The organism is Candidatus Moraniibacteriota bacterium (assembly GCA_016699795.1).
Classification (GTDB): domain Bacteria; phylum Patescibacteriota; class Minisyncoccia; order Moranbacterales.
Window position 1 is genome coordinate 57,672 of record CP065011.1, and the last position, 57,671, is coordinate 115,342.

The window sequence follows — 57,671 nt, forward strand, 5'->3', positions numbered from 1 at the left end:
AAGGATGTAAAATATTCACAACAGCCCCATTAGGAAAGACAAAACGATCTCCCCAAGAAAAAACTTTTCTTGGGGTAGTATATGTTTCGAGATTCGTTCTCCATGCCCTATAGACAGCAGTATCTTTCTCTGTGTTCGTCTCTCCCACAAGACCTATCTCATACACAGGCATAAGTTCAGAAAAACCTCCTATGTGATCCGCATCCGGATGAGTCGCTATCACCATCTCAATATGTCTGTCATTGTATGGCATTTCTTGACGCAATCGATCAAGAAGAATTTTTGGATTCGGTCCTCCATCAATAAGTACTTGTATATTTCCTGAAGAAAGTAAAATAGCGTCTCCCTGACCAACATCTAAAAAAGAAACTTTTATACCAGAAGAGTCTTTCCAAGTGCTCTGAAAAATATGCCAGCCAAAAACAAACGTCATTCCTCCCAAAATAAATAGAATCCAAAAAAGGATCGTGCTATTTTTCACCAGCCTCATAAAGCTCACATTGTAAATATTTTTTCCTTCGATTTTTCACATAATACCAAAAAAGTACAAAAAGGATAGCCCCATAATACATATATGAAAAATCCATCGAGAAAGATGAGATAGAAAAAAACGAAAAAGAAGAGATACTATCTATAACAAAAAGATTATAAGAAAGAATCAAAGAAGCCCCCAAACCAAAAAGTTTCGCAAGAAAAAAAGAAAAAGAACTTACTACAAGAGCAAAAAAGAGAAAAAACATAACCAATGGTATATTCCAAAGAATAAGAATATTAGCAAACAAAGAAAGAAAAGAGAAAGAGCCAAATGTTCCTAGTATAAGTGGGAGAACAAATAATTGTGCGGCCAACGTAGTCAAAAAAATTTCAATGAAAATTTCCACTATCCAGGGAAATTTTTGCTTGTTCCATTTAGTTACTATTATAGGAACGCCCAAAAGAATTCCTGCCGTTGCTAATACGGACAATTGAAAACCAACATCGTATCGAAGAATAAACGGATTATCAAAAACCATCATCGCACTTGCCAAGAGAAGAGCTCTCGTACCAGAACCTATTACACCACCTCGCACAGCAAAGAGAACGAGAATACCCATAATGCCGGCACGAACTCCAGAAGCTGGAAATCCTATAAGAGCAAGAAAGAAAAAAATACCAAGGACGCCAATCCACCAAGAATGTTGTCGACGAATACCTATGGCAATAGCAATAAGAGAAAAATATTGAACCAAAAGGGTAACATTATACCCCGAAACCGCTACGATATGAGTCATAGAAGTATTATTAAATTTTTCCTCCCATTCTTTGCTAAATCGAGAGGTCCCTCCAAAAAGTAATCCCGAGCCAAGAGCGCTTTCTGGGAAAGGAAGGATTTTTTCTAATCGACTTTCCCAATCAGATCGCATATCCGCTAATCGCGATTGCCAAGTAATCGTTCTTTCTCCAGTTTTTCGAGGATTATAATCATAGCAAAAAAGAACTGGCCCACGAGAAGCAAATATTCTTTTCCAATCCATTTGAGTTTCCTTGTCATATTCAGGAATTTCCCAATTGCATGAAACATAAACATGTTCTCCCTGCTGATAATTTTCCCATAATTGAGTACGTAAGAAGGCCTCCTCTTAAAAACAATCTCCCCTATCACAATACTGAAAAACAAAAGGAACTCTTTGCGTTGAATTTTCTTTCACAGATGATCCAGAAATGACAACTTCTTGAGAAAAAGCTGTTCCAGAAATACCTTCAATGAAAGAAAAATCTGTCTTTTTTGAAAAGATTAATAAGAAAAAAGGAAGAGAAAGAAAAAAAATAACATAAGGGTATATATGCCTATTTTCATAGAATCCTCCAAGAAGAGCCATTCCTAATCCGAAACTCAAAAAAAAGATAATCCAAGAAAATTTAAAAAAAAGAATACTTATTGCACCAACAAGAAGGGCTATCGAAAAAGAAACCAAACCGTCAGATACAAAAAGAATCTTCTTTTGTTCAAAAGAGAGCATGTGCTAAATAGATAAAAAATTTTCCTTCCCCTATGAAAGAAAAGTAGTTTCTTTTATAAAAAAATGCAAAAAATAGCCACATCGATATAAACAACAATGACCATCTCCCTCACTATTTTTTCGAAAAAAAGAAAGTCTTATAAAAAATTATCTTTTTATAGAACCTTGCTTATGAAAATATCCAAATAAAAAAATCCTAAAAATTTCAACGTCGAATCTCAATCAAACCGAAATGATCTTGTATGTTTTTTTGGATACGATCAAGATTTACAAATGTATCAGCTGCAATTTGTAAGTCTTTACATAAAATCTTTCCTTGTCGAAACTCTTGCAAATAATAAGCACTCGCGCCATCTATCCATTCTGCAATACGAAAAAAATCTTCTTCTTCGTGAATCCCAGGAACAACCGTAGTTCGAAATTCATATTCTTTCGCTCGTTTCATAAGAAGAGAAACGCTTCTTTTTATATCATCAAGAGGAACACTTACACCAGTTGCGAGTGAATATTTTTCTGGCATATGTTTAATATCCATAGCCCAATAATCAACAACATTCTCATTGAGAATTTTCTCCACAATATCTGGAAAAAAGCCATTCGTATCGAGTTTAATCAAAAATCCCAAAGATCGTATACGAGAAATTGTTTCCAAAAGATCTTTCTGAAGTGTGGGCTCTCCTCCTGTAATACAAACAGCATCAAGTTTTCCTTTTCGTTTTTCAAGGAAATCAAAGAATTCTTCTTCACGATTTTTTTTGAATAATTCCAGAGAAATACTATCTGTCACCTCAACTAATTCAGGATTATGACAAAAAGGACATCGAAAAACGCATCCAGGAGTAAAAACAACTGTGGCCATTTTTCCAGGATAATCAAGAAGGGTAAATTTTTCAAAGCCTGCTATATGCATATATCTCTTTTTCTAAAATTGACAAATTTAGTTTTTTGTGTTATATATAATCCGCTCTTATGCCCTTTAACATCTGCTCCCTATCCCCTAGAGGAATTACTTCCATGACCACTAATCACGAAGATTTTTCTGACTCCGGCGAAGATGAGATGAAAATTAAACCCCGCAGATCTTTAGTTGGTTATATGGCCAAATTGATCTCCTTCTTCTTAGGTTTTTTTCTGGTAGGTTTTTTGGTTTATAATCTCCTTCAAGGAGGAAATAACCCCCTCACATTACTTCAAGAAAAATTCTCGCGAAAAGAGTTCTCCTGTTCTTTCTTTCTCAGCACATGGGATACGATCAATTTTAAGGATGATTCTCTCGGGATTGTAAAGTATCGAAGGCATGCAGCCTTTCCTTTTAGTCTTTTCGAGGGTCAGAAGCTCGAAGTAATCTTCATAGACACTTCAGGAAAAGTATCTGAAAAAACCTTTGATACAAAATCAAGTAGTTTTTGCACTTCCATAAGAGAAGTCCAATCCTTCGGGGAAAAAGAAACGCTGTCTAAATGGACAAAAAATATGGAAAGGTCAAGGAAACTTATTGATAAACAAGGAGCGTTGTAATAGGTTTCGTATCAAAAGGGGAAAAACATTTCCCCTTTTTTTCTTTTTAAAGAATTCGGAGCTAAACTAACAAGAACAAGCGTATTCTTTCCTATCATTATATTCAGCTTGCTTTCCTTTATTCCATTGAGAAACAGGGCGGATATATCCCACAACACGAGAATATACTTCTGTTGTGCGATAATTACGAAGCATTGAATCTTTTTTAAAACATTGTACGCATTTATAATATGAGCATTTTTGAGCTTCATATTCCATGTATTTCTCTCCCTCAGAAATTATCTCCTCGCAGTCATGACATGTTATTTTTTCCATATTCGCTTTTTTTTGAATATTGATAATCTTTTTTTAAATCATCAATACTCTTATTTTATTATTTTATGTATTATTTTCCTTTTTCTTCACTTGTAACTTTTCACTTACTCCAGAAACGACACAAAACGGACAAATAGGAACTTCTCCTGACAAATATCCATGTTCGGGACAAATACTAAACGTCGGTGTGATAGAGAAATAAGGAAGATGATAATGATGGGAAATTTTCTTTACAAGATCTCGTACCTGAGTTCCTTTAGAAAGTCGTTCTCCAAGAAATCCATGAAGGACAGTTCCTCCTGTGTATTTTGTTTGCAAATTATCCTGAAGATCCAATGCCTCAAAGATATCTTGTGTGTGTCCAACGGGAAGTTGAGATGAATTTGTATAGTATGGTTCTGCCTTATGTTTTCGAACATCCTCATCATTAGCAAAAATAATAGTATCAAATTTTGCCTTATCCTTGAGGGCTAATCTGTACGACGTTCCTTCTGCAGGAGTTGCCTCAAGATTATACATATTTCCCGTTTCTTTTTGATAGTTTATTATGCGATCTCTCATATGTTCAAGAACTTCCTGAGCAAGAAAATTTCCTTTTTCTGTTGTAATAGGTTCCCCCACAAGATTAAGAAGTGCTTCATTCATTCCCACAATTCCTATAGTAGAAAAGTGATTACTCCAATAAAGAGAAAATCGCTTATAAATATTTCTCAAATAAAACTTTGTGTAAGGATAAAGACCTTTTTTCGTAAGATGCTCAACAGCATTTCTTTTAATCTCCAAACTTTCTTTAGCAAGGTCCATAAGATGATCTAATTTCTCATAAAAATCGCTCATATCTTGAGAAATATAACCCAAACGAGGAAGATTTATCGTTACAACACCAATAGATCCTGTAAGAGGATTCGCTCCAAAAAGACCACCTCCACGCTTTCTTAACTCCTTGTTATTCAACCGCAATCTACAACACATACTTCGTGCATCATCCGGACTCATATCAGAGTTTACAAAGTTTGCAAAATAAGGAATGCCATATTTTGCTGTCATTTCCCAAATAGGATCAAATCGTTTATCCTCCCAAGGAAAATTCTTCGTTATATTATATGTCGGGATAGGAAAGGTAAATATTCTTCCAGAAGAATCTCCCTCACACATAACCTCGGCGAAAGCTCTGTTTATCATATCCATTTCTTTCTGAAACTCACCATACTTTTCTTTTTGAGGAACACCCCCTATAACCACAGATTCGTCGCGGAGAGTGCTTGGAGGAGTCATATCAAGAGTGATGTTCGAAAACGGAGTCTGGAAACCTACACGAGTAGAAACGTTCATGTTAAAAACGAATGACTGCATTTCCTGTTTCACTTGTTTATAAGAAAGGTTATCATATCGAACAAACGGAGCTAAAAGAGTATCGAAATTTGAAAAAGCTTCTGCCCCAGCTGCTTCACCTTGTAATGTGTAAATGAAATTAACTATTTGTCCAAGAGCAACGCTAAAATGTTTTGCTGGAGAACATGAAACTTTCCCATCAACACCAGTAAATCCTTCATGTAAGAGATCTTGTAAATCCCAACCACAACAATATGCTGATATTGCCTGAAGATCATGAATATGAAAATCACCTTCTTCATGTGCATTACGAATTTCTTCTGGATAAATTCTACTCATCCAATACTTTGCACTTACAGCACTAGAAATATAATTATTAAGACCCTGCAATGAATACGCCATATTGGCATTTTCTTTCGTTTTCCAATCTAATTCACCCAAATAATCATCCACAAGGCGAATAGCGTCCTGCAAAGAGTTTCTCGCTTCCCGTGCTTGTCGTCTTTTTTCTCGATAGAGAATATAAGCCTTGGCCGTTTCTTCAAAATCCAAAACCATCAATACCTTTTCTACAGTATCTTGAACACTTTCAATATTTGGAATATATTCCTTATCTGAATTTTTTTTAAATTTTAAAGCCTCTTTTTCCAAAAGCGCAACTACCTTTTTGGCAACCTTCTTTGCTTCTTTTGTTGTTCCCTCTCCTGTAACGAGAAGAGCTTTTTCCACAGCGATCACAATTTTTTTAGGTTGAAAAGCTGCTTTTCTCCCACTCCTCTTTATAATACGAAGTAAAGTAGAACTTTCTAGAGAGCTATTTTTTTCCTCTTCTTTTTTTGGGATGGCTATTGTATTCATACAGTCTTTTCTTTTCTTAATCCTATCTTTTTTTCTTCTTCAAGTTTATCCAGCTCTTTACGAAAATTTCCTACACTTTTGAACGATTTATATACACTTGCAAACCTCATATACGCAACATCATCAATATCCCGAAGCTTTTTTAAAATAAGCTTTCCAATGTCTCTACTTTTTATTATTTCATTATGTCTCGAATGAATACCGTATTCTATATCTCCAAGAAATTTTTCTATCTGCTCAAGTGTTACGGGCCTCTTTTCAAAGGCTTTTTCTAATCCTTTCCGAATTTTTTCTCGATCATATTCCTGCTCTTCCCCCGATCGCTTTACTACAGTAATTTTTAGCACTTCAACTTCTTCATATGTGGTAAAACGTCGTCCGCATTTTTCACATTCCCTTCTTCTTCGAATAGCACGCCCCTCATGCACATCGCGGGAATCAATAACTTTAACGCTTGTATTCTGACAAAAAGGACATATCATAAAAAGTCTTTACATTTTCTAGATATTGTGTAGCTATCTTTACTTTCTACACAATATATTGTGGTTTTTTACATAATAATGAGTATACTCGAAATTATTTGCTTAAGCAAATTCGCGAGTATGAAAGAAAAAAAATGATTTATCCACCGAAAAGGAAGAGGTGCCTATTTCAATAATTCACTTAAAAAAATAATTCCATACAAAAACCCCTTTACATATATTTATCTAAAGGGGTTTTTCTTGATGAGAGAAATAACGTTCCTGAAAAAGTTATCTTTGAGGGAGTATTTCTACTGTTATTTGATCTCCCAATCTACAAGCATTCATGAGGAGTCGTATTGAGGAATGTGTTTTTGGCTTTCTCAATTCCTCTTCATATTGCTCTGCAAATCTCAAGAAAACGCACTCCCAATCCAAATCACGAAGACATCGAGCGACAATTCTCCGCATTCCATCTTTATTGGGCAAGGGTTCTCCCGAGAGATAAAGCTCTGAAGGACTTCTCAACAAGCCCATGAGCTCGGCGATAATAAGAATTGATCCTGATTGATTTTCAGGATCTAGACGATAGGGCCCAACCTTTACAATAAGTCTATCAAGATAATCCTCTCCGATTATTTGTTTGGCTTCACGCATCCGTCTAAGATTTCCCCTATCAAATACTGGGGTTTGAGAGAGATTTTTTTGTATCATTTTTCACCTCAAAGAACTAAAAAAATCGGATACTTTCCGACACAAAAACCCTATCATATCCCCAGAAAAAATCAAGGGGTACGTATATATTAATTTCGCCTATTGCTTTATTTTTTCAAAAATTTTTTCTTTATTCAAGCGAGGGAAGATCAGAAACTTCTTTTAGTTCCTGTGAAAGAATTTTATCCCCTTTTCCAAAATAAAATTTTCCTTGAAATTTTTTGTTTTCGAGAAATAATGGAAACCAATATTCATCATCTGCCCACATATCTTTATAAGGTATATTTTCAAAATTAAACCATTTTGGTTTCATCTCATCCGTTTCCTCAGGAAATCCCACAAAACTATCCACACAAAATATATGCACTACCATAATTTCATCAGGACGAGATTCAAAAATGAATTCATGCACGCCTCTGTATTCCATATTTTCAACACCTACGCCACATTCTTCAAACATTTCACGACGAGCCGCCTCAGGAATTGTTTCTCCCGCCTCAACTTTTCCACCAAATCCATTCCACCGTCCCATACCAAAACCCCTCTTTTTCATACCAAGAAGAATTTTTCCTTCTTTAGTAGCAAGACAAAGAGTAAAAAGTCTTTTCTTCATAGATTCTGCGATTATTTCCAATTAAGTTCTTGGTATATATCCATCGGATATGAAGATATAAAATCAAGAAGAAACGGTACTGAAAAAGCAATTGCGATAATAGGAAGAACAAAAAGAATAAGACTTATAATAAAACGGGTCATGAGATGCTTTCGTACTTTATGTACTTCTTGCTCGATGATATCAATCTTTTTTTCTATAGCATCAAGTTTTTGTGTAAGTTCTTCTTCATTCATACAAAATAATTATTTATTTATTTTTCAAAACATTTCTTATACTCTCTCATACATTCGCGAAAAAATATATACTTTTTTTGAACTAAATATTAAAATTTTAAGACCCAAAAAATTTCCTATACTTCCTAACGAGCCCGCGAGCGAAAGTTTACTTTCATTTGAGGTGAACGACGGGATTTCAAACTACGTCACGCACCGTGACAGCGTTTATATTTTTTTCCACTTCCACATGGACAAGGTTCATTTCTTCCTACTTGCTGCCTAGCTCGTATAGGCTGAGATTTTGATTCTTCTCCTCCGCTAGAATTCATCTTTGTTGTATCAAAACCTCCGAATTGCTTCACTTGTTCTGATGGTCCACTTAGTTTTACATTCTGAAGAGATATCCCTCCGCCAAAAACAGCCGGAGCAGATTCGAGACGAAATACCGAGGAAAGAACTGACCCTCGCACACTTTCCATAAGACCCGAAAAAAGATGGAATGCTTCTTTTTTATATTCAATAAGAGGATCTCTCTGTCCATACCCCCGAAGCCCAATACCCTGACGCATATATTCCATCTCATCTAAATGATTCATCCAAAGCATATCAATAGTTCGAAGATAAAGTGCTTTCGCAACTCGAGAAACATTTTCAGCGCCAAGCTCTGCTTCTTTCTTATTAAAAGCCAGCTTTGCTAAACCAAAGGCATGCTCACAAAGTTTTGTTCTTTTCTGATGCGATTCCAAAGAACGATCATCTCGTATTCGTTCAAGCTCTTTAATAACACTCTTATCCACTTTAAACATATCTGAAAGATTTTCTTGTATCCGAGCTACTTCCCATTCCATATCTTCTCCTACACATATATGAGAAAATTGCATTTCAATATGGTCATTAAGAGATGTAAGAAGAATTGATTTTATATCTCCTGTTTGAAGAATCTCCATCCTCTTTCTATATACAACTTCTCGTTGCTTGTTCATAACATCGTCATATTCCCAAACATGCTTTCTGATATCAAAATTAAATCCTTCAATTTTCTTCTGAGCACTTTCTATAGTTCGAGAAATCATTGCATTTTGAATAGGATCATTCTCAGGAAGCCCAAGAGTTGTCATAAGACTTTTAAGTTTATCTCCACCGAAACGACGCATAAGTTCATCTTCCAAAGAAACAAAAAATTGAGAGACTCCCGGATCTCCCTGTCGTCCAGCACGCCCTCGAAGCTGATTATCAATTCGTCGAGCCTCATGCCGTTCACTTCCAAGAATAAACAAACCGCCTAAAGCAGAAACACCTTCTTCAAGTTTAATATCAGTTCCTCGACCCGCCATATTTGTAGCGATTGTAACCGCACCCTTTCGTCCCGCTTGCGAAATAATTTCAGCTTCTTTCTCATGTTGTTTAGCATTAAGGACTTGATGTTTAATTCCTTTCTTTCGCAAAAGCTCACTCAAATATTCTGATTTCTCTATAGCAATCGTTCCCACAAGAATTGGCTGTCCTTTAGCGTAAACTTCTCTAATTTTTTCAACAATAGCCAAAAATTTAACTTTTTCAGTTTTATAAATAACATCGGGGAAATCTTTTCGAATCATTTGTTTATTGGTCGGGATCTCCACAACATCAAGCTCATACACTTTTGCGAATTCTTCTGCACTTGTCATAGCTGTTCCGGTCATTCCGGCAAGCTTTTCATACATTCTAAAAAAATTCTGAAAAGTGATAGTAGCTAAAGTTCTTGATTCTCGTTGTACAGAAACACCTTCTTTAGCTTCAAGAGCCTGATGTAATCCTTCGCTATAGCGACGCCCTGGCATAAGTCGTCCGGTAAAATCATCAACAATCATAACTTCCTCATCTTTCACCACATAATCTTTATCTCTTATAAAAATAGCGTGAGCCTTGAGCGCTTGTTCCAATTGATGAATAAGACGAATATTAGTTGGATCGTAAAGATTAGAAACACCAAGAATCTTTTCTACCCGAGAAATACCATCATCCGTTATAGCAACTGATCGAGATTTTTCATCCAAGGTATAATCTGTATTTTCTTTTAAACCTGAAGCAATTTGAGCAAATTTGGCATACATATCGACAGATCCCGAATCTGGTGCACTTATAATAAGTGGCGTTCTTGCCTCATCAATAAGAATAGAATCAACTTCATCTACAATAGCATAATGAAAAGGTCTTTGAGCGATATCCTCAAGACTTTGCGCCATATTGTCTCGTAAATAATCAAAACCGAACTCATTATTTGTTCCATACGTAATATCAGCCGCATATGCTTCTTTTCTGGTAATAGGTCGAAGGTTTTCTTTTTCTATACTTACTTCATTAGTATCAATTTTCTTTGGTTCATAAAGAAATGATGCGTTGTGCATAATACACGCCGTAGAAAGTCCCAAAAAATCATAGACCATACCCATCCAATTGCAGTCACGACGAGCTAAATAATCATTAACCGTCACCACATGAACTCCTTTTCCTGAAAGAGCATTAAGATATACTGCCAATGTAGAGGTAAGTGTTTTACCCTCTCCCGTTTTCATTTCTGCAATTTTTCCTCGATGTAAAATAATTCCTCCCATAATCTGAGCATCGAAATGTCGTTGTCCGAGAACCCTCTTTGCACCTTCTCGAACTACAGCAAAAGCCTCTGGTAAAATTTCATCCATCGTTTCTTTATTTTTCAATCGATCACGAAATTCCCGTGTTTTCAAACGAAGTTCTTCATCGGAAAGTATTTTTATATCAGCCTCCAAGATAGCAACTTTTTCTACGATAACCTGCATTTTTCGAATTTCTCTTTCATTAGAACCAAAAATTTTTGAAAAGAAACTAATCATATGTATTTTTCTAAAGAAATAAAGCCTCTTCATACTAGCAATGAAAGTTTAAAAGGTAAACTTGACAAAATATGTTCGTTGTATTATTTTCCCTTCGTCGCTTCAAAACATTGTCGTGGCAGAAAAGTTCTTTTAATCTTACCAATTGTAGCAGGTGTATCATGAGTTTAAACATCATATCAATGATTGTAATTTCCCTTTTCTATACTTTCTTAGGATTTGCTTTTGGATCACTTTTCAATCATATTGGAGGGAGTGATTCCATCTATACAGTAATCCTCTTCACTCTTTCCTTTGGGTATATTCCCATAAAATGGGATGTGTCTCTCAACGAAAAAAGCAATACAAAATTCTCAGAATTCGTGTTGTCCGGAATAGTGACTGTTCTCGCTCTTCTCCCTCTCTTTCCTGAAATCACAAAAGAAGAATATCCTCTTTTTTCAATGTTTCAGGGAGTGCTTCTCCTATTGGATGCCTTTGTTATCTTTTTTCTCTCCTTGGCTACTCTAAAGGAAGCGGACAGTGATATAGAATCTCTTTCCTAATTAGTCTTTGTTAAAACAAACCAACTTTCAACATGAAGTCGATTTTTTTTCTTTCTTATAAAATTCGAAAGTACTTTCGGAGTCAAAACCTTGCATCTTTATCAATTACCATTTTCTTCTTTATTGATCGAGCACCTCTTTTTTTGAGAACAGCTTCTCGTTCTTTCACTTCACGAATCTGTCTTTTTAAATCTTCTTGCCCCAAATCCATAGCATTTTCTATAGTATCGGAAATATTTTCTGATCGAAAGGTATTTTTGGGTGTTTTTAACATTATCTCAACTCGATATTCCCCTCTCTTATCCTTTTCAATTTCAACATCAGCAATTATTAATTCTCTTATTTGCGCGTCTACAAAAACACGCTCAACCACTTCAAGCTTTTTTTCTATATACATTCGAGTTCTAGCACTTACATCTACTCCTTCGAAAAGATATTGTACATTCATATGTTTTTTATTATAGCGACTAAAACAAATTAAAATCCAACAAATTCAACTTCCTGCACAAGTTCTACACCAAAATTATCACGAACTTGTTGCTTTATATAACTCATCAACATTATAATCTCATCCGATGTAGCTCTCCCAACATTAAGAATATAATTGGGGTGTGTTTCACTCACCATAGCATCACCAATACGTTTCCCTCGAAGACCAACTTTATCAATTAACCAACCTGCAGGAACTTTATTCTCACGACAAGGGGATGCGACTTCTTTTTCAAATTCCAATCGAAGCTCTTTATTCTCTACTATTGGATTAACAAAAAATGATCCCGCGCACATCGCTGATTGATCTTGTCTAGAATTTCGTTTTTCTTCAACATCTTTCATAACTTTTTCTAATTCATCAGTATCGCCCTGTTTCAATAAAAATGTCGCGTGTGTAATAATTTTATCTCCTCTTTCTTTAAATACACTTGTTCGATACGAAAAATGACATTCCTTAGAAGAGATTTTTTGGATCTCTAAGTTTCTTTTATCAATAAACTCAACTTGAGATACTACATTTTTCATTTCTACTCCAAATGCTCCTGCATTCCCCCTCACAGCTCCACCAACAGAACCTGGAATACCATAAAGATTTTCCATCCCTGCTAAAGAATTTTTTTGAGCCATTATGGCCACATCTTTGAGAGAAGTCCCTGAAAAAGCTTTTATTTCAAAATTATTTATTATAGGATCAATATTTTCCAAATGAATAACTAGACCATCAAATCCTTTGTCTGATATCAATACATTACTTCCCCCACCAAGAAAAAAAATGGGTATATTTTTTTCTCTACTCCAAAAAAGTATTTCTTGAATTTCTTTTGTATTCGAAACACACGCAAACCACTTTGCCGGCCCACCTATTTTAAACGTGGTATATGGTGCAAGTCGTATATTTTCTTGAATTTTCATAGCCATGTATTTACTTTAGCACGAACAATCTCTCCTGAAAATATACTAAAATTATGCTCTCCCGAAAGAATTTGAGCATAGATTACAAATACAGGAATATCTTTCACAAAAAGTTTCATTTTTGGTGGACGAACAGCAACAACAAGTCCATATTTTTTTTCAAAAAAGTCCTTTATAGCAGGCCTATTTGTATAAGGAGATGAAAACATGAATGGTCTAAAAAAATTTTCTGACGATGAAAAATATTTTTTGTGATTTTCATGCAATATAACATAGGCACTTGCTTCTTTTGAAGGAAAATTTTCTTTTTTTTGTAATGATTTTTCTTCCATTAAGCCATTTTGAAGAAAATAAGTACAATGTCTTTTAAGAGAACAAGGCTCGCATTTTGGACTTTTCACACATACAAGTGAGCCAAAATCCATAACCGCCGAATTTATATCTTTAAAAGAAAAATTTTTATTTTTAGATAAAGAAAGTATTTCAAAAATCTTTCTCTCAAAATCTTTTGCCAACAATTTTCCATCTTTTGAACCCAGAAAAAATCTCCCGAAAACCTTAGAAAAATTTGTATCCCATGCAAGAACTTTTTCATCATTCGAAAAACTCGCAATAGCTCTCGCCGTATAGGCACCCACACCAGGAAGTTTTTCAAGCTCATTCAGATCAAGAGGAAAATTCCCATCATGCTGGGAAATAATTTTTTTTGCAGTATGGAGCATATTGCGACCACGGCGATAATAGCCAAGTCCTTGATAATAAGGTAAAAAATCTTCCCATGAAGTTTTCTCTAATATATCGAGAGTAGGAAATTTTTCAAGAAACCTTTTATAGTATACTTCTACACGAGAAACTTGCGTTTGTTGAAGCATAATTTCCGAAACCCACACCTCATAAGGTGAAATATTTGATCGTCTCCAAGGAAGATCTCTTTTGTTTTTTTCATAAAACGAAATAAGTTCTTTCACAAAGAAAGAAAGTATCTTTCTTTGTGAAAATTTTTCTCTATCTTGTTTCTTTTCGATTTTCAATACGATCTTTTCCGACATACTCTTGTAATACTTTCGGGATCAAAATGCTTCCGTCTTTTTGTTGATTATTTTCCAAAATAGCAATAAGAGGTCTTTCTGAAAAAGCAGTAGCATCATTCATATGAACGAACTCTAATGTTCCATCTAACCGCCTTACACGAGTATTTAAACGCCTTGCTTGAAAATCTCCAATAAGGTCTGAAGTGTGCGTTTCGCGATATGTATTCTGCCCCGGCATCCATGCTTCTATATCAATTTGCCTATAATCTGGCTTTCCCATATCTCCTGTACAAACAGCCAAAACTTGATAAGGAATTTCTAACGCTTTCATGAGATATTCTTGAATAGCCACGATAAAATCTTGTTCCACACGAGAAAATTCAGGAAGGGTAAATGTTTCCATCTCAAGTTTATTAAATTGATGCAGTCTTAAGATTCCTTTCATATCCTTTCCATATGATCCAGCTTCTCGACGAAATGCTCCAGAAAAGCCGACCATGCGAATCGGAAAATTCTTTTCATTAAGAATTTCATCAGCATACATCGCGCCAAGTGTATGTTCTGCGCTTCCAATAAGAGTAAGATTATCTCGATCAAGCATATACATTTCCTCTGGATCGAGTCGCCCCATACGCTTATGCATTTCAGGGCGAATCATCATCGGCGGAAATACTGGAATAAAAGGTTGAGTAGAAACATCTATATTATTTTCTTGTGCTATTTTTTTGAGAATATCTTCATTGGTGAGAGTGCGAAATGCGAACATCATCATTGCCCATTCAAGCATAACTAAATCACCCTTAAGATACACGAATCGAGAGCCACTCACCTTTACAGCTCGATTACTATCAATAAGATCCAATTCTTCTCCCAACACAAAATGCTCTTTAGGCTCAAAATCAAAGGATGGTTTTTTTCCAATCTTTCGTAAAACAACATTGCCACTTTCATCTTTTGCTATAGGAGTATCCTCGCTAGGAATATTAGGCAAAAGATACATATATTCAAAAAATTGTTCGTCAAGAAGCTTAAGCTCAGGTTCTTTTTTCTCTAATTCTTCTTTAATTCTTCTTCCTTCTTCAATAGCCCTCATTCGATATTCTTGGTCCGTTGTCTTCTTAATATTTTCATTTATCTCATTCTTTTTTGATCGAAGAAGTTCTACCTCAGCCATTAAAACTCGTCTTTTTTCATCCCTATCCAAAAGTTTATCCACATCAACCGTAATGTTCTTATTTTTAACCGCCGCCCGAACAATATCGGGATTATTTCGGACAAATTGAATATCAAGCATAAAAATATATTATTTATTTTCCCATTTTTAAAAATTTTATCTCAAAACCTATTTCCAGGCATCTCATTCCATTTCTATAGTATCAAAAATACATTCTCAAAATTTTCAACATCCATTCTCAACTGATTCAAAAAGTAAAAGTATATTTTCTTTTTTTACTTGAGAATAAAGAAAAGTATATCCTCATTTTTTGCTTTTAGCAAACATATATATCCTAACCAAAGAAATAAACTCAAAAAATTTTATTCATTCCTTTCGTTTACTCTATCGCAAAAATTAACTCACGAAAATGAGAAATAATCATTTCTGGATTACCTTTTTCTAAAGTCTCTCTCAGATGAAACCCAAAATCAACAGCTATTGTCTTGAGGCCAAATTCATTTGCTTCCAGAATATCTCCCAGGGTATCTGTTACAAAAATACTTTCATTTTTTTCTAAAAAATATTTTTTAAACACATATTCAAATTTTTTTATTTTTGAATAAGCAAATTTACTTCCCAAGATCTCCAAAAAAATATCTCTCACCCCATTATTTTCAAGATACTGACAAATAACATGTTCATCCCCCGAGCTGATAACGAATAATTTTTTCTTTTTTGATAATTCAGTAAGAGTTTCAAATATTGTTTTTTCCATTGTAAGATTTTCAAAACATTCACGAACATAGTCTCTATATTTTAACCAATCTATTTTCTTAAGAGCTTCTATATCATGACTATAAAAATTACCATTATGCATACTTCGATATTCTTCTTCCGAAATAGGATAACCCGTAAATTCTCTCAATTTTTCCAAATGCAAATTAAAGGTATTATAAAGAACTCCATCAAAATCAAAAAGGATAGTTTTCATTGTCATGCTTATATAATTTTCTACTTAAATAATAGGAAGTTCTAGATCTCCATAATTTCCCCTAATTGAGGTATAAATACACGAGAAGTAAGATTTTCTTTTGCAAAAAGGGAAAGTGCGTCCAAAGCATCAGGGTCTCCATGTTGCAAAATAAGATTTTTATGTTCAATATTTCTCATAACCTCATGAAGGGAATCCTTATCTAAATGTGCCGAAAAATTAAATTTTCTCATATGACATTGTACGGGAATAGGCATATCATTTTCATCAAAAAAGACATGATCATCATACATTGACCTTCCTTGTGTCCCATTGGTTTGATATCCAGTAAGAAGAATAAAGTTATTCTTTTCTTCTACAAATTCTTTTGCATAAAAAGATGCGGGACCACCCTCTACCATACCAGAAGTCGAAACGATAATAACACCTTTTTCTTGAGCAACACGTTCACGATCTCTTTTGTATACTTTTTTTATGCCACGAGCTATCCGGGTAAGTCGTTCTTTATTCTGGATATAAGGATCCTGGGCATAAAGAACGTGATCGAGAAGCTTTCTTGCCATTCCATCCAAATAAATAGGATTTTTTCCTACAAAATAATCCAATATCATCAATATTTCTTGACTTCTCCCTACTCCAAAAACAGGGATAAGTGCAGAACCACCAAGATTCATACAAGTCTCTATAGAGCGAATAAAGGCTTCTTCAGTAAGTGCTCTTTCAGGATGATTTCTCGTTCCATATGTTCCCTCGACGATAAGTGTATCTACAACAGGACATTCCTGTGCTATTTTCGAAGGAATCATAAGCTGTGTATGCTGTGTATTGAAATCTGCTGTATAGAGAAGTTTTCTCCCTTCGAGTTCGAGAAGAACTGAGGCTCCACCAGGAATATGTCCAGAATTAAGATATCGAAATTTTACCATTCCATCTTTCGTTGTATATTCTTTATCATAATCAACAAATACAATATCCTCTTCAACACGAAGAATGTCCTGAGCATTGAATGTTGGCCTTACTCTTCTAAGTTGCTCCAAATGACGTGTATCTTCCAATAACATCTTCGTTATCTGCCAAGTAAGTTTTGTTGTATAGATAGGAGAACCTAAACGTTTTTTCTCAAAAAAGGCCAAAGCTCCGGAATGATCTAAATGTGCATGTGAGAGAAATACAGCATCTACACCTTGAATATCTTCAAGATATTGAGGGTATTGAATTCCTCCTCCTATAAATTTAACACCTGCATCCAAAAGATACCGTTGTCCTCGACTCTCCACTTCAATACAACTTTTTCCTATTTCTCTCGCTGCCCCATGAAATAAAATTTTCATATATCGTAAAGATAAAAATATATACTATTTTTTAAAAATTTAGTTTTCCAAAGCACACTCATAACAATTCTTCCTTACAAACATCTAGAGTAAACCAGTTTTGCTCTTATACTATCAAAATGTCTTTAAATAACGTTTTTTTACACATACAAAATTTGTTTCATATTTTGTGTTTTCATAAAAAGATTACTTTTCAAATTTTACAAACCAACCATATTGTTCAAAAGCAAATCCGTCATATCCCTTCTTTTTCATTTCATCAATTTCTTCTTTTGAAATATATCGGATATCTTGTATTCCTTCTCTTCTAAATACATCACTGTTATTATAATTATACCCTCGAAAAATCAAAGGATTTTGAAAAGCAATTATTTTCTTCTCTATCTCAGGATGAGCAAGAATTGCCGCTTTTTTAAATTTTCGAAATCTTTGTATAAAAATTTCTGATTGTCTTTCGTATTCTTTGTATCGAGCGATATCTTCCTGTGACGCCTCTTTTCTTTGTATTTTAAAAAATAATTCTTGAGTATTTTCTTCTTCTTTACAAAGAGGATATTCCTCTTTCATTGTACTATATATTTCTTCATATAAATATGTATGTAGATCTTCAGGAAGATACTCTTTATATAGATCTTGTTCATTCGTATAATAGGTTACCAGATGTTTCATATTTCTATCCTTTTCATTTCCCGAAACCCATTCTTTCGAACGATAAACTTTTATGGGTAAATTTTGAGGATTTTTATATTCTTCTCCAGCATGAACGGATGTAAGAAAGAAAAAAGAATCAGCTTCAACTGAAAATTCATCACTATTTTGAGCCGAAAGATCTCTTTCAAAATAAGAATCTTCTTGAGTAAGAATTTTTTCAACATCATTTTCCTCAAGCCTTTTTGTTTTTAAAAGATTTTCCAAAATAGATGGTCTGAAAAAATTTATTTCTTTCATATAATTATTCCTTCGTCATATATATTCCTGCAAGTATTCTCCCCGCTGTTTCACCTTCTCTTTTATAGGAAAAAAATTTCTCCCCAGTGCACACCGTACATTCCTTAGTCATTTCAATATGTTTGGAAAGAATTCCAATATTTTCCAACTGTCCCTTACATGCCTTGGCTATATCCCAATGTGATTCATTTTCTGACAATCCCAAAAAACCACGTTCACGAACTGGATAAACTATACGTTCATCTACTTCAAAACAACAGCCTCGAACAGAAGGACCAATCCATACCTTTATAACATCCCGATTTAATCCGTATGTTTTCACCGCATTTTCTATGGTTTTGCCTGTTATGTTCTGAAGCGTTCCCCGCCAACCCGAATGTATGGCTCCGATAAAGCCAAAATTATCCTCAAAAAAAAGTATAGGCACACAGTCCGCAATCTGTACCACAAGAGCTACATCAAAAATATCAGTAATTATCGCATCAGTATCCAACAACGCATTCTCATGACTTTTTGATCCTCGTCCGATATCTTCTTTTCGAACCAATGTACTTTTTGTTCCATGTATCTGTTTCAAAAAAACAGATCGCTCTAAAGAAATTCCTAAATTTTCAAAAAAACGGTAACGATTCTCTTGTGCTTTTTCCCTTCCTTTTCCAGCATAATATGCCATATTTCCATCTCCTCTTAGAGAAAGAAATTTCTTTACTCTTAGCGTCATATTAAAGATTTTCTTTTCAAATATCGTCCCCGTTCTTCTTGAGGAAATTTTTCAATAGCATATCGAAGCATGGTTCTTGGCATTGCATTGGTATATTTTTCAAGAAAATGTATTAAGATTTCTTTATCACGCTTTCCAACCTCTCGAAGCATCCATCCAACTGCCTTATGAATAAGATCGTGCTTATCCACAAGAAGTTTTTCTGCTATTACTATCGTATCAGAAAAAGAATTCTTCTTAATAAAAGCAAAAGTGGAGAGAATGGCAACTCTTCTTTCCCAAAGATTTTTTGATTGCGCCCAAACATATAAACGATTTTTTTCTTCAGGGTATGTACTCATATATTCCCCAAGAATATAAGGTGCTGTAGTATCCACAAGATCCCAATTATTTACAAAACGTATATGTTTTCTATAAAATTGATAGATTTTTTTTCTCTTTTCCTCGTCTGAAACTTCAAAAAGATATACCAATAAAAATAAGCCTGTTAAGCGATATTCATGGAAAGAACTTTTCAAAAGTTTCTCGATATCTTGAAAACTACATATTCGAAAAAATTTCTTTGCAACTTTTCTTTGTTCTGGAACACGAATGCCCAAAAAACAATCTCCTTCTCCGTATTCACCTTTTTTCGTTTTAAAAAAATTTGAAAGAATACGAATATCATTTTCTGTCCCTGCTAAAGATTGTAATTCTGAGGTTATTCTTTCATATATATCTGAATTTTCCATATTTGCCTTTTCACTCTTTTTTCATTTTTGATAGGTTTATGTAATTTTTTGTTTTTCTTATTCTTCTTTTCTCATAGGAGGAAAGAGTACTGTTTCTCGAACAGAACGATTCATAAGTAAAGCAAAAAATCGTTCACTCATTCCAAAACCAAACGCTGGTGGCATCCCATATTCCAAAGCTTCCAAAAAATCTTCATCAATCATTTGAGCTTCTTTATCGCCATTTTCCCTTAATTTCATTTGCTCTTCAAATCGCATTCGTTGTTCTATGGGATCATTAAGTTCAGAAAAGGCATTACATAATTCTGATTTTCCTGCCACGATTTGCATTCGTAAAACTTTTCTAGGATTTTCAGGATCTGATTTTGCCAGAGGAGAAACCTCGATAGGATGTCCTACAAGAAAACATGGTTGTATAAGTTTTTGTCGAACTGTTTTTTTATAGAGGGTATCAATCATTCTTCCTTTCCCATACATCGGATCATAAAGTATTCCTAATTCATCAGCTTTCTTCTTTAGCATTTCAACCGTAACTTCACCCGAAAGGTCTATCCCCGTTTCTTGCAAAAAAGCCTGAAAATAATCAACTCGAGCGAAAGGTCTTTCCCAATCAATTTCTGCACCCTCAAAAGTATGCGTGTAACCACTCAAAATATTTCGAGCGATACATCTAAAAAGCTCCTCTGAGAGTTGCATTCCCTTTTCAAGATCTCCATAAGCCCAATAAAATTCAACATCATCATATTCTTGGAGATGTTCTCGGTCAACACCTTCATTGCGAAAAAGCCTTCCAATTTCAAATACTTTTTCATACCCTCCTACAAGTAGACGTTTAAGAGCGAGCTCCAAAGAAATTCGTAAATAAAAATCTCGATCCATTGCATTGTGTCTGGTAATGAAAGGTTCTGCATCTGCACCACCAGGGACATTTTCCAAAACGGGTGTCTGTACTTCCAAAAATCCTTCCTTAGAAAGAAAATCTCGAACAGTTTTCCAAAAAATGTTTTTCCTAAAAAAAATATCTTTTGTTTCAGGATGAACAAGGAGATCCAAGTATCGTTTTCGAAGAAGTTCTTCTGTGTCTTTTATGCCAAAATGCTCACTTGGTATAGGACGTATTGTCTTGGAAAGCATACTCCATGAAGTTCCTTTTATTGTTTTTTCTTCTTTCTTTGTAAGAAAAACTTTTCCAGAAACCTCTATAAAATCACCAATGTCTACACTTTTAGAAAAAAGTCGAAATGTTTCTCCGAGAGTTTTTTCTTCAAAAAATATTTGCATTTTTCCACTAAGATCTTCTATATGCGCAAATGCAATTTTCCCCATTACACGAAGTGATCGGATCCTTCCTGCGATTGTTACTTCACTTTCATTTTCAAAAAATTTCTTAAAAGATTCTTGAACATCTTCAATATTCTGCATCCTTTTTGTTTTTTCTGGATAAGGATTCATCCCAAAATCCCGAAGTACTTGTAATTTTGCCCTTCTCCCTTCAATAATATCATCTCTCATACCCATTTTCTTAAATACATTGATTTTTTAAAACATTTCCCATTAAGAATATCCTACCGCACACACAAACAAAAAACAAGAAATATACCATCGCATAATCAGGATTTCATCAATTCAAATAAATAATAACACAAGGTTTTCCAAAACATTTCATGAATATTAACTAAAAAATATTCTTACTAAAATATAAACTATTAAAAATACATACTAAATTACTATTACTAAAAAATTCTATCAAAATGCAAATCGTATTTAAAAATTTTAATACAAATGACTAGTTTTTTTCAATTATAAAAATTTATTTAATTCTCACAATTTGTAAAAATATTCATCAAGTATAAATCTTTAACTATTAATTATTATATGGAGCATCTTTTTCTAAAAGCTTTTTATAGATTTCCTCCAAACGGTCCTTGTATATTTTTTCTTCAAGATCATTCACGCTTTGCAACGCTTTTTTGGAAACATTTTCAAGATTTTTCTGTTTCAAAACTTTTTTCATTACATGAGCTAAATCTTTAACATTTCCAAATTCAAAGAGGAATCCATTCTCTCCATCAACTATTCTTTCTGTTATTCCTCCAATTCGCGAAGCAATCACGATCAATCCCTTTCCAAGAGCCTCTACCAAGGCGTAAGGCATATTTTCATACCAAACAGAAGGAATAATAACAAGAGTAGTCAAGCCCATTTCTTCTGAGAGAGCTGTTTCTGAAAGATGTCCAAGAAATCGAACTCTATCAGAAACACCCAAGGAAACAGAAAGTTTTTCAAGATTTTTTCGTTCTGGACCATCTCCAGCAATAGTAAGAAAAAGTCCTTCGACAGAAACCATTGCTCGAAGAAGAACATCCACGCCCTTTTCAGAAGAAAGTCTTCCAGCATAAAGTGCTGAAGCATTTTTTTGATATGTATATTTAAAAGAAACACTATCTCTTTTGATAGGTTGAGAAAGGATTGTTATTTCTTTTTGAAATCCTCGTTCTTTAAATTTTTCTTTGAGAAATTTACTTGGAGAAAGTAAAATGTCTATTTTATTATAGATACCTATCAATGTATGGAAAAAGTTTTCGAAAGAACAGACCACACTCGAAGAAAAAGAATTTTGTACACATGTATCCAAAATACATTGAATGTTCCCTCCTTCCCAAATATGATCTCTCGAAAAAAGAGAATAGTTGGGACATACTAATTTATAGTCATGAAGCGTCATAACTATCGGAATATTTCTTTTTTTTAAGGTTGCTATAATTGAGGGAGAAATTTGATGATATATATTATGAAGATGTGCAATGTCCGGTTGAAATTTTTCCAAGAGCCTTTCTAAATTCCTTTGCGCTTCAAAATTCCATAAAATCTTTCCCGTAAAACAAATACGATCTTGTATGCTATACTGTGTATGATAATCTACATTTTTTATAAAATAAGATTCCCATTCTGTTGGTTTATTCTGAGGATGTTGCATAGAAAAAAATGCTACCTCGTGACCCGCCTCAGAAAGAATCCGAGCCGTATCAAAATAGGCACGTTCAGCTCCTCCTCGAAGATAATGAAATTTATTAATCAAAAGTATTTTCATAATTCCATTCTAACGTATTTATGAATAAAAGCATACCTTTCAAATTTTCCCTCTTCATGATTTTTTTAGCAGTATCTAGTGTTCTTTTTATAAGCCTTCTCATACTCAATTATCCCGTTTCTCAATCTTCTATTGTTTCTCTTTTCTCTCTTTTACCCTTCTTTCTTTTTGCCTTCCCATTTATCACCCTTGGTTTTCTTCTTATTGTTCGTCCGAGTCTCGATTACCTTTCGGATACATTTTATTTTTTTCTCCCCTTTGGCGAAGGTATGACCGTAACACTCGCTCAAGGATTCGGCTTGGGAGTTGTATTTCTTTCCCTTCTCTTTTTTCTTCGTTTTCGAAAAGCATTTCTCTCACACACACTCTCAAGTTTTTTTCTCCTCCTCCTTTCTTGGGGTGCTTTTACACTTTCATACACCATAGATACAACACAAACTATGTATGAACTTTTCCGTTTATTGTCAATATTTTTTGTATTTTCTTTTTCTTATTATCTTATCGTAAACGAAAAGTCTTTTATTAAACTTCTTATTATTATTCTTGTCTCTTGTGTTATTCCTGTATTCACAGCATGGACACAATTCGTGCTTGGAATTGGTTATACAGATGATGCTTTTTCTGTTCCCCGTATATACGGAACATTTGCACATCCAAATATTTTTGCTCTCTATCTTACTATTGCCATCGCCGCAGGATCTCTTCTTTTTCTCTTTATCAGAAAACCTCTTTACAAAATGTTTCTTGGATCAACATTATTCATTCTTCTTATAACTCTTTTCTTTACGTATTCCCGAGCAGCGTGGGGAACATTTTTTCTTTTTGCCATCCTTGTAATTTTCTATAAATATCCCAAATCACTTCCTTTTATTATTATTTTTCCCCTTATTGTATTTTTCATCTCTTCTCCTGTTCGCGATCGTGTAGAAGATGTTTTACACTTTTCTCAATCAAGCTCTCTCACCTGGCGTATAAACATTTGGACTGACACAATCTCCAAAACCCAAGAAGAAGGAAAAATTCTTCTTGGTTATGGCCTTAACACTTTTGAAGAAGTTGCTGAATCTTTACGGGGAATACGATTTGTCGTCAATGATCCTCATAGTGAATTTGTACGCTCATTTGTTGAAGGTGGGATTATTGGACTTCTCGTTTTCCTTATTTTTTCTCTCGCCCCTCTCATTATTTCTTGGAAGCAATTTCACATTACCTCCAAAGAAAAACTTACATCTCAGGATTCTCGTAAAAAAACTGTATTTTTCATTCTCTGGGCACTCCTTCTTTCACTTTTTTTCTTGAGTTTTACCGATCACGTTCTCCGCTCTACTATGGTTCAATGGTCGCTTTGGGCTCTTCTTGGTGGAGCACTTCGTGTATATGTAAAACCTCCATCTTCCCTAAATGAATAATTTGTGTTAGATTATTCAATTACGTTATATTTTGATTTTTTAAAAAGTACTCTTATCTCACTACTATGCAAAGGATTTTCTTTTTTCTTCTCACCAATATCGCGGTTATAGCAGTCGCTTCTCTCTTATTGAGCATTTTCAACATTGCGCCCTATCTCAGTGCTTCAGGAATAAATTATCAATCTCTCCTTATTTTTTCTGCTGTATTCGGATTTTCTGGATCAATCATTTCCCTTCTTATCTCTAAATGGATGGCAAAAAATGCCTTTGGTATAAAAATCATCCAGCAAGCAAAAACTCCTGAAGAACAGTTTATTTTTCAAACAGTGCAAACACTAGCGAGACAATCATCTCTTGGTATGCCTGAAGTAGGAATATACGATTCACCCGAAGCTAACGCATTTGCTACAGGTTGGAATCGAAATCATGCGCTTGTTGCTGTTTCCACAGGACTTCTTAATGGAATGGAAAAAGATGAAATAGAAGCGGTCTTGGGCCATGAAATTGCACATATCGCCAATGGCGATATGGTAACCCTCACACTCATTCAAGGAGTAGTAAATACCTTTGTTATTTTCTTTGCTCGAATCGCAGCTTATGCCGTTCAAGTCTTCTTTAGTAAAGATAATGAAGAGGAAGGAATAAGCACACTTGCCTATTCTCTCACTTCCATTGTTTTTGAAATTCTTTTTGGAATCTTAGCAAGTATGATTGTTATGGCTTTTTCTCGACACAGGGAGTTTCGAGCTGACTCAGGAAGTGCAAAATTTCTGGGAAAAGAAAAAATGATCAAAGCCCTTCAAAAACTCGAGACCCTCCAAGATCGCCTTATCGATCCTCGAGGAAAGTCTTTTGCTACTATGAAAATTTCTGACAAGCCTTCTGGATTTCTTTCTTTTTTTTCTAGTCATCCCCCACTCAAAGATCGGATAGAAGCCTTGAAAAAACAATAAAAAATACCCCGTCTCATATCTGGACGGGGTTTTAAAAATCTTTCAGTCATCTAAATTTTCTTCGGCAAACATTGCGCGCAAACCTTCCCACAAAAAAACCAAAGGAAAGAGAACGAGAAGAATGCCAAACACCAGAGCTATGTACCACCATGAATTACTCGGCTCACTCATTATATATCTCCAATACGTATCAAAAAACTTTTTTCACTCTAGCAGAAAAGGCTCGTAGAGAAAAGATCCCCTCTGAAATGAAAACCTTTTCATCAAAAGAAAAACCGCCGAAAGAAGTATCTTTCAACGGTTTAGTAAAAACTAGAGACTACTAACTACACTGTCCGAACTTCCCTCTGAAAACGATAGGGACGTATCTTGTGGGATTTATGAATATTCCACAAGCAGTTTCGTCATCGGCAGTCCATGTGCCGGGCATTTCGTCTGAAAGACGATTTTTGCCATCCGTAACGATGTACGGTTTTCCGAATTCCATTTCTGAGCTCTTTTTTACACATCCATGTAATCTACCCGTTTCTTCATTCACCCTACAGGCGAAGAAGTTTTTAGAGTTCCAAGAAGTTATCTTTTCCTTGTATATTTCGTTCCACAACAATCCATCTGGAGTTGTCGCCGCGAAAACCTTCGAAGAAAAAAAGAGGAAGAGGAGAAGAATTCCTGTTATAAAGAGAAAAAGAGAGAAAGCCCCTCCGAACAAGTAGGGTGTATCGTATTTTTTCATCTCTCACTCCTAGGCTCACTTGCCTAAAAAATATAAAAGAACATATTTGTCCGAAAAAATTCGGTACAGGTTTGGACAGAGAGATTGTATTCTCCGTATCCAAGACTTTATCGAATAAATAAAAAAGAAAATCGACAGAGAACAATACGAATACTATCTTCTATTCGGTAAATTTTACCAAAAGAAAAATATTATTGTATGTTCTCTGACGATTAATCGAGACGATGTTCAGACGGTTATTTTACCGTCCAGTAATCGTCGGATCGGGCCTTGAACGACCCGACCACGCTCCCGGGCCCAATCATTTGGGTTCCAGGAGCGGACCCAGCCTCACCCCATGTTGATCCTCCGCAGAAGATCACGTATGGGAGTCCGCTCTGCATGGCAGAAGGAGGCCCACACTCAGTCATCGACGGGCGTCCATTTTCGGCGCGACAGATCTCGCAAAGAGATGGGTCATAAGGAATGACCCTTACTCCTTGGGAAGCCGCGGACCAAGAAGTTCCGTCGTAGCGTCCAGCGTGGGCCGGAGAGGCAAGGAGGAGGAGCAGAAACAGGGTTCCTACTATTGCCAGTGTGGCTATGAAGCCCCCAAAAGAAGCTTCCGCCCACGTCTCATCCTGCTGTTGCTGATTCTGAAAATAGTTCATCTCGAACTCCTGGGGGTGTTTTCCCCTAAATATTGAAAAAGTACTTGTTCTCTCTTCCTTTTTGGGAAGATGATGGAATGACATCAACGATATCAATCCAATAATCTTTCGAAAAAAAGGAATGCCCGGAAGCGAGAAAGAGATTATTCGAATACATCTCTCACGCTTCCTGGCAATATAGCACATCCTGACAATTTTGTCAAGATATATACGGATTTTACCGCGCACTTTCAAGGATATCCTTGAATTTTCTTTGAGAAAATCCTTTCTCAAAGCGGAAAGTCATACCTTCTTTCCCATTTTTTATCTTCTTTGATTCTTTACAATTTCCGTGTAAAGGTTATTTCCTTACCAACAACTACCCAGAAAAAGAACCTAATGCACTTTCAATTCCTCCCGAAGAAGAAATTGTTATGTGCTGTTTCTCCTCATTATTGGAAGATGCAGTTTGTTGATCTGCGGCCCAACCAAACGGTGAGGAGGTTGACGTGTTATTGTGTTGATCAGCTTTATAATCCTTTACAAAATGATTTTCATCACTCTGAGAGGATGGGACTGATTTTGCTTTCGGAGCTACAGCTTTCGCTTTCACACCGAGGTATTGCTGAGAGCTTCCGGCATTGTCCGTAAGAGCCGTAGTAGCAACCTGCGAGTTAGCACGAAGCCAACCCAATCCAGCATTCCACTCGATCTCCACGATGAAGTGAGGATCGGGGAATTGTACACCTACACCGATGCGCCAGACATCGTCCTTCGTAGCGATTCCGGCAAGGATTTTACCCCCGATCGGATTACTGACCACGTCGCTGATATGCCAGATCCCCAGCGTAAGCTCGGGTTTGACATTCCAGTCTGCTCGATCTAATTCGAACCGAAGAATGGCGCCGACCACGAGTTTCCTTGCGGACTCATGATTGACAGGTGTTCCTTTCCAGAGAATGTCCGTTTTGTTACCACTAAGAGGAATATCCACCCATGGCATAAAACGAACAGTTACACCAGTCTGATCATCAATTTTGAACCGCTCCCGAAGTTGCAAAGCGATTCGAAGATCCATACCATCGGCACGGAGCTTTTCTACCAGACCATCCTTGGAGTATCCACGAGTTGAGCCTTGTCCCGCAAGGACAACGAATTCAACCGCATCGATGTCACCGACCGGTCCACGACCTTCGATACCAACGCCGTAGAAATCAGAGACTTCCACCCATTCCTTATTATTGAAACGAGCGGACTTACCTGCGATCGACGGACCCACCTTCCAGCCGTTTCCAACTGGGAAAAGGCACGAGAAACGGAGTGATCCGCTTTCTCCACGTTGCCCCATCTGAGCCCAAAGAGCACCTACGGCTTCACAACCAAGACTTTCTTGGGTAGGAGCGGGAGCTGGTGGCGTGGGAACTGTTACTGTGTTCCAAGCAACGTTTCCACACCGCATGGCGATGTCAACCTGCTTGCTACCATTCATGGATGGGCATGCCCAAACCATGATGTCAGTACCACTGGCGTTTTGAGTCTTGCCCCAATTCCCCTTGCCCATAGCCATACCTTCCCAGGTAAAACCTATGGGACGAGCAACGGCCTGACACTTTCCAGAAACAAGATCTCCCCGAACCTGCTCCACTTCCGAACTCGAAAGTCCGAATTGAGACAGGCGACGAGATTGCTCTGAAGTGAGTTGCAATTCTTCCGTCTTGTGCCATTCTTTCCGGAGGCGAAGAGGAAGAAGAGAATCAGCGCCGACTTTCTTCCACTGGCGAATACCAGAGGAAGATTCCAGAACAACAGGAGATTGTTTCACAGAAGAAACGACTATTCCTGATTCTGGAAGCGTGAGGGTTTGTCCAACGCGAATCGTGTGAGGAGCCTTAATCCCATTCGCTCTGGCAATTTCTTGCCAAGAAGTCTGGGATTTATTGGCGATTTTGATCAAGGAGTCACCCTTGACCACCGTGTACGTCCCCGCCGAAGCAAGGGGCGCGCCAACAACCGCGAGAAAAATTCCCGCGATGACGAGAAGTTTCCTAAACATCATAACCTCCCGAGGATTTCTCCTCTTTTTTAGAACTTTCTTTCTTCTCTTCAAGAAGGTTTGGCTCTTTGAGGAGCGCGCACCCTATTTGAAGGACTTTGGGAAGGGCTCCAATGGGTCCATACATTATCGGTCCGAGAATATCGGATGACGATATAGACCCAAGCCCACAAATTGCTGACCGTTCTTTCCAATCGACAAGCGATGGGACCGAAACAGCGTTGAGTGCATCTTCTCCGAAAAGGAGTCTCGCTCCTGATCCCGGTATATCATCGGAGATAAACGGGAACTCTCCTCCGAGATGAGCATATATATCCCGAAGCTCGGAAGCACTTAACTCCTTTGCCACAGGGACCATATACGCCTTACCTCGCGCGGAGATGACTTCCACACCTCGGAACTCACTCGAAGAAAAAACATACCCTTTTTCTCCTTTCGGATAAAGAGAAATGTTTTGACCCGAGACGCGAGCTCGAAATGCCTTTCGGCAAATTTCGACCTGCTTTTTGTCAAGAGTCATGTACTGTTTGCACATAACCTCTCGTTTCACCTCCTTCGGAAGTGAAACCTCATATCCCTTTGCCGAATGAATCGGCGGAGGGGCCACAAATGTCGTGGCATTGGCAAGATATTCCATCTCACCACCACTCAGACCCAACGACTCACGAGGAGTCATTGGAGCGCATCCCGACGCGATAATCGCGACGAGAACAAGACTCAACCTATTATTCACAACAAACCTCCTCTCTCTTTCGAGAGAAAAAATCAAAAAAAATTTTAAAAGTACTCGGATCAAAACTTCATATAAACTATGAAAGTGATCCCGCAAGGAGAGAAAAAGAATTTTCTCCCTTGTGCGGAAACATTCTCAAGCAATTCTTTCAATAAACTATATATCGTAGATCAGACCGCCACGCGATTCCTTATTCTTCATTGGAGGAGCGAAAACTGAATAATCTGTTGTATCCACTTCTTGTTTATACCATATACGAATAAAGAAAATGGCTATTCCAAGGATCATCCCAGCGATGCTTCCAAATATCAATTGCATTATGGTTGGATTCTGCTCCACAATAGGTCCTGATATAAGCTTTATCGATAATGACTCCGGTGGACCTGATCGAAATAATGTATTTTGATTAATAAGCACATCAGATATAGCCTTAGCAATACCAATAGCATCATTTCTGCTATCACGATATACAGTCACTTCAAGAATACCTGCATTCGATCTTTGTTTTACCTCTACAGTATTCTGCCATTCTTTTAAACGACTTCGTTCATCACCCGAGAAAGGCTCTCTTTCAAAATAATTTGTTCGAGAAGCCTCGTTAAGAAAAAGATCACTCATCACAGCTTCACGAAGAACATTTCCACTATATTCAGCACTTTTAGAAAGTGTATAGAAGTCTTTAGAATCCTCACTGTGTTGCATTACAAGAAAATCTGTTCGAACTTTGTATGCATCAGGAACAAATATCAAAAGAAGAAAAACGAAAACGCCCCCAATAAGTGCTGAAAAAAATATATTTCCAACATTGTTACGGATATTCGTAAAAAACAGAGAATAGTAATACATAATAAAGAGAGTTTTTTCAATAATGCTAACGGGCTACATTAGCACAACTTTTAATTTTTGTCAATAGTAACGACAAAAAACGCCTTATTAAAAACGTTTTATTTTTCTCTTTATTTCTCTATTCTGGTTGAGCACCAAGAACAACTGTAACTTTTTGTTCAATTCCTTGACGAACAAATGATACAGTCACTTCATCTTTTTCTTTAAAATTACTCAAAACATTGGAAAGCGGATTTTCATAACTAATAGAAATATCATTTACCGAACGAATGATATCCCCATAGCGAAAACCAGCTTTTTGCGCAGGAGAACCCAAAAGAACGACTGGAGAAAGAGGACTAGTCTTTTGTTCAAAAGACAACCAAGCGCCTGATTCTATATTTAAGTCATTTCTTTTTGCTATAGTCGGGGTAATGGATATATAAGACGCTCCAAAAAATGGAGGTTGATAGCTAGGATTTGCAACAACCCTTTGCATGCTTTTTTTCATATCATTTCCTCTCAAAACATAAGGAAAACTCTGATCCCCTACCGTCCTAGTACCCAAGATACCCATTAATTCTCCCGTATAACTTAATACCGGAGAACCAGATCGTATATCTTTTTCTTCCAAAAAAGAAACTTCAAAAACTCCTTGATGTTTTTCGGTTGAAGAAGAGACCTTATTAGCCAAAGAAAAAGTTGGATTAAATGTTTTAATAACTCCAAAATAAATCTCATTTTGATTCAAAATATCATTTTCTCCAAGAGCAATAACTTTTCTTCCGGAAGAAAAATCTTCAGAATCAGCAAAAACTACTGGAGTAAAATTATCCCCAGATATTCGAAGATATAATAAATGAGAAAAAGAATCATATGCAAAAAATTTCGCATCAAAACGAGTTCCGTCAAAATCCATTATGTCATAAGTTGTCTCAGAAAAATCTAAAGAATCTGAAAAAGATGTAACCAATAAACCATCCGTAGTAAGAATTGTTCCTGTTAAAGAAAAAATTCTTTTTGTTAAAGCTTTTTCCTGCATCATAATATATACAATGGAATTGCTCACATTTTGAATAGAACGATCTAGTCGATCATCATCACGTATAATTATCTCTTCCCTATTGTTAATAACTGTTGTATTTTCTTTTGCCGTTTCTAACAAAGAAAAATTTGAAAACATTTCTAAAGAAGCCAAAAATGGCAAAGCCAAACGAATGGAAAAAATCGAGACAATTCCAATAAAAAGAATAATCCCTATATATCGAAAGAGAAATCTAAAAATAAATACAGATTTTCGTAAAAAAGGAATCATATATATAAAGAATACACGAAAAATAAAAAATATACAATAATACAAAAATAAGTACGCGATGCTTCCTTATTGATTTTAGATACATTAAAAGTTACACTAAGATTTATGAGTATTCTCTGTGAAAACAAACGAGCCTTTCATGACTACACCCTTCTGGAAAAATATGTAGCTGGCTTAGCATTGACCGGACAGGAAGTAAAAGCTATAAAAAATCATCAGATTAGTCTCAAAGGATCCTTTGTAACTTTTTCCAATAATGAAGCTTTCCTCACAAATGCCCATGTTAGCGCCTATAAAAACGCTGGGGAACTCCCCTCTTATGAACCAGAGCGTTCTAGAAAGCTTCTTCTCAAAAAGAAAGAAATTTCAAATCTTGTAGAAAAAAAACAAACACAGGGACTTACAGTTGTACCCATAAAGATTTTCATTTCTAGACGTGGACTCCTTAAAATTGAAATAGCTCTCGCTCGAGGAAAGAAACAATTTGATAAACGTGCAGACATTGCAAAACGCGAATCACAAAGAAGAATGCAGAGAATATCTTCGTCCTTGAATTGAAGTTCGGTATAGAGTATACTTTTTCCTAGAGTTAAAAATAGTATAAATAATAAAAAAGATTTTTATGAACGACGTTCAGACATTATTCGATCAAATGCAAAGTGCCAAAAAAGAACAGAAAGATATTAGAAAAGAATATAGAGATGCGCTTTCACACGATTCAACGTATCAGCAATCGCTAGAAGATCTCAAAGTTCTTCGTGATAAGAAAAAACTTATTGAATCTGAAGTTCAATCTCAAATGGGAAATCGTTGGGAACGAATGGATGACCTTAAAAGAGAAATTGCTAATGCACAAGAGATGATTTCAGATGCAACATTAAACGCTATCATGAAAGGCGAGTCTATAGCAATAAAAGACGAGTACGACACTGTATATGAGCCTCAATTCAATGTTACTTTCAAAAAAGCCGACGGCGTAAGAGACTTTCAATAAAAATTCTCGAAAAAAAACAGACTTTGCACAATAAAGTCTGTTTTTTTATTTTCATTTCTTTCTATTACGAAATTTTCACAGATTTGCAATAAAAAATAGAAACTCTCATTAAATTCTTTTATGTTGTCAAAACCACCCGGGAATCCATAATTATAGATCCCTCTCCTTTCTGACAAACCAGAAGAGGATTAATATCAATCTCTCTTATTTCAGGAAATATCTCCATTATATGAGCGATTCGGAAAACTGTTTCTATAAGAGAATCCTTATCTAAAATTTCTCCTCCTCGAGCACCTTCCAGAATAGGAAAAGATCGTAAAGAATGAATCATATCAATAATATCTTGCCTAAAAATAGGCAAAACCCCAAAAGAAACATCTTTAAAAACCTCCACATAAACACCTCCAAGACCAACCATAATAATTGATCCAAGAACTTTATCACGCTTTGCTCCAACTACCATATGAAGTCCTTTTTCTGGAGCCATTTCCATAACCATAATACCATCAATTCGTGCATAAGGTGCATTCATACGGACCACTTCTCCCATATTTTCAAATTCACGAACGACATCTTGAATCGGAATTCCTACGCGAACACCTCCTACATCTGTTTTATGAAGAATATCGGGAGAAACAATCTTCAACACAACTTTCTGACCAATCTCTTGTGCAAAAGATAATGCCTCTTGCGCATTTTCTACTATTTTAGATCGTAGCATATGAAAACCAAGACTTTCTAAAAATGGACTAGCATACGCTTCGGGAAGTTCCAAAATATTCTTTTGTTGAAAATTACTCAAAATTAATCGGGAGTCATTTATTTTTTGTGTTGAAAAATATTCGCCACTCACACGATCACTCTCGGCATTCTTCTTAAGAAATTGTCTTCTCTTTTCAATCAAGCCCAGAACAAATCCCGCTTCATTTGGATTTCCAGCGACATAAAGCCCTTCTTTTTCCAACAAGGCCACACCTTCAGAAACAAGATTTTTCCCCATAAAAACAGGAAGGATAATTTTATTCGTTTCTTTAGATTTTTTTATAATAACTTGAGCTGTTTCTTTTACAGCTGTCATTGTTTGAGGAGTTAAAATAACACAGACTGCATAAACAGCCTCATCTTTAAGAATATATTCAAGTGCTTTTTCATAACGATCAGCATGAGCGTCTCCTAAAATATCAACAGGATTTATAACACTTGCTGCTAGAGGAAAAGATTCTCGCAATTTATTTTTTGTTTCTTGAGAGAGCTCTGCCATTATAATTCCCTGTTCAGAAAGAGCATCCGTTGCCAACACACCAGGACCTCCAGCATTTGTTATCACAGCGACGTCACCCTTTTCGAAAGTATTATCGTACAAAGAAAAGATTTTCATTGCCCAAAAAAGCTCTTCTACTCCAGAAACACGAAGGATCCCTGATTGTCGGAATATAGCATCATACGTTTCATCATTCCCTGCAAGCGCCCCTGTATGAGAAGCACTCGCCATTGAACCTTCTTTCGTCTTTCCTGATTTGAGAATAATAACAGGCTTTTTCTTCCCCGAGGTCTGCATAAATTCAATGAACGCATCTATTTGTCGTAAATCTTCTGCATAAAGAGCAATAACATCTGTTTCTTCATCATTCATCAAATATTCCAAAAGTAAACGTTCTTCTAAAACAGTCTTATTTCCCGTACTTATAAATTTAGAAAAACCAATACCTTGCTCTTTGGCCCAATCCAAAACAGATGCGCATAAAGCACCACTCTGTGAAAGAAATGCAATATTTCCCTTCTTAGGAACAAGTGGTGCGAAAGAAGCATTAAGGCCAATATGTGGATTAAGAATTCCTAAACAATTAGGTCCCAAAAGTGCCATGTTATACTTTTTGGCAATATCTGAAAGTTCTTCTTCTCGAGCAATATTTCCAGACTCTCGAAAACCAGCAGAAATAACTATTACAGAATGAATTCCTTTCTCGCCACATTGAGTGAGTACTGTAGCCACAATTTTTGCAGGAACAATAATAATTGCAAGATCAATGGTGTGTGCAATATCATCCACGTCTGCATATACTTTTTTTCCAAAAAGTTCTTCTATTCTTGGGTTTACCAAAAAAACATCTCCTTCATACAATCCTTCTACAATATTTTTCGCTACATCATTTCCCACACTTCCTTCTTCCCCAGAAGCACCAATAACAGCAACTGACCCAGGATGAAACATTTTTTTTATTTGCTCTTGCATATATTTTTCTAAAAGTCCCTATTTATGTATATTCACATTTTTAAACATTCTTCCACCAAGAAACATTTTCTTTATACCACCTTACGGTTTCTCTCAAACCTTCTTCGAGAGAAATGGAAGGCTCCCATTGTAAATCTTTTTTTATTTTTTCATAATTCATATCATAGCGAAAATCATGTCCAGGACGATCAGATACATATTCAATCATTTCTTCATCAAAGCCCAAAATATTTAATAAAAGCAAAATAATTTCTTTATTTGTAGGTTGATTTCCTCCTCCGATACAATACGTTTCACCAATCAAACCTTTCCGTATAATAACATTAATGGCACGACAATGATCTTTCACATAAAGCCAATCACGAATTTGATTTCCTTCTCCATAAAGAGGAATTTTTTTTCCATTTAAAACGTTTGTAATAGCCAAGGGAATAAGTTTTTCTGGATAATGAAATGGTCCGTAATTATTAGAACAATTTGAGAGTGTGACAGGTAATCCATATGTCTCAAAATAAGCTCTCACAAAATGATCCGATCCAGCCTTTGATGCTGAATAAGGACTTCTTGGATTATAGGGAGTTTTTTCATCAAAAGCTTTCTCCTCAAGATGTAATGCTCCAAAAACTTCATCAGTAGACACATGATGAAAACGAGGAATACCCAATATTCGAGCAACTTCAAGAAGTGTCTGTGTTCCTAATACATTTGTTTTTACAAAAGAAGTTGCATCTGTAATAGAACGGTCCACATGAGATTCTGCTGCGAAATGAACAATCACATCCACATGAGCATTTTTCATTGAAAGTATAAGTTTCTCTTTATCACAAATATCTCCATGAATAAAAGAATATCGAGAATCTTCCTTCCAATTTTTAAGATTTTCAGGATTTCCAGCATACGTCAAAAGATCATAATTTATAACTTCATCTTGAGGATATTTTTCAAGAATGTAATGAATAAAATTTGATCCAATAAAACCACACCCACCAGTTACAAATAATTTCATAGTATTTTTCTTTGAAATTCCTTAAATGTCATACTTACTGCATCTTTTTTAGAAATAATAACTGCATTCTTTTCCATAGGCCAAGAAATAGCAATTGTTGGGTCATTCCAAAGAAGACTTCCTTCGCATTCCGGACTATACACATCAGTACATTTATAAGAAAAAATTGTATTATCCTCCAATGCTATAAAACCATGAGCGAAACCAGGTGGAATCCAAAATTGTTTATGATTTTCTCCTGAAAGCTCCAAGCCAAACCATTTTCCAAACGTTTCAGATTTTGGTCGAATATCCACAGCAACATCCCAAACTCGACCAAAAAGAACGCTTACCAATTTCCCTTGTTCGTGGGGCTTTTTCTGAAAATGAAGACCCCGAATAACTCCCCGATTCGATTGTGAAACATTATCTTGAACAAAAGAAAAATGGATACCTATTTCTTCTTGATAGCGATACGAGTTAAAAGACTCAAAAAAGAAACCCCTTTCATCTTTATAGATATCAGGAGTGAATACCAAAAGACCTTTAATAAATATTTCTTTTTTCCCCATATTCATTTCTCAAGAATACCCCAAAAAGCAAAAAAGAAAAAGGACTCATTCTAAAGAAGAGAATGAGTCCTTTTAGCGCACCAAGAAAAAATATTATTTGCTTTCATTAAGAGTAATATCTCTATCCAAAATTATTTCATGAAATTCTTTCTTTCCAGTTGAATCCATAATTTCTATTGCGTAAGGGACTTTCTTAAGACCTGCTTGTTTTTGAATTTTGAGATTATAAAATTCTCCATCCAAGAAACTCGGAAGAGTATATTCGAACGTAAAAGTTTTCGAAGAATTTAAAGGAACTTGCACAAGTGTTCCGAAATATTTTTTCCCAAATTCATTTCCATACTGAACATCTTTAACAAGTCCCTGAGTTGATTCAAGCCAACTCCCTTCTGGAACATAGATACGGAGATATGATTGGTAGTCACCCGTTTTCCAATCTTTTGTTTTTCCATTGTGCGTATATGTTATCGAAAGAACAGCACGAGGTCTTTCCTTTGTAAAATCCAGGGAATATGAAACTTTTCTTTCTATAAGTCTATCACTTTTTAAAGCTCCTAAATTAGCATCTACCAATAAGAGATAATCATTCTTCCACGAAGAATCTGTAATACCGCCCCATGATCGTTCTTGAATTATTTTATTCAAATAACTATCTTTAAAATAAAGTTGAATATCTTTGCTATATAAATCATCAAGAATCACTCTTGCCAATCGAATTTTCTTAGAAATATCTAAATCTCCTAATTGTGCCAAAACAGCTTTAGCGAGATCATTAAGCATAACTTTTCGATCGCCTCTTTTTATGCCCTGGTCCACAAATCCCTTTTCCACTTGATACTGTAATAATTCAATAGCATTTTCCGTTCCATATCTCCCAGGAAAGCCCTCTATTTCTACTGGACCAGTAATTTCAAGAGCGCTCAAAAGAACATCTGTTGTTATACCAATAACACCATTAAATTTCTCTTCTCCCTTTCCCATCTCATAGAACATAAGAGCATTCTCTGCATTTGTTGGAAAATCAGGAGAATAATTAGAATCTCGAAGTTTCCAAGAATCCACTCCCAAAGTCTCTTTCATTGGAAAAGGGGGTGAAATTATCGAGGGTATTCTTCCATCAAAATTCGCTGTATCATGAACGGAAATATCTTTTACAAAACCATTCTTCACTTTTAAAACACCGAAAGAGCCAATAAAACCCCCTCCTGGTCGAAGTTCCCAGTAGTTTTGAAAAAGGAGAAGGTACGTTCTTTCAACATCATCATCCACCATAAGAAGATCCGCCAAGGAAACAACAGCTTCAATGTCCCCCTTAAATTCTTCAGACAAGGGAAGAAATTCCGCTGTTCGAGAAATCATACCAAAACCATTATTTTTTACTTCCAAGAAAAAATACCAACAAAAAAGAAAAATAACCGAAACCGTCCAAAATATAATCCAGAACCTTAAAGAATATTTTTTCGACATATATATACAATTAGAAAGATAAATACAATAAAATTATGCACAAAAATTTATATCATTTTTCCCCGGAGAAGATCATTAAGTCTTCGTTTATATTCTTCATTTGAAGGTTCTTTTTCTTCTCTCTCATTCAAAGACATCATCGCATGAGCATCTAATTCTAATAACTCTTTTTTCAAAGATTCTTCTTCGAGAACATCATCATCAGCAATGGGAAGATTTATTGGAACATGTCCTTCTGGAGAAATTATTTTAGGGAAGTCTTCATTTAAATCAATTTTCTTTTGAGATTTTTCCAGTGAGGGGGTTTCTTCTTTCAAAAAAGTTTCTTCTTCTTTTTTAACATCTTCTCGTTGTTGTAAAATATATTTTTTTGTTTGATCCAAAAAATGAAAAGCCTCTAAAGAGCTTGGCATTTCCTTTTTCTTCCAAAAGTTTTTCCAAGAAAGTTCCTCTTTTTGAGGAATATTACTTTTATCTTTATTCGCTTCAAAAGACTCCCATACAAGATTTTTTCGTCGAGAGAATAAGAATTTTTCTTTAGAAAGAAAAGAGCTCAAAAAAACCATAAGGGAAGCCAAAAAAATACTCATCCAAAAACCAAAGAAAAATCCTTTATCATAAATATAGGGAGGTTCCAAAATATGAAGAGCAAAACGATCTTGAGTATCATAATATTTACCACTTTCTGAAAGAAAGGTATTAGCAACTCCATACAAAAGCTGTCTTGTTTCAAATTCATCTTTCCCATAAGAAGAAATTCGCAATGTATGAGCATATGTTTGTGTATGAATTCTTTGTTCCCATTTTTTCAAAGGATATTCATCATCCTGCTCATTCATTTCAATAAGTTCCTTAAGTTGAGGATATTTTTTTGTTACGGAAGAAATAAAATTTTTAGTTTGTGAAAAGACAGAAAGATTTTCAACAATCTTCTCAGTATTATCCAAATCACTCAAAGATTGAGGAATAAAAAGAAATACTATAGTTCCTTCATATCGAAAAAAGGTCGACTTCCAAATAAAAGAGGAAAGACTGAATATAAAAACAAAAAGAAGAAAAGAAAAAAAAGTTTTCATATATTTATAATTGACGAACACTTTTTGAGTAAGAAACTTGCTGAGTAGCCTTATTCTTTTTCATTTTTTTTGCCAAAATTAAAGTTTCGTTATAAAGAGAAATTGTTCTTTTTGCAATGCGCCCAAAACCAAATTTACGATGAATACGCAATTTTGATTGTGTCAGAAATGTTGCAATCGTATTTTTGGGAACATTCAAGACATAAGCGAGTTTTTCAAAAAGTGCCATATCTCCCTCATAGGGCAATGCCATTCCTCGAAAACTAGAAGGAGTCTTTTCTGTCAAAAAAACAATTGGGATACCAAAACCAGCAGCATCTTCAACGGAACCAAAGAAAAAATCAGAATCACATTTTTCAACAACGCAAGCAATTGATTGGGATAAAAGAACGTCCCTGTCTTTTCCATCTTCAAAAAACAGAAGAAGAGGTTGTGTAAGGGATAAAATTTCAGCAGCTGTCTTTTGTTCTTGAGATAAAGATTCCGTCACAACAACCAGCGAGGTATTATTAGCAATTCTATTTGTTGCATATAATTTTTCAAAGGATCGAAGAAGGCTATGAAGGCCATCCGGATGAGAAGCAAAATCTGAAACACATACTATATAAGACTTTTGCTTTAATCCGATATTCTTCTTCTTTTCAAAAAATTCTTTTATTCTAGTTTCAGAAATTTCATATGACTTTCCTTTTGGAAGCAAAATACTCTTTGCTTGTGATATTTTTCTCACATAGCGAATGCTTCTTTCACTATCTGCAATTATCCCATAGCTAGAAGAAAGTGCCATTTGATAAAGCTTTTTCATCGTAAAAGTTTTCTTTTTAAAAAGAAAACTTTGATTGACTCTTCGAATAATCACAAGAGATGGTCGAAAAATATGAAGTAAAAGAGATCCTAATATGAATTGATCATTACAGACATCTACAATATCCGCTTTCACAGAAAATAAAAAAAGGAATCTTTTACATGAAATGAGTTTATTTTTAAAGAAAGAATTGGATTGTGGAAAACATTTAACAGAAAAAGAAGATCCTTTTTTTGAAAATTCATTCAAAAGAAATTTCTCTCGATGTATAGAATCAACGAGACAAATTACTTTATGATTATCATCCAATAATTTTTGAAAAAAAATTGTATGAACAAAAGATGGTTGTGTAACCATCTTTTGGGAAGTCGATTCAAGAAAAACAATCTTCATATGTTCAGGAAAAAAATATAGCTACAAGAACTTTACACTATCTTTATTGAAAAAGTTTCTTTAGAAAATCTTCAAGATCGAAGATAATCCGCCAAATTCATTACTTTTATACGTATTATTTTTTTCCGTCACATTCTTCCAAGCTTTTTCTATACCTGAATTTCTCGAAATCCTTGCAAATCCGTAACGATTATTTTCTTCAAAATTAACATTATCTATATTGGCATATCCCTTCGAGCCATAAGCATTTAACTCTAAACCTTCTCTATTGTTTTCATTAATATCACAATCAATAAGAGAAATATCAGAATTATCTAATACAGCAAGAACTCCACTTTTTTCATTTTCTTCAAAAGAACTATCTTCTGCCCACAATTCTACAGATTTAGAAAGGGCCATACCATTCCCATCATTCTTAGAAAAAGAACTTTTTATAAGAACAATTTTTCGATCTTCTTGAACATAAAGTCCAGACCATTCATTATTTCGAATAATACTTTTTGAAATAGTTACTTCATATCTTTCATCTTTTGAGTCTGCACCCAAAACAAGTATTCCTTCTTTATCGTTATTTTGAACAATAACATTAGAGATTTCAGCTCGAGATTTTTTCTTTACAATAATTCCTTGTTTTCCATTTTCTACAGTAACACCAGAAAGTTTGGTTCCATGTTCCATATAGACAACAGTATCATCATCGTCATCCGCCTTAATTGTAGTTTCGGAAGATCCTGCTCCAATAATTTGAGCATCTTCAGGAATATTTATATTTTCTTCATATTTCCCCTTAGCTACGTATATTTTCGTACCATCATTATCTTTTACTTGCTCAATTGCTTGAGAAATTGTTTTGAAGGGATGATTCTTGGAACCATTTTCTGTTCCAGAAGCATTTTTATCAACATAGAGCTCTTTATAAGAATCACCGATTGCTAAAAAAGGAATCGCTAAAACTATTGCCATAAAGGCAAAAACACCCACACCAAAAGACGTTTTCTTATTTGAAAAATAATTCATAAATAAAAACACAATTAATTACAAAATATCAAAGTAATAACGTTCGAAGATAGCAGATAAAACGAAAAATGTCAAGACCTGCGTTATTGCAAAATCAAGTTAAGTTTAACGCACCTTTTTTTCCCTCCCCTCCTAATCCCCCACCGTAACCGTCATACTATGAGTAAGACGATTCCCTGCTTTATCTGTTACTTTGAGAGTAAGGGTGTAGATTCCATTTGAAACAGATTCAGGGATGATGAAGAAAGAATCTTTTTTGTTTGGTATCTTTTTCCATTCTTTATGATAGGGAGTGAGTTTTACTTGATAGGAGTCTATACCAGAGAAGTTATCTTTTGCAGGAAAGTCTATTCTTGTTCCTCTTGTTACGTTTTGTGTTTTTGGAAGTTCTGTTTTGAAGGTTGGAGCTTTTCTATCATAGATTACTTTAAACCATTGTGAGATGTCAGATTCATTTCCTGCTTCATCTATAAGTTTGATAGCATAGTGTCTTGAATCATTTTCTTTTTTTGGGAGAGAGTATTCCCAATTCCCATCTTTATCTATACGTGCAGTAGCTATTTTTCTTTTTGCTCCAAGATAGGTTCTTTGATACACAACGACAGTTCCATTCTTTGCTTCTTCATTCCTTCCTTTAAGTTTGGGACGTTCTTTTTGTGTATAGAAGGTTTCTCCTTCTTCTATGTTTGTTTTCTTTGTTCCTTTGAGTTCGAGAGTGATTTGAGATTTTGGTTCGAGGGTAGGTTCTTTTGTATCTATAGTAGTATCTTCTGAAGGAGATGTTTGTATGCTTGTACTATTTCCTACATTGTCTGTTGATCGTATGTATATGATGTGGTTTCCATCAGAGAGATTGGTGAGGGTGCAGGTGAATGATTCTTCTTGTTCTTCAAAGAGAGAATCGTTTGAGGTGCATGGAGTCCATGATCCTGAGAGAGAGTCGAGTTGATACTCTACGTTTTGGATAGTTCCATCAGTATCTTTTGTTGTTCCGGTAAGAATAAGAGTGGAATCATTGGTAAGAGGAGGGAGAGGGTTAAGAGTGAGGGAGGGATAGGTGAGGTCTATGGTGAAGGTGAAAGAAGATTCTTCTCCTTCTTTTGTGGTATTGGTATTGGAGTCAGTAGATCGTGTGTATATGGTATAGGTTCCATCTGTGAGTTCAGGAGTTGTGCAAGAGAAAGATTCTGATGCACTGTTAAAAGTTCCATCATCTGGGGTGCAGGGAGTCCAAGATCCGGAGGTAGAGTTGAGTTGGAATTCTACGGATTGGATGGTACTAAGGAGATCAGTTGCTGTTCCGGTAAGAGTTGGTGTGGAGTCTGGGGTGGGAGTGGAGATGGGAGTGAGGGAGAGGGAGGGAGGAGTGGTGTCGTAAGAGAAGGCGGAGAGGAAAATGTCGGATCCTCCAAAACCCACCCCTGATTCATAGGGATCGGTAAAATCTCCATCACCGTTTAAATCAGCTATGTCGGTTATGCGACCCGTTATGTAAATATTTCCAGAAGAATTACTAATACTACTATAAACAAAATCATTTCCTACCCCTCCCAAACGTCTAGACCAGAGATATTCTCCAGAAGAAGTAAAGGCAGAAATAAAGGCATCTTGCCCCCCATACGGAACTCCGCCAGTTTCATTAACATCAAGAATATCTCCGTCACCATTAAGATCAGCTATGCCCGTTACGGATCCTGCTATATAAATATTTCTGGAAGTATCTCTACTACTAATATTCCAAATGTAATCGAAGCTCCCCCCTCCTAAACGTTTAGACCAAAGATATTCTCCAGAAGAAGTAAAGGCAGAAATAAAGGCATCTTGCCCCCCATACGGAACTCCGCCAGTTTCATTAACATCAAGAATATCTCCGTCACCATTAAGATCAGCATCACCAGTTATAAATCCTGTTACGTAAAGATTTCCAAAAAAATCAGTTATTACTTTATAATTAGTGTCTGTCTCTAATCCTCCTAAACGTTTAGACCAAAGATGTGTACCATCTGATGTAAAGGCGGAAAGAAAGGCATCCGGCTCTCCATACGGAGCTACGACAGTTTCATTGAAATCATTAGTATCACCATCGCCATTAAAATCAGCTGTACCCCTCGTTTGTCCTGAAATATAGATACCTCCAGAAAAATCCACAGAACTGCCTCGACCAGTATCTTGTTCTACCCCTCCCAAACGTTTAGACCAAAGATATTCTCCAGAAGAAGTAAAGGCAGAAATAAAGGCATCTTGCCCCCCATACGGAACTCCGCCAGTTTCATTAACATCAAGAATATCTCCGTCACCATTAAGATCAGCTATGCCCGTTACGGATCCTGCTACATAAAGATTTCCTGAGGAATCAAGAGTTATACTCGAACCATTATCAGTTCCCGTTCCTCCAAGACGCTTTGACCAGAGATATGTTCCGTCTGAGGAAAAAACGGAGAAAAAAGCATCAGTTCCTCCGAATCCTATTCCTGATTCATAGGGATCAGTAAAGTCTCCATCGCCATTTAAGTCAGCGTCTCCAGTAATATATTCTGCAACATACATATTTCCTGAGGAACCTATAGCTATGTAATAACCAGTATCGCTCCCTGCTCCTCCCAACCGCTTTGACCACTCATGTGTGACCGTTGCTGCCTGAGCATACTGTGAAAGAAAAAAGAAAACAAAGAATATTCCGAAAAGTGTGGGGAGAAGATGTGATTTTTTATAAGAAAAAATTCTCATATTTTTTTATTTCATTCTATTTTTTTACTTTCTCCTATTCTATCATATTCATAAAAGAGAACAAAGAAATTGCATAAAAAAATTCTAAAACAAAAGACTATTTCTAAAAAGAGGAGGATATTTCTTTTTCATATACTGTGTATAATCTATAAAAAAGTAATTGACATAATTTTTCTCACCTTCTATTCTTTATTCAGTACCAAGAGAGGATGGGTAATTCTTTTTTAAGACAAGGAGAATTCCCATGCATTGCATCATAAAAAACATCTTTCTCGGAAGCGGAATAATCCTGTTTGCGGTACTAGTCTATCTAGCATCATTCAAACAAACAGAGATTCTTAGGACTCCTCTTTATGAGATATGGGTCCCACTTGTAATAGTGGTAGTTCTTTCCTTCATACTTGCTGGAATAAGAACTCCCACGAGCAAATGTCCCTAACGAAACAGCTGTCGGCGAATAGCTATTCGCCGACACCCTCACCATTTCAAAAAGAAATGGTTTTTTTATTTTATAAAAATCTACTCTTCTCATTCCCAGAAGACTACATCGTTCTTTTCTTCACCAAATAGATAGTTGTCATATATCCAACATTGGAAGGAAGATTGGAAGAGAAAATATCAAGATCATAAAGTGTCGCACAAACCAAAGGAGCAATCACCAATGAATTTTTTTCATATTTTCCATCACGAAGATTTTTTGCAGCAAGAGCTGTATCAGAAGCTTCTCGGAAAACGCACTGAGAAAACATATTTTGAAGAGCAATCTTATGTTCTTTAAGAGCCTGGGGATGTGAATAAAAAATTACAGGCCTCTTTATATCAATTACAGAATGGGAAAGAAGTGCGTGATCAAGTTGAAAATCTTGTTCATCTACTTTTTCAAAAGAATATTTTTGTATAGCTTTTTGAGTTTCTGCGACAAATCCAGAGCGAGATGATTTCCAAGCAAATGTTCCGTATTGAATATCTCCCCTTTCTAGTGATTTCAAAACATTTTCGGTTGTAATAAGATATTGAATATTACTATTTTTCCACCCGTATTTTGTAGCAAAGAAAAAACAAGCCCTTTCATTTGTACTTCCTTTATCCCCTTGTATACCGATACGCATACCATCCATAATTTTTTCTTCTCTATTCTTTTTTGATACGCTCTTCATCAAAAATTTGTGATTCGTACGGAGAGTCTATTATCGTTCTTTAGTACTTTGGTATTATTATAATCTATTGTAGCATCTTCTCGTATTTGAGCAGAAGCAATGTCTGATCGTAGTACATACGTATATTCAGGTATGTATTTTATTTTTGAATCTGAATCAAAGGAAGATTTTCGTAAAATTTCAGAAAATAGGGTACGAATTTCCAAGCCACTTTTTACTCCAGAAATTTTATTCCCAGGCCATATTTCATTAAGAAGGAGTAAGCCTTTCTTTTCCAAAATAGGATATAAATTTTCCAAAAAATCATGAATTTTTTCATTAACTTTATCCGCATCTTTTAGCTCACCCACCATAAAATGGAATAAATTATTTGTACAAATAACATCAAAAGACTCTTTGTCGAAAGGAATTTCTCCTCCATCAGCAATACTAAAATTAATATCTTTCTCTTTTTGAGCCTTCTTATAGTGCGAAATATTTTTTACATCAATATCAATAACAAAAATATCCGATTGAAGATTTAATTTTTTAGCAAAATCATAAAATTCCTGAGCGCTATATTTCCCATAGGATCCTACAAGGAGAAATTTTGGCTGATCCAAAGATTGAATTCTTTGTATTTCTTCTTGTCCCAAAAGTTCAAAGTATGTCGGCTCTGCAGCACCGAATGTTGAGCTAAAAATAACCTTTTCATTCTCGATATACCCACTTATTTGTGGAGGCTTTCCAAATAAATTACTATTATCCCGCATCATTTGATATTCAAGAGCAATTTCTCCAAAACTTTTTTTCAAAATTTCAGCTATTTTTTCTATAGATTCTCGATCTGAAAGCCCTGTTATATCTGTAATATCTTCAGGTCGTATATTCTGAGGAAAAGCCTCATAAGAAATCTCTTTTTCTTTTTCAATGTTATTTGGAGAGAAAAATTCTTTCATATATATGCACTATTTTTTATTTAATGACTCCAGACTTATTATAAAATAGCCTTTCTTTGTTTTTTAATAAGAATACATTCTCTCTTTTATAAATCTTCTAACTTTTTTTGAAGAAAAAGAAGATCCTCAAAAAAAGGATTTTCTTTCCACTGAAGAAGTAAACTAGCTATTGTTTTTCTCATATGATTAAGTGTTTTTTCTTTAGAAACACTGAATCGTTCAAAAACAACATCGCCATCTTTAAAAATATCAGCCAAAAGCTCAGAAACATTTGCGATAACATCAGCAGATTTAACTAGAAGAGAATCTTTTGAAAATGTTTGAATATGTTCAAGTGCTTCTTTTTTTCTTTCATCCCAAGAAAGATTTCTATCATTTTCTGTTACACTATATACTAAGAAAGCAACTTCTTCTCCGAATCGTTCAGCAATTAAATCCTTATTAACTTTTTTATAATCAGGACTATCTTCTATGGTATCGTGAAGTATTCCAGCAATAACAACTTCCTCTCGAGCTTGCGCTTGAGAAAGTAAAAACCCTACTGTTAATGGATGAATAATATAAGGTATATCTTTCCCTTTTCGTCGTTGTTTCTGGTAAACTTCATGCGTTTTAAGTGCAAATCGAATGGCTTTTTGAATATTCATTGTATAAATCATATATATCTCTCTATTTTTTATTATCCTATCCCTATTCTTCAATAAGCCCTTTTATCATAATACAGCCTAAAAGCAAAACCTTCCAATTATTTTTTTCTTAAAACAAATTTATAAATTCTCTATTTCTCCCCCTTCTCAAGCAAACTTTTTTTCAAATAAAAAAGCAGAAGGTATAGTTATTTTTTATAACCATCTGCTTATAAAAGCTCTCGAGGCATATTTAATAGAATTTTCTATTATAATATTCTCTCTTTAAATATGTTTTTTTAGTATCAGTTACTCTCCTGAAAAGAGTTACCCCACAATTAATTGGAAAAAATTTCCGATTATTGCAGAAAAATTTTTCAGGCTCTTTTTTTTCGAGAAATGCCATTATAGACAATAAAGTGATTTGATGTCCTATTATAAGTATATTCTGGTCAGTATATTCCTCCATAATAAGAATAAGCCAATCTCGTATTCTTTTAAAAGTATCTCTGGTACTCTCTCCTCCTGGATATTGATACTGATATGTTCCTTTATACTCACATAATCTCCTTTGTTCAGGATGAAGTGCGTAATAAATCTCTTTATCATTATAAAGAGTCTTAAGACCATGCTCCTTTTCTCGAATTCGATATTCGTTAATAGTTGGCACAAATTGAAGCTGTTCCCAACCTCGAATTAAACCAAAAAGTGTTTCCTGAGTCCTAAGATAGGGGGAAACGAAAATAACATCAGGAAGACAGAGCTCCTTAGAAAGATTTTTCCCCACAATTTCCGATGTTGGACTCTCTGAGTCCACCAAGGGAATATCCTTATCATTGATTTCTAAAGGAAATTTTTTAGCAACCTCTTTTGCTAAAAACTGAGTTTTATAACTCTCTGGATTTTTTCTGTATTTTTTTAAGAACTTCTTATAAAGAGGGTCTTTCTCCTTTTGCTTCCGAAGCTGATTATATACAGACACATCGTGTCTAATAAGAGTTATCGTTGCGGGTAAATTCATTTAGAAAACCTTCTCTTTTCTTCTCAAAGAACAATATCTTTAGGCTACTTCTTTTTTTATGTTAAATCAAGGATTAAATCTATTAAGACTCTAAAATCTTATACATTAAAAAGGAGAAAAGATATGTTCTATCTTCTCTCCTTTATTCTTTACACCGAGATTCTCTCCAAAATTTCAGGGTAAACCATACCCTGAATTTCTTCCCCATCTAAAACCTCAATGGGAAAATGTAAAAATTCATTCGGAACAACTTCAAATTCTTCTGTTCCGAAAGCTTCTATAAGAACCAAGTCTAGTTCTTTTATCCACTCAGAGTCCTGAATGGTGTTTTTAAAAGAAGGAGACTTCTTCGTTGGGGCTAATTGATAAGCCCAATATTCCTCTCCCCCTTTTTGCTTAGTAGAAAAGGATTTTTTTGCTATCATGCACAATAAACTACTGTACATGACTATTGTACCCGGCTGTAATTGCAGATGCATTTCTTTTTCCTCAACCTAGAGGATGAATGTTTTTTCTCGCAGAAAAAGCATTGCGGGAAAGCCTGCCAAAAATTCGGCACACGAAATTCAATACAAATATAAAATTTCCTGTGCTAAATTCTCGATATATTTTAAAACTTTTTATCTAAAAAAGCACAAATTCTAGAATTTGTCAACGACAATTCGAGTAATTTCAACAATTAATTATAAGTTGAATACTAAAAATATCTCGTAAAAAACGAAAAGGTCCCGTATAAACGGGGCCTTTAAAAAACGATTCTCAAAGAAAATAAATGCTTAACGTTTGCTCCATTGTGGTGCTCGTCGAGCTTTTTTAAGTCCTGGTTTCTTTCGTTCAACCTTACGAGCATTTCTCGTAATCATACCAGCAGATTTAAGTGTGGGTTTAAGACCAGCATCCATATTCACTAAAGCACGAGCCACTCCTAATCGAACAGCTTCTGCCTGACCTCGCATACCACCACCACGAACAACGCAAGTTACTCGAACCTTTCCCATAAATCCAGTAAATTCGAGAGGTCTCTTGGCTTGTTTTTTAAAATCAAGATTACTAAAATATTCTTCAAAATCAACTCCGTTGACGATAAGTGAAGATTCTTCATCCTTAACTTTTTCATCGTAAACTCTTACTTGAGCTACAGAAGTTTTTCGACGACCAATTCCAGGATAATATTTTTTCACTATTACCTTCTTTTCTTGATCATCTTTCGTAGTTTGTTGTGTCATTGTTGTTGTCATATACATTAAAACTCTTTATTCATGAGTAATGTGGATAGTATGAGCATGTTCTTCTCCAATATAGAGAAAAAGTCGATTCATACGATTCTGTTGAAGCTTATTTTTGGGAAGCATTCCTAAAACCGCTTTTTCAAAAATTCTTTTAGGATCACGGTCTTTTACTTCTTCATATCGAAGCGAAGTAAGTCCTCCAGGATATCCAGAATAATGATGGTACATTTTTTTTGTTTCTTTTCCTCCTGTTACTTGAATATTTTCCACATTAGTAACAACTACAAAATCTCCTCCATCAATATGTGGAGTGAATGAGGGGTGATGCTTTCCAATTAAAATCTGAGCGACTTTAGTTGCAAGACGACCAAGAACCTCGTCTTTAGCATCAAATAAATGATATTTCCGGGTGATTTGCTTCATACGTTCACAAAAAATCAATCAACAAATTCTACCACTGCCATCTTAGCGCTATCACTTTTTCTGGCAGGGAGTTTAGTTACACGAGTAAAACCACTAGTTCTTATTTCAAATCGTTTACGAAAATCATCATCAGCAAATTTTTCTACCGCCATCTTAGGAAGACGACTTGCCAAAAGACGCAATATAGCAACTTTTCTTTCCGGATCAGAAATTTTCTTAGCAATAGTAACCACACGATCAATTCGAGCCTTTATTTCTTTAGCTTTTGCCTCTGTCGTTACAATACGTTCACGCTGAATAAGACTTCCCATGAGAGTCTTTAAAAGTGCTCGCCTCTGCGAACGAACTCTTCCGAATTTTCTTCCTTGACTACGATGTTTCATAACTGTTTCTCAAATAATTCTTTTAGAACTATTTTTCTTCTTTAGGTGAAATCAATGATTGGAATTGTTCAACGAGTATTTCTACTGAGCGATCAAATGCCTCTTTGGGAGTCATCACACCGTCGGTTTCAATATCTAATCGAACTCTTTCATAATCCGTTCTCTTTCCGACGCGAACGTTATCGACCGTAAAATTTACACGCTTTACTGGAGTAAAAATAGCATCAATAGCAATAACTCCAATTTCTTTTTCAGGACGATCTTGCTGTTCTACAGGAACATAGCCAAGTCCTTTACGAACTTCTATTTCCATTTCGAACTGAGCTTTTTTGTCTGTAAGTGTAGCGATTACCTGGTCAGGATTCACTACCTTTATATCAGAGGTTACTTTTATATCACCGGCTGTAACAACCTTTTCACCTTTTACTTTAACAGAAACTTTTACACTTTCTTCTCCGAGTACTTGAAAACGAACTCGTTTCATATTGAGAAGAATTTGTATAATATCTTCACGAACATGTTCGATAGTCGAGAATTCATGTTGAACTCCTGAGATTTTTATAGAAACTGCTGCGGCCCCCTCAAGAGAAGAAAGAAGCACTCGTCGAAGAGCGTTTCCTAATGTTGATCCGTAGCCAGGATAACACCCGACTATTTCCACGGATCCGCGGAATTGATCATCTTCATGGTACTCTACTTTCTGAGGTGGGAGAATGGCGTATTTCATGGTAATGGCATTTTAGAAAATTACGCGAAAAAATTATATTTACTTAGAATAAAATTCAACAACTAATTGAGGATTGAAATCACCTTCAATATGATCACGAGTTGGCTGAGCAAGAACAATTCCTTCCCATTTCGATTCATCAAAAACCAACCATCCGGGTGTATCATTCTGACGAGTTTTTCGAGCTTCCTTCAAAAGAGTAAGGTATTTTTTCTCAACATTTTCTTTTCTTATAGCAATCGTATCACCTACTTTTATTCTACAAGAAGGAATATCTGTCTTTTTCCCATTAAGGAGAAAAAAACCATGACTAACAAGCTGACGAGCTTGTGCTCGAGAAGTAGAAAATCCGAGACGATATACAACATTATCAAAACGTTCTTCCAAACGCTGTAAAAGTAAATCACCAGTAATACCTTCTTTTCCTTGAACTTCAGCAAAATGTCTTCGAAACTGAGCCTCTAGAACACCATAAGCTCGTTTAATCTTTTGCTTCATTGCAAGTTGACGCCCAAATTCACTTGGAGCCTTTCCTCTCGCTTGTCCATGCATACCTGGAGCATATGGACGTCTTACCATTGCACATTTTGGAGTAAGACAACGATCTCCTTTCAAAAAGAGTTTCTCTCCTGCTCGTCGACACAATACACATTTGGAATTAAGTTCTCTCGCCATATACTCTAGGAATTCACGATTATATAATTCTCACACTTTTCAGGAAACACTATTTCTCATTATACTCGACGAGGTCGTCTAGGTCGACAACCATTGTGAGCTATTGGTGTAATATCTTTAATAGAAAGAATTTCGAATCCATTATTTGCCAAAGATCGTATAGCAGATTCTCGTCCACTCCCGACACCTTTCACAAAAACTTCTATTTCCTTCAACTGATGCTTTCGAACTTTTTCAGTCACATCTGCTACTACTTGGGTAGCTGCATAAGGCGTAGATTTCTTTGCCCCTTTAAAGCCCAAAAGCCCACTACTTGACCAAGAAAGAACACCCCCCTGAGCATCACTCAACATAACCATAGTATTATTGTATGTACATTGGATGTGAGCTTGTCCGCGTAAAACTTGACGCTTTCCTCTTTGCTTTTTGGAAAGAGGAGTTGTTGCAGAAACAGTATTCGAAACAGAATCAATAACGGATTCCTTCTCAACAGCTTTCACTTCTGAAACTTCTTCTTTCAAAGCTTCTTTTTCGCTCGTTTTATTCTTCTCTTCGGTCATAAAAACATATCAATTACAAAAATATATCGGGCACTTGGAATTTAAAATCTTTTATGTCTTTTCAGACGCTGATCTTCGACCACTACCCATTGTTCTTCGGACATTACCCCTAACTGTTCTTGTATTCGTCTTCGTTCTTTGTCCCCGAACAGGAAGCCCTTTTGAATGGCGCATACCTCGATATGATCCGATTTCTTTCAAACGACGAATATTCATCTTTATTTCATGACGCAAATCACCCTCTACACGATGTTGTTTTTCTACAACATCTCTAAGTCGATTCACATCCTCTTCTGAAACATCTTTCATTCTTGTGTCGGGATTTATACCAAGTTCAGCTAAAATTTTCTGACTTGTTGGAAGACCTATTCCATATACATAGGTAAGAGAAATTTCCACTCTCTTTTTATCCGGCAAAGTTACTCCAGCAATACGAGCCATATAGTTTATTAAGTAAGATTATCCTTTATTCTTTAAAATTCTTAACCTTGTCTTTGCTTATGCTTTGGAGTTATGCAAATAACATAAACACGTCCGCGTCTTCGAACAACTTTACAACGATCACATATTTTTTTCACAGATGCGCGAACCTTCATATATAATAATCATTACAATCGTCTAGTAATTCTTCCTTTAGAGAGGTCATATGGACTCAGTTCTATAAGAACTTTGTCACCTGGCAATAATCTAATGTAATGCACTCTCATTTTTCCTGAAATATGAGCGAGAACCTCATGATCATTTTCGAGTTTTACACGAAACGTCGTACTCGGTAATGTCTCTAAAACAGTACCTTCTAAGACGATAACGTCTTTTTTTTCTCCCATAGGGTGGTAAAAAATTGATTCTTCAATAACAAAAAATGAAACCGTGTGTGTTTCATCGAATTTTTTTCTCCGATGAATCTGAACTCGCTTTTTTTAAAAAAAATAGGCACTTCAGCGCATATATTCAAAGCGTATGTACACCTTAGACCGTACAAAAAGTTTTGTCAAGACCTACAGAGTTAACAGGAATAGGTAACACTTGGTATACTATGAGGTGACACCATTAACTATGAAAAAGAGTATTACCAATTTCGATAAGTTATATTCGAAAAAGAAAGTGTTTTATAACAATACAAAGATGGATAAAAAAAGAAAAAAGAGCATTATTAAAAAATTCAACAATGCTCTTTAGATAAAGATACTCTCCGTCTATAGATATAGACTTTAGATATAGACTTTGTCTATTATTTAATCTTATTCTCTTCCCTTAACTTTACGACTCCTAGATAACACGCTTCCTCGCAATCAGGGGCTCCACTATGCCAGCCCTGACGCTCTCGGACCTTACAGCCAGAGCCACCAAGGAAATAACAAAGTTTCCTCTGCAAAGATTTGAGCTTTGCTTTTTCATTTCCTCTCTTCTTCAATTTTTTTCTCCTTTTTTAAAGCTCTTTAACCCATTCAAAGAACTTATTCAATAAATACATTATTTTTACTATTTTGTCAATACTAATTTTACTTCTTGAGCACATTTCCTCCAAGAATATTTCATAGAAACTTTCTTGGCTCTCAATATGATTTCTTCTCGCAATACCTTATCTTCCAATATCTCATTTAATGCTAAAGAGATTTCTTCAGGTCGAAAGGGGTCTACATAGAGAGCACCTTCTCTTGCAATCTCTCCAAGAGATGAGGAAGATGATGTGATAACTGGAACACCACATTTCATTGCCTCTACTACCGGAAAACCAAAACCTTCGTACAAAGAAGGATAAAGAAATACAGTTGCTAAATTATAAAGTTTTTTCTTATCATCTTCACAAATAAAACCTATGCGTCGAATATCTTTTTTGTATGGACTATCCTCAATTTCTTTTAGCATCTCCTCTTCTCTCCATCCCGAAGAGCCTGCAAGAATAAGTTGTACGGGAATGTCTTTTTTTATTTTTACACGTGATCTTCTATATGCGGTATATCCCCGAACAATAGCTTTTATATTTTTCCTCGGTTCAAATGTCCCCATGTAAAGAATAAAACGATAAGGAAGTTTTAATTTATCCTTAAAAGTCAATAGATCCAAGTCATTTCGATTCATGATGCCATAGTTATTGGAAATTCCACTATGAATAACATCTATCTTTTCTTCTTTTATTCCATAAAAACGAATAATATCATTTTTCGTTGAGTGAGAAACCGCGATTAAATTATTGGCTCGGAAAAAGAGCTGTCGTGGATTTACAAAAATATGCCACAGTCTTCGTTTTAAAGAAAAGGTTTGAGGATAAATATCAAAAGAAACATCATGAACAGTCAAAACGAAACGGCATTTTGGTGAAACTGAAATAAATCCTAAATTTGGAGCAAAAAAAATATCTACCCCACCCATGAAAATATCTAAATACGGTCTTCGAAAATACCAAAGACAAAAATTAAGGATTTTATTGGGTATTTTTTTTCGACAAATGGTAACATTTTTATATTTTTCTACCCATGAAAAATCTGGGATATTTTGAAAAAAAGCATTAAAAAAAAGAACAAATGTGTGCTCGGGTGATGATTCCACGAGTCTTGTTATCACATTTCGAGCATATTCTTCAACTCCTGTACACCTTCCTCCAGTAAAACACCGCGCATCAATTCCGATTTTCATATTCTATGCTCTTATTATCATACGGCTATAAATCTCTTTTCTAGAAATACTGTCTTGAAAAAATCTAACTTTCAAAATGAGTTCGGATACCAACACCCCACAACCCAAAAACAATTCCCACAGCCAACGCTCCCAAAAGTACTCGAGTCCATGGTATATGATAAGGGTATGTTATCGGCTTTTCTACAACAACTCGAAACCATGTAATATTTTTTTTAGACTCGTCAATATTTAGATTTGCCGTTCTCTCATTAAGAACTTTCTCTAAAGAAGTTGCAAGATCTTGGGCTATCTTCTCTGTTGCGGTAGTATATCGAACTTCTATGTATTGAGAAGAAAGACGCTTTGCTGAAAAAATCTTTGGCAATTCATATTCCGCTGGCATAACAACACTTCTACCAATTCCAGAATAAATATCAGCAACAATACTTGGTGAAGCAAGCCAACGAACGAGCGTGTCAGCAAAACGCTCATCCGCTTGAAGCCTATAAAAGTCATCATAGTGATATTCTTCCGCCTGAGTTTCATTATGAACTCTACCCACATGAAGAGAAAGAACGGTTGTGTATCGAACTGGTTGCAAAAGAAGGAAAAGTACAACTATCCCCACTGTGGAAGCTACTATCAAAAAAAACATAAAATGATATTTTTTTAATTTAGCAATAAATTCTTTCAGTTCCATACAATATTCCTTTACTTTATAAAATTTCCATCTTTTTTCATTTGATCGAGTCGAACTGAAAGGATTTGTGAAACACCATCCTCCATAGTAACTCCATAAAGAACATCCGCTTTTTGCATAGTTTCTCGATTGTGAGTAATAACAATAAACTGAGTTCGCGACGAAAGAGTTCTTAATAAATTTCCAAAACGCTTTGAGTTCGTTTCATCCAAAGAAGCCTCAACTTCATCAAGAAAGACAAAGGGTGGTGGATTATAAGAAATAATTGCAAAAAGAAGAGCCAAAGAAACTAAAGATCTCTCTCCCCCAGAAAGAACGCCCAATTGATCTATTTTTTTCTTAGGAGGTTTTACAATGATATCGACACCCCACTTTGCATATTTTCTTTCATTTATCAAAACTTCATCATATTCATCATAGAATTTATCCTCTTCCTCTTCTTGATCTTCAGAGAATTCTTTTACCTTTTCCAAACTTGCCGTACCACCATCAAACATTAATGTAAAATATTTTCCAAATTCTTGATTTATTTTCTCAAAAGCTTCTGAAAAATCTTTCTCTATTCGAATATTCATTTCACGTATTACTTTTTCCAAAGAAATAACAGCTTGCTCAAGATCATTATGTTCACGAACAAGAAAAGAATATCGTTCATTAGTTTCTGAGTATTCCTGTGCAATCATAGGATCTATACCCCCTATCATAGCTAATTGAGATTTAAGTCTCTCTATAAAGCGAAATGTTTCATCATTCGCCTGTATATCTTCCCCAATTTCAAGAGCGAGCGATTTTGGATCTCGACCCAGTTCTGATTGAATTTCCCTTTCTAAATCTTCTTTTCTGATTTCACATCGAGTAAAAGCAATTTTTTTCTCGTTAAAAGATTTTCTTACTTGATAAAGATTCTCCCGAATATTAACTATTTCTTTTTCGAGGGAAAAATAAAGAGTACTTGCATTTTTCGTATCTGCCTCCAAAAGAAGAATTTCTTTTTCTTTTTTAAGAATTTCTTTTTCTTTTTTAAGAATTTCTCTAGAAAATTCTTGAACCTGTTCTTCTCCTTTTTGAATCTTTTCCTCAAAAAATTTCCTTTCTTTTTCTAAAATTTCTTTTTCTCTTCCAATTCGAACCGTTGATTGAGCACAATCTTCATAAAGAGAATCTATTTCTTCAAGAAAATTATCAAGAAACTTTTTTCTCTCTTCCAAAGAAACTTTTTTTTCTCTTCCAAAGATTATATTCATTTCTTGAAAAGATTTTTTGAGACTCAAAAGTCGCTTCCTCACAAAAGGAAGATCCACAGGAATGACATCAAAAATTCTCTGATGATTCTTTCTTTCTTTTTCAACATCGATCATTCCCTGACATTGAGATCTCTTTCTTTCAAATTCGGAAATTTCTCTTCTTAATAATGCGATCTTTTTTTGAAGTAAATTACTCTGAGAAGTTTCTTGCATTTTGTTTGAAACCGAACTTTGTTGAGAAATATATTTTTGTAATTTTTGTTCCAATACATTCTCCTCCTTTTCTAAAATTAAAAGTATAGATTGAAATTCTTCATATTCACAAGAAAATCTTTTCCACAAAACTCTATAATAGGATGATTGGATAATACGAAGTTGATCTTCAATTTCTCTTCTTTGTTCAGCACGTTTTGATTGACGTTTCAAAATACGCAATCTCGGTTCTATTTCTTCAATAAGCTTCCCTGTTATAAGAAGATTTTCTCTTGTTGTTATAAGTCTTTTTATCGAACGGTCCCGTTTTATTTGATAAGGTTTCACACCAGCAGCTTCTTCTAAAATACTTCTTCGCTCCATCGATGAAGCTGATAATATTGCATCAGACATCCCTTGGTTAAGAACGCATTGACTTTCTTTTCCAATACCGATAGAAGCAAAAAGGTCAATAACATCTAAAAGTCTAACTTGCGTTCCATTTATAAGATATTCTCCTTCTCCGCTTTTATAAATCTTTCTTGTTACCAAAACATCCTGATAATCAACATCCATCTTTTTGTCTGAATTATCAAAGACAAGAGTTACTGTTCCAGAGCTCATCATTGATCTCTTTTTCGAACCAGAGAAGATAACATCATGGGATTTTTTTGCACGAAGACTTTTTGTAGATTGTTCACCCATAACCCAGCGAAGAGCATCTACAATATTTGATTTTCCAGAACCATTCGGACCCACAATAGCTGTCACACCAATACGATCAGGATCTCGATCTTTTTGTAAAACACAAAAAAAGAGCTCTGTTTTAGTAGCAAAAGATTTAAAACCATTTAAAATTATTTTTTGTAAATACATATATCTGAGAGTGATCTTTTCATTTCAAACAAAAGTAACACATTCCGCACCTCTCCGACAATAATACTTCATTTCTTTAAAGCCATGACTTTTTCTCCAAAGCTAATCGAGCGGCATTTCGTTGCGCTTCTTGTTTTGAAGGGCCCGCCCCTTCAGCAATAAGTTCATTTCCGAGATAAGCACCCACGACAAAAACCCGATCATGATCCGGTCCATTGGAAGAAAGTTCTTTATACGTGGGAGTTATACCCACTATTTCTTGAGCTTTTTCTTGGAAATAACTTTTTGAATCTAAATAGAGCTTTTTTTCTAAAACTTCAGCCAAACGAGATATGATAAAACGTTCAACGAATTTTTTCGCCTCTTCATAACCCTTGTCTAAATAAATAGCTCCGATTATGGCTTCCACAGCATTAGCAAGAATGTATTGTCGCGCTCGACCAACATCCCTTGCTTCCCCTCTACTCATAAGAAGTTGGGGCTCTATATTAAGACTATTAGCAACACTTGATAACATTTCACCACAAACCAAAGCAGCTCTCCAAGAAGTCA

60 protein-coding genes (2 of these 60 cut by a window edge) are annotated in these 57,671 nt (G+C 35.3%); 6 read left to right on the forward strand and 54 right to left on the reverse strand.

What is annotated here, in order from left to right; genetic code table 11:
- The 4 genes from IPN70_00295 to IPN70_00310 form a co-directional block, all read right to left on the reverse strand.
- On the reverse strand, positions 1–433 hold the 5' portion of the coding sequence (locus IPN70_00295; protein QQS61362.1) for an MBL fold metallo-hydrolase. It extends 383 nt beyond the left edge of the window; the window shows 433 of its 816 coding nt (coding positions 1–433); its start codon is at positions 431–433; the stop codon falls past the left edge of the window.
- Between the two features lie 37 nt (positions 434–470).
- The gene (locus tag IPN70_00300) at positions 471–1,514 is read right to left on the reverse strand and encodes a ComEC/Rec2 family competence protein (protein ID QQS61363.1); all 1,044 of its coding nucleotides are present in this window, start codon (positions 1,512–1,514) and stop codon (positions 471–473) included.
- Between the two features lie 105 nt (positions 1,515–1,619).
- A complete protein-coding gene (locus IPN70_00305) occupies positions 1,620–2,000 on the reverse strand; it encodes a hypothetical protein (GenBank protein QQS61364.1) in 381 nt (126 codons plus the stop codon).
- Between the two features lie 205 nt (positions 2,001–2,205).
- Entirely contained in the window at positions 2,206–2,910 is a 705-nt protein-coding gene (locus tag IPN70_00310; protein ID QQS61365.1) for an anaerobic ribonucleoside-triphosphate reductase activating protein, read from the reverse strand.
- 104 nt (positions 2,911–3,014) lie between these two features.
- On the opposite strand from IPN70_00310, the gene IPN70_00315 reads away from it, so the two are divergent.
- Positions 3,015–3,518: a hypothetical protein gene (locus IPN70_00315; protein ID QQS61366.1), complete on the forward strand. Its 504-nt coding sequence runs from the start codon at positions 3,015–3,017 to the stop codon at positions 3,516–3,518.
- Positions 3,519–3,584: 66 nt separating this feature from the next.
- On the opposite strand, the gene IPN70_00320 is transcribed toward IPN70_00315, so the two are convergent.
- From IPN70_00320 to secA, 7 genes are all read right to left on the reverse strand, one after another.
- On the reverse strand, positions 3,585–3,833 hold the full coding sequence (locus IPN70_00320) for a hypothetical protein (protein ID QQS61367.1): 249 nt from the start codon (positions 3,831–3,833) through the stop codon (positions 3,585–3,587).
- Positions 3,834–3,896: 63 nt separating this feature from the next.
- Positions 3,897–6,023, reverse strand: a complete 2,127-nt coding sequence (locus IPN70_00325) for a ribonucleoside triphosphate reductase (GenBank protein QQS61368.1) — start codon at positions 6,021–6,023, stop codon at positions 3,897–3,899.
- On the reverse strand, positions 6,020–6,505 hold the full coding sequence (gene nrdR, locus IPN70_00330; GenBank protein ID QQS61369.1) for a transcriptional repressor NrdR: 486 nt from the start codon (positions 6,503–6,505) through the stop codon (positions 6,020–6,022). The genes IPN70_00325 and nrdR overlap by 4 nt, the downstream gene beginning before the upstream one ends.
- 270 nt (positions 6,506–6,775) lie before the next feature.
- Positions 6,776–7,198 (reverse strand): hypothetical protein, encoded by a 423-nt coding sequence (locus tag IPN70_00335; protein ID QQS61370.1) that lies wholly within the window; start codon positions 7,196–7,198, stop codon positions 6,776–6,778.
- 130 nt (positions 7,199–7,328) lie between these two features.
- Entirely contained in the window at positions 7,329–7,811 is a 483-nt protein-coding gene (locus IPN70_00340; protein ID QQS61371.1) for an 8-oxo-dGTP diphosphatase, read from the reverse strand.
- 11 nt (positions 7,812–7,822) lie between these two features.
- Positions 7,823–8,047, reverse strand: a complete 225-nt coding sequence (locus tag IPN70_00345; GenBank protein ID QQS61372.1) for a hypothetical protein — start codon at positions 8,045–8,047, stop codon at positions 7,823–7,825.
- Positions 8,048–8,235: 188 nt separating this feature from the next.
- Entirely contained in the window at positions 8,236–10,881 is a 2,646-nt protein-coding gene (secA, locus tag IPN70_00350; protein ID QQS61373.1) for a preprotein translocase subunit SecA, read from the reverse strand.
- A gap of 161 nt (positions 10,882–11,042) precedes the next feature.
- Here secA and IPN70_00355 point away from each other — a divergent pair, with 161 nt between their 5' ends.
- The gene (locus IPN70_00355; GenBank protein ID QQS61374.1) at positions 11,043–11,426 is read left to right on the forward strand and encodes a hypothetical protein; all 384 of its coding nucleotides are present in this window, start codon (positions 11,043–11,045) and stop codon (positions 11,424–11,426) included.
- A gap of 82 nt (positions 11,427–11,508) precedes the next feature.
- On the opposite strand, the gene IPN70_00360 is transcribed toward IPN70_00355, so the two are convergent.
- The 11 genes from IPN70_00360 to IPN70_00410 form a co-directional block, all read right to left on the reverse strand.
- Positions 11,509–11,874: a ribosome-associated translation inhibitor RaiA gene (locus IPN70_00360; GenBank protein ID QQS61375.1), complete on the reverse strand. Its 366-nt coding sequence runs from the start codon at positions 11,872–11,874 to the stop codon at positions 11,509–11,511.
- A 29-nt stretch (positions 11,875–11,903) separates the two neighbouring features.
- Positions 11,904–12,830, reverse strand: coding sequence for a UDP-N-acetylmuramate dehydrogenase (murB, locus tag IPN70_00365; protein ID QQS61376.1), 927 nt, complete (start codon positions 12,828–12,830; stop codon positions 11,904–11,906).
- On the reverse strand, positions 12,827–13,879 hold the full coding sequence (locus tag IPN70_00370; protein ID QQS61377.1) for an A/G-specific adenine glycosylase: 1,053 nt from the start codon (positions 13,877–13,879) through the stop codon (positions 12,827–12,829). The genes murB and IPN70_00370 overlap by 4 nt, the downstream gene beginning before the upstream one ends.
- The gene (serS, locus tag IPN70_00375; protein ID QQS61378.1) at positions 13,836–15,155 is read right to left on the reverse strand and encodes a serine--tRNA ligase; all 1,320 of its coding nucleotides are present in this window, start codon (positions 15,153–15,155) and stop codon (positions 13,836–13,838) included. Before serS ends, IPN70_00370 begins: the two co-directional genes overlap by 44 nt.
- Before the next feature lie 259 nt (positions 15,156–15,414).
- Entirely contained in the window at positions 15,415–16,008 is a 594-nt protein-coding gene (locus tag IPN70_00380) for an HAD family hydrolase (protein ID QQS61379.1), read from the reverse strand.
- A 41-nt stretch (positions 16,009–16,049) separates the two neighbouring features.
- Entirely contained in the window at positions 16,050–17,339 is a 1,290-nt protein-coding gene (locus IPN70_00385) for an MBL fold metallo-hydrolase (GenBank protein ID QQS61380.1), read from the reverse strand.
- 186 nt (positions 17,340–17,525) lie between these two features.
- Positions 17,526–18,287, reverse strand: a complete 762-nt coding sequence (locus IPN70_00390; protein QQS61381.1) for a hypothetical protein — start codon at positions 18,285–18,287, stop codon at positions 17,526–17,528.
- Positions 18,288–18,291: 4 nt separating this feature from the next.
- The gene (gene pgeF / locus IPN70_00395; GenBank protein ID QQS61382.1) at positions 18,292–19,008 is read right to left on the reverse strand and encodes a peptidoglycan editing factor PgeF; all 717 of its coding nucleotides are present in this window, start codon (positions 19,006–19,008) and stop codon (positions 18,292–18,294) included.
- Entirely contained in the window at positions 19,005–19,739 is a 735-nt protein-coding gene (locus IPN70_00400) for a DNA alkylation repair protein (protein QQS61383.1), read from the reverse strand. The genes pgeF and IPN70_00400 overlap by 4 nt, the downstream gene beginning before the upstream one ends.
- A 57-nt stretch (positions 19,740–19,796) precedes the next feature.
- Complete coding sequence (lysS, locus tag IPN70_00405; protein QQS61384.1) at positions 19,797–21,251, reverse strand: lysine--tRNA ligase; 1,455 nt, start codon at positions 21,249–21,251, stop codon at positions 19,797–19,799.
- A 352-nt stretch (positions 21,252–21,603) separates the two neighbouring features.
- Complete coding sequence (locus IPN70_00410) at positions 21,604–22,830, reverse strand: glycosyltransferase (protein QQS61385.1); 1,227 nt, start codon at positions 22,828–22,830, stop codon at positions 21,604–21,606.
- Between the two features lie 56 nt (positions 22,831–22,886).
- Here IPN70_00410 and IPN70_00415 point away from each other — a divergent pair, with 56 nt between their 5' ends.
- Both IPN70_00415 and htpX read left to right on the forward strand, forming a co-directional pair.
- Positions 22,887–24,239: an O-antigen ligase family protein gene (locus IPN70_00415; protein ID QQS61386.1), complete on the forward strand. Its 1,353-nt coding sequence runs from the start codon at positions 22,887–22,889 to the stop codon at positions 24,237–24,239.
- A gap of 65 nt (positions 24,240–24,304) precedes the next feature.
- On the forward strand, positions 24,305–25,192 hold the full coding sequence (gene htpX, locus IPN70_00420; GenBank protein ID QQS61387.1) for a protease HtpX: 888 nt from the start codon (positions 24,305–24,307) through the stop codon (positions 25,190–25,192).
- Positions 25,193–25,514: 322 nt separating this feature from the next.
- Here htpX and IPN70_00425 read toward each other — a convergent pair whose 3' ends face one another.
- From IPN70_00425 to IPN70_00450, 6 genes are all read right to left on the reverse strand, one after another.
- On the reverse strand, positions 25,515–25,925 hold the full coding sequence (locus IPN70_00425; GenBank protein ID QQS61388.1) for a hypothetical protein: 411 nt from the start codon (positions 25,923–25,925) through the stop codon (positions 25,515–25,517).
- A gap of 236 nt (positions 25,926–26,161) precedes the next feature.
- Entirely contained in the window at positions 26,162–26,848 is a 687-nt protein-coding gene (locus IPN70_00430) for a hypothetical protein (protein ID QQS61389.1), read from the reverse strand.
- Between the two features lie 85 nt (positions 26,849–26,933).
- Positions 26,934–28,610: a LysM peptidoglycan-binding domain-containing protein gene (locus tag IPN70_00435; GenBank protein ID QQS61390.1), complete on the reverse strand. Its 1,677-nt coding sequence runs from the start codon at positions 28,608–28,610 to the stop codon at positions 26,934–26,936.
- Positions 28,600–29,340, reverse strand: a complete 741-nt coding sequence (locus tag IPN70_00440; GenBank protein ID QQS61391.1) for a hypothetical protein — start codon at positions 29,338–29,340, stop codon at positions 28,600–28,602. The genes IPN70_00435 and IPN70_00440 overlap by 11 nt, the downstream gene beginning before the upstream one ends.
- A 156-nt stretch (positions 29,341–29,496) precedes the next feature.
- Positions 29,497–30,186, reverse strand: a complete 690-nt coding sequence (locus IPN70_00445; protein QQS61392.1) for a hypothetical protein — start codon at positions 30,184–30,186, stop codon at positions 29,497–29,499.
- A gap of 118 nt (positions 30,187–30,304) precedes the next feature.
- Positions 30,305–31,480 (reverse strand): serine protease, encoded by a 1,176-nt coding sequence (locus IPN70_00450; GenBank protein ID QQS61393.1) that lies wholly within the window; start codon positions 31,478–31,480, stop codon positions 30,305–30,307.
- Between the two features lie 105 nt (positions 31,481–31,585).
- Here IPN70_00450 and smpB point away from each other — a divergent pair, with 105 nt between their 5' ends.
- On the forward strand, positions 31,586–32,038 hold the full coding sequence (gene smpB, locus IPN70_00455; protein ID QQS61394.1) for an SsrA-binding protein SmpB: 453 nt from the start codon (positions 31,586–31,588) through the stop codon (positions 32,036–32,038).
- 64 nt (positions 32,039–32,102) lie between these two features.
- Positions 32,103–32,474: a hypothetical protein gene (locus IPN70_00460; GenBank protein QQS61395.1), complete on the forward strand. Its 372-nt coding sequence runs from the start codon at positions 32,103–32,105 to the stop codon at positions 32,472–32,474.
- Between the two features lie 118 nt (positions 32,475–32,592).
- On the opposite strand, the gene IPN70_00465 is transcribed toward IPN70_00460, so the two are convergent.
- From IPN70_00465 to rnc, 26 genes are all read right to left on the reverse strand, one after another.
- Positions 32,593–34,707 carry an acetate--CoA ligase family protein gene (locus tag IPN70_00465; GenBank protein QQS61396.1) on the reverse strand — a complete coding sequence of 705 codons (2,115 nt, stop codon included), beginning with the start codon at positions 34,705–34,707 and terminating at the stop codon, positions 32,593–32,595.
- A gap of 40 nt (positions 34,708–34,747) precedes the next feature.
- Entirely contained in the window at positions 34,748–35,713 is a 966-nt protein-coding gene (gene rfbB / locus IPN70_00470) for a dTDP-glucose 4,6-dehydratase (GenBank protein ID QQS61397.1), read from the reverse strand.
- Entirely contained in the window at positions 35,710–36,264 is a 555-nt protein-coding gene (gene rfbC, locus IPN70_00475; GenBank protein ID QQS61398.1) for a dTDP-4-dehydrorhamnose 3,5-epimerase, read from the reverse strand. The genes rfbB and rfbC overlap by 4 nt, the downstream gene beginning before the upstream one ends.
- Before the next feature lie 93 nt (positions 36,265–36,357).
- Positions 36,358–37,731 (reverse strand): DUF4012 domain-containing protein, encoded by a 1,374-nt coding sequence (locus IPN70_00480; protein QQS61399.1) that lies wholly within the window; start codon positions 37,729–37,731, stop codon positions 36,358–36,360.
- A 47-nt stretch (positions 37,732–37,778) separates the two neighbouring features.
- The gene (locus IPN70_00485; protein QQS61400.1) at positions 37,779–38,807 is read right to left on the reverse strand and encodes a hypothetical protein; all 1,029 of its coding nucleotides are present in this window, start codon (positions 38,805–38,807) and stop codon (positions 37,779–37,781) included.
- A gap of 4 nt (positions 38,808–38,811) precedes the next feature.
- Positions 38,812–40,005, reverse strand: a complete 1,194-nt coding sequence (locus IPN70_00490) for a glycosyltransferase (protein ID QQS61401.1) — start codon at positions 40,003–40,005, stop codon at positions 38,812–38,814.
- Between the two features lie 60 nt (positions 40,006–40,065).
- The gene (locus IPN70_00495; GenBank protein QQS61402.1) at positions 40,066–41,022 is read right to left on the reverse strand and encodes a right-handed parallel beta-helix repeat-containing protein; all 957 of its coding nucleotides are present in this window, start codon (positions 41,020–41,022) and stop codon (positions 40,066–40,068) included.
- Positions 41,023–41,154: 132 nt separating this feature from the next.
- Positions 41,155–43,749 carry an SBBP repeat-containing protein gene (locus tag IPN70_00500; GenBank protein QQS61403.1) on the reverse strand — a complete coding sequence of 865 codons (2,595 nt, stop codon included), beginning with the start codon at positions 43,747–43,749 and terminating at the stop codon, positions 41,155–41,157.
- A gap of 542 nt (positions 43,750–44,291) precedes the next feature.
- Positions 44,292–44,867, reverse strand: a complete 576-nt coding sequence (locus tag IPN70_00505; protein ID QQS61404.1) for a hypothetical protein — start codon at positions 44,865–44,867, stop codon at positions 44,292–44,294.
- 38 nt (positions 44,868–44,905) lie between these two features.
- Positions 44,906–45,844 carry a methyltransferase domain-containing protein gene (locus tag IPN70_00510; protein QQS61405.1) on the reverse strand — a complete coding sequence of 313 codons (939 nt, stop codon included), beginning with the start codon at positions 45,842–45,844 and terminating at the stop codon, positions 44,906–44,908.
- An 86-nt stretch (positions 45,845–45,930) separates the two neighbouring features.
- The gene (locus IPN70_00515) at positions 45,931–46,503 is read right to left on the reverse strand and encodes an HD domain-containing protein (GenBank protein QQS61406.1); all 573 of its coding nucleotides are present in this window, start codon (positions 46,501–46,503) and stop codon (positions 45,931–45,933) included.
- 220 nt (positions 46,504–46,723) lie between these two features.
- Positions 46,724–47,491 carry a histidine phosphatase family protein gene (locus IPN70_00520; protein QQS61407.1) on the reverse strand — a complete coding sequence of 256 codons (768 nt, stop codon included), beginning with the start codon at positions 47,489–47,491 and terminating at the stop codon, positions 46,724–46,726.
- A gap of 149 nt (positions 47,492–47,640) precedes the next feature.
- Positions 47,641–47,970, reverse strand: coding sequence for a hypothetical protein (locus IPN70_00525; GenBank protein QQS61408.1), 330 nt, complete (start codon positions 47,968–47,970; stop codon positions 47,641–47,643).
- Positions 47,971–48,267: 297 nt separating this feature from the next.
- Positions 48,268–48,729: a 30S ribosomal protein S9 gene (rpsI, locus tag IPN70_00530; protein ID QQS61409.1), complete on the reverse strand. Its 462-nt coding sequence runs from the start codon at positions 48,727–48,729 to the stop codon at positions 48,268–48,270.
- 15 nt (positions 48,730–48,744) lie between these two features.
- A complete protein-coding gene (gene rplM / locus IPN70_00535) occupies positions 48,745–49,143 on the reverse strand; it encodes a 50S ribosomal protein L13 (GenBank protein QQS61410.1) in 399 nt (132 codons plus the stop codon).
- A 14-nt stretch (positions 49,144–49,157) separates the two neighbouring features.
- Positions 49,158–49,526: a 50S ribosomal protein L17 gene (rplQ, locus tag IPN70_00540; GenBank protein QQS61411.1), complete on the reverse strand. Its 369-nt coding sequence runs from the start codon at positions 49,524–49,526 to the stop codon at positions 49,158–49,160.
- A gap of 28 nt (positions 49,527–49,554) precedes the next feature.
- Positions 49,555–50,253 (reverse strand): DNA-directed RNA polymerase subunit alpha, encoded by a 699-nt coding sequence (rpoA, locus tag IPN70_00545; protein QQS61412.1) that lies wholly within the window; start codon positions 50,251–50,253, stop codon positions 49,555–49,557.
- Between the two features lie 39 nt (positions 50,254–50,292).
- A complete protein-coding gene (gene rpsD, locus IPN70_00550; GenBank protein ID QQS61413.1) occupies positions 50,293–50,928 on the reverse strand; it encodes a 30S ribosomal protein S4 in 636 nt (211 codons plus the stop codon).
- A gap of 59 nt (positions 50,929–50,987) precedes the next feature.
- The gene (rpsK, locus tag IPN70_00555; GenBank protein ID QQS61414.1) at positions 50,988–51,488 is read right to left on the reverse strand and encodes a 30S ribosomal protein S11; all 501 of its coding nucleotides are present in this window, start codon (positions 51,486–51,488) and stop codon (positions 50,988–50,990) included.
- 51 nt (positions 51,489–51,539) lie between these two features.
- Positions 51,540–51,929, reverse strand: coding sequence for a 30S ribosomal protein S13 (rpsM, locus tag IPN70_00560; GenBank protein QQS61415.1), 390 nt, complete (start codon positions 51,927–51,929; stop codon positions 51,540–51,542).
- 41 nt (positions 51,930–51,970) lie between these two features.
- Entirely contained in the window at positions 51,971–52,084 is a 114-nt protein-coding gene (rpmJ, locus tag IPN70_00565; GenBank protein QQS61416.1) for a 50S ribosomal protein L36, read from the reverse strand.
- 12 nt (positions 52,085–52,096) lie between these two features.
- Positions 52,097–52,315 carry a translation initiation factor IF-1 gene (gene infA / locus IPN70_00570; protein ID QQS61417.1) on the reverse strand — a complete coding sequence of 73 codons (219 nt, stop codon included), beginning with the start codon at positions 52,313–52,315 and terminating at the stop codon, positions 52,097–52,099.
- Positions 52,316–52,970: 655 nt separating this feature from the next.
- Entirely contained in the window at positions 52,971–54,125 is a 1,155-nt protein-coding gene (locus tag IPN70_00575) for a glycosyltransferase family 4 protein (protein ID QQS61418.1), read from the reverse strand.
- 64 nt (positions 54,126–54,189) lie between these two features.
- Positions 54,190–54,807: a hypothetical protein gene (locus IPN70_00580; GenBank protein ID QQS61419.1), complete on the reverse strand. Its 618-nt coding sequence runs from the start codon at positions 54,805–54,807 to the stop codon at positions 54,190–54,192.
- An 11-nt stretch (positions 54,808–54,818) separates the two neighbouring features.
- Positions 54,819–57,119 carry an AAA family ATPase gene (locus IPN70_00585; protein QQS61420.1) on the reverse strand — a complete coding sequence of 767 codons (2,301 nt, stop codon included), beginning with the start codon at positions 57,117–57,119 and terminating at the stop codon, positions 54,819–54,821.
- A 76-nt stretch (positions 57,120–57,195) separates the two neighbouring features.
- Positions 57,196–57,671, reverse strand: partial view of a ribonuclease III gene (rnc, locus tag IPN70_00590; GenBank protein ID QQS61421.1) — the 3' portion only. Its footprint extends 220 nt past the window's final position; 476 of the gene's 696 nt are visible here — the last part of the coding sequence; the start codon falls outside the window, past its right edge; it ends in the stop codon at positions 57,196–57,198.

Coding starts and splice junctions, on each gene's coding strand:
- IPN70_00300 (QQS61363.1), bottom strand. CDS start 1,514: ATGGATTGGAAAAGAATATTTGCTTCTCGTGGGCCAGTTCTTTTTTGC.
- IPN70_00305 (QQS61364.1), bottom strand. CDS start 2,000: ATGCTCTCTTTTGAACAAAAGAAGATTCTTTTTGTATCTGACGGTTTG.
- IPN70_00310 (QQS61365.1), bottom strand. CDS start 2,910: ATGCATATAGCAGGCTTTGAAAAATTTACCCTTCTTGATTATCCTGGA.
- IPN70_00315 (QQS61366.1), top strand. CDS start 3,015: ATGACCACTAATCACGAAGATTTTTCTGACTCCGGCGAAGATGAGATG.
- IPN70_00320 (QQS61367.1), bottom strand. CDS start 3,833: ATGGAAAAAATAACATGTCATGACTGCGAGGAGATAATTTCTGAGGGA.
- IPN70_00325 (QQS61368.1), bottom strand. CDS start 6,023: ATGAATACAATAGCCATCCCAAAAAAAGAAGAGGAAAAAAATAGCTCT.
- nrdR (QQS61369.1), bottom strand. CDS start 6,505: ATGATATGTCCTTTTTGTCAGAATACAAGCGTTAAAGTTATTGATTCC.
- IPN70_00335 (QQS61370.1), bottom strand. CDS start 7,198: ATGATACAAAAAAATCTCTCTCAAACCCCAGTATTTGATAGGGGAAAT.
- IPN70_00340 (QQS61371.1), bottom strand. CDS start 7,811: ATGAAGAAAAGACTTTTTACTCTTTGTCTTGCTACTAAAGAAGGAAAA.
- IPN70_00345 (QQS61372.1), bottom strand. CDS start 8,047: ATGAATGAAGAAGAACTTACACAAAAACTTGATGCTATAGAAAAAAAG.
- secA (QQS61373.1), bottom strand. CDS start 10,881: ATGATTAGTTTCTTTTCAAAAATTTTTGGTTCTAATGAAAGAGAAATT.
- IPN70_00355 (QQS61374.1), top strand. CDS start 11,043: ATGAGTTTAAACATCATATCAATGATTGTAATTTCCCTTTTCTATACT.
- IPN70_00360 (QQS61375.1), bottom strand. CDS start 11,874: ATGAATGTACAATATCTTTTCGAAGGAGTAGATGTAAGTGCTAGAACT.
- murB (QQS61376.1), bottom strand. CDS start 12,830: ATGAAAATTCAAGAAAATATACGACTTGCACCATATACCACGTTTAAA.
- IPN70_00370 (QQS61377.1), bottom strand. CDS start 13,879: ATGTCGGAAAAGATCGTATTGAAAATCGAAAAGAAACAAGATAGAGAA.
- serS (QQS61378.1), bottom strand. CDS start 15,155: ATGCTTGATATTCAATTTGTCCGAAATAATCCCGATATTGTTCGGGCG.
- IPN70_00380 (QQS61379.1), bottom strand. CDS start 16,008: ATGAAAACTATCCTTTTTGATTTTGATGGAGTTCTTTATAATACCTTT.
- IPN70_00385 (QQS61380.1), bottom strand. CDS start 17,339: ATGAAAATTTTATTTCATGGGGCAGCGAGAGAAATAGGAAAAAGTTGT.
- IPN70_00390 (QQS61381.1), bottom strand. CDS start 18,287: ATGAAAGAAATAAATTTTTTCAGACCATCTATTTTGGAAAATCTTTTA.
- pgeF (QQS61382.1), bottom strand. CDS start 19,008: ATGACGCTAAGAGTAAAGAAATTTCTTTCTCTAAGAGGAGATGGAAAT.
- IPN70_00400 (QQS61383.1), bottom strand. CDS start 19,739: ATGGAAAATTCAGATATATATGAAAGAATAACCTCAGAATTACAATCT.
- lysS (QQS61384.1), bottom strand. CDS start 21,251: ATGAGAGATGATATTATTGAAGGGAGAAGGGCAAAATTACAAGTACTT.
- IPN70_00410 (QQS61385.1), bottom strand. CDS start 22,830: ATGAAAATACTTTTGATTAATAAATTTCATTATCTTCGAGGAGGAGCT.
- IPN70_00415 (QQS61386.1), top strand. CDS start 22,887: ATGATTTTTTTAGCAGTATCTAGTGTTCTTTTTATAAGCCTTCTCATA.
- htpX (QQS61387.1), top strand. CDS start 24,305: ATGCAAAGGATTTTCTTTTTTCTTCTCACCAATATCGCGGTTATAGCA.
- IPN70_00425 (QQS61388.1), bottom strand. CDS start 25,925: ATGAAAAAATACGATACACCCTACTTGTTCGGAGGGGCTTTCTCTCTT.
- IPN70_00435 (QQS61390.1), bottom strand. CDS start 28,610: ATGATGTTTAGGAAACTTCTCGTCATCGCGGGAATTTTTCTCGCGGTT.
- IPN70_00445 (QQS61392.1), bottom strand. CDS start 30,186: ATGTATTACTATTCTCTGTTTTTTACGAATATCCGTAACAATGTTGGA.
- IPN70_00450 (QQS61393.1), bottom strand. CDS start 31,480: ATGATTCCTTTTTTACGAAAATCTGTATTTATTTTTAGATTTCTCTTT.
- smpB (QQS61394.1), top strand. CDS start 31,586: ATGAGTATTCTCTGTGAAAACAAACGAGCCTTTCATGACTACACCCTT.
- IPN70_00460 (QQS61395.1), top strand. CDS start 32,103: ATGAACGACGTTCAGACATTATTCGATCAAATGCAAAGTGCCAAAAAA.
- IPN70_00465 (QQS61396.1), bottom strand. CDS start 34,707: ATGCAAGAGCAAATAAAAAAAATGTTTCATCCTGGGTCAGTTGCTGTT.
- rfbB (QQS61397.1), bottom strand. CDS start 35,713: ATGAAATTATTTGTAACTGGTGGGTGTGGTTTTATTGGATCAAATTTT.
- rfbC (QQS61398.1), bottom strand. CDS start 36,264: ATGGGGAAAAAAGAAATATTTATTAAAGGTCTTTTGGTATTCACTCCT.
- IPN70_00480 (QQS61399.1), bottom strand. CDS start 37,731: ATGTCGAAAAAATATTCTTTAAGGTTCTGGATTATATTTTGGACGGTT.
- IPN70_00485 (QQS61400.1), bottom strand. CDS start 38,807: ATGAAAACTTTTTTTTCTTTTCTTCTTTTTGTTTTTATATTCAGTCTT.
- IPN70_00490 (QQS61401.1), bottom strand. CDS start 40,005: ATGAAGATTGTTTTTCTTGAATCGACTTCCCAAAAGATGGTTACACAA.
- IPN70_00495 (QQS61402.1), bottom strand. CDS start 41,022: ATGAATTATTTTTCAAATAAGAAAACGTCTTTTGGTGTGGGTGTTTTT.
- IPN70_00500 (QQS61403.1), bottom strand. CDS start 43,749: ATGAGAATTTTTTCTTATAAAAAATCACATCTTCTCCCCACACTTTTC.
- IPN70_00505 (QQS61404.1), bottom strand. CDS start 44,867: ATGGATGGTATGCGTATCGGTATACAAGGGGATAAAGGAAGTACAAAT.
- IPN70_00510 (QQS61405.1), bottom strand. CDS start 45,844: ATGAAAGAATTTTTCTCTCCAAATAACATTGAAAAAGAAAAAGAGATT.
- IPN70_00515 (QQS61406.1), bottom strand. CDS start 46,503: ATGATTTATACAATGAATATTCAAAAAGCCATTCGATTTGCACTTAAA.
- IPN70_00520 (QQS61407.1), bottom strand. CDS start 47,491: ATGAATTTACCCGCAACGATAACTCTTATTAGACACGATGTGTCTGTA.
- IPN70_00525 (QQS61408.1), bottom strand. CDS start 47,970: ATGCATCTGCAATTACAGCCGGGTACAATAGTCATGTACAGTAGTTTA.
- rpsI (QQS61409.1), bottom strand. CDS start 48,729: ATGACAACAACAATGACACAACAAACTACGAAAGATGATCAAGAAAAG.
- rplM (QQS61410.1), bottom strand. CDS start 49,143: ATGAAGCAAATCACCCGGAAATATCATTTATTTGATGCTAAAGACGAG.
- rplQ (QQS61411.1), bottom strand. CDS start 49,526: ATGAAACATCGTAGTCAAGGAAGAAAATTCGGAAGAGTTCGTTCGCAG.
- rpoA (QQS61412.1), bottom strand. CDS start 50,253: ATGAAATACGCCATTCTCCCACCTCAGAAAGTAGAGTACCATGAAGAT.
- rpsD (QQS61413.1), bottom strand. CDS start 50,928: ATGGCGAGAGAACTTAATTCCAAATGTGTATTGTGTCGACGAGCAGGA.
- rpsK (QQS61414.1), bottom strand. CDS start 51,488: ATGACCGAAGAGAAGAATAAAACGAGCGAAAAAGAAGCTTTGAAAGAA.
- rpsM (QQS61415.1), bottom strand. CDS start 51,929: ATGGCTCGTATTGCTGGAGTAACTTTGCCGGATAAAAAGAGAGTGGAA.
- rpmJ (QQS61416.1), bottom strand. CDS start 52,084: ATGAAGGTTCGCGCATCTGTGAAAAAAATATGTGATCGTTGTAAAGTT.
- infA (QQS61417.1), bottom strand. CDS start 52,315: ATGGGAGAAAAAAAAGACGTTATCGTCTTAGAAGGTACTGTTTTAGAG.
- IPN70_00575 (QQS61418.1), bottom strand. CDS start 54,125: ATGAAAATCGGAATTGATGCGCGGTGTTTTACTGGAGGAAGGTGTACA.
- IPN70_00580 (QQS61419.1), bottom strand. CDS start 54,807: ATGGAACTGAAAGAATTTATTGCTAAATTAAAAAAATATCATTTTATG.
- IPN70_00585 (QQS61420.1), bottom strand. CDS start 57,119: ATGTATTTACAAAAAATAATTTTAAATGGTTTTAAATCTTTTGCTACT.